At 70.0% G+C, this 57671-nt stretch carries 48 protein-coding genes and 1 pseudogene (1 of these 49 running past the window's edge); 24 read left to right on the forward strand and 25 right to left on the reverse strand.

Annotated features, from left to right (window positions below; translation table 11 throughout):
• The 4 genes from ABR737_RS35555 to ABR737_RS35570 form a co-directional block, all read left to right on the forward strand.
• Positions 1 to 691: the 3' portion of a right-handed parallel beta-helix repeat-containing protein gene (locus ABR737_RS35555; protein ID WP_350255189.1), read on the forward strand. The gene continues 653 nt to the left of window position 1, outside the view; the window shows 691 of its 1344 coding nt (coding positions 654–1344); its start codon lies beyond the left edge, outside the window; its stop codon occupies positions 689 to 691.
• On the forward strand, positions 691 to 1431 hold the full coding sequence (locus tag ABR737_RS35560; protein ID WP_350255191.1) for a hypothetical protein: 741 nt from the start codon (positions 691 to 693) through the stop codon (positions 1429 to 1431). Before ABR737_RS35555 ends, ABR737_RS35560 begins: the two co-directional genes overlap by 1 nt.
• A 226-nt stretch (positions 1432 to 1657) precedes the next feature.
• The gene (locus ABR737_RS35565) at positions 1658 to 2134 is read left to right on the forward strand and encodes a hypothetical protein (protein ID WP_350255192.1); all 477 of its coding nucleotides are present in this window, start codon (positions 1658 to 1660) and stop codon (positions 2132 to 2134) included.
• Positions 2135 to 2199: 65 nt separating this feature from the next.
• A complete protein-coding gene (locus ABR737_RS35570) occupies positions 2200 to 3735 on the forward strand; it encodes an ISKra4 family transposase (protein ID WP_350255193.1) in 1536 nt (511 codons plus the stop codon).
• Positions 3736 to 3781: 46 nt separating this feature from the next.
• On the opposite strand, the gene ABR737_RS35575 is transcribed toward ABR737_RS35570, so the two are convergent.
• Positions 3782 to 4735, reverse strand: coding sequence for an alpha/beta fold hydrolase (locus tag ABR737_RS35575; protein ID WP_350255195.1), 954 nt, complete (start codon positions 4733 to 4735; stop codon positions 3782 to 3784).
• Between the two features lie 219 nt (positions 4736 to 4954).
• Here ABR737_RS35575 and ABR737_RS35580 point away from each other — a divergent pair, with 219 nt between their 5' ends.
• The 8 genes and pseudogenes from ABR737_RS35580 to ABR737_RS35615 all read left to right on the forward strand — a co-directional run bounded on the left by ABR737_RS35580 (position 4955) and on the right by ABR737_RS35615 (position 11475).
• Entirely contained in the window at positions 4955 to 5314 is a 360-nt protein-coding gene (locus ABR737_RS35580; protein ID WP_327158398.1) for a winged helix-turn-helix transcriptional regulator, read from the forward strand.
• 613 nt (positions 5315 to 5927) lie between these two features.
• Complete coding sequence (locus ABR737_RS35585; RefSeq protein WP_350255197.1) at positions 5928 to 6299, forward strand: NUDIX hydrolase; 372 nt, start codon at positions 5928 to 5930, stop codon at positions 6297 to 6299.
• A gap of 317 nt (positions 6300 to 6616) precedes the next feature.
• A pseudogene (ureA, locus tag ABR737_RS35590) lies at positions 6617 to 6916 on the forward strand (urease subunit gamma); the annotation flags it as partial.
• A 74-nt stretch (positions 6917 to 6990) separates the two neighbouring features.
• Positions 6991 to 7371 carry an urease subunit beta gene (ureB, locus tag ABR737_RS35595; protein WP_350255199.1) on the forward strand — a complete coding sequence of 127 codons (381 nt, stop codon included), beginning with the start codon at positions 6991 to 6993 and terminating at the stop codon, positions 7369 to 7371.
• Positions 7372 to 7400: 29 nt separating this feature from the next.
• A complete protein-coding gene (locus ABR737_RS35600; protein WP_350255201.1) occupies positions 7401 to 9131 on the forward strand; it encodes an urease subunit alpha in 1731 nt (576 codons plus the stop codon).
• Positions 9132 to 9225: 94 nt separating this feature from the next.
• A complete protein-coding gene (locus ABR737_RS35605; RefSeq protein WP_350255202.1) occupies positions 9226 to 9900 on the forward strand; it encodes an urease accessory protein UreF in 675 nt (224 codons plus the stop codon).
• Between the two features lie 37 nt (positions 9901 to 9937).
• Entirely contained in the window at positions 9938 to 10633 is a 696-nt protein-coding gene (gene ureG, locus ABR737_RS35610; RefSeq protein WP_350255203.1) for an urease accessory protein UreG, read from the forward strand.
• Positions 10630 to 11475, forward strand: coding sequence for an urease accessory protein UreD (locus ABR737_RS35615; protein ID WP_350255204.1), 846 nt, complete (start codon positions 10630 to 10632; stop codon positions 11473 to 11475). The genes ureG and ABR737_RS35615 overlap by 4 nt, the downstream gene beginning before the upstream one ends.
• A gap of 259 nt (positions 11476 to 11734) precedes the next feature.
• Here the strand turns inward: ABR737_RS35615 and ABR737_RS35620 are convergent, their stop codons facing one another.
• The 5 genes from ABR737_RS35620 to ABR737_RS35640 all read right to left on the reverse strand — a co-directional run bounded on the left by ABR737_RS35620 (position 11735) and on the right by ABR737_RS35640 (position 23694).
• A complete protein-coding gene (locus ABR737_RS35620; RefSeq protein WP_350257168.1) occupies positions 11735 to 11923 on the reverse strand; it encodes a hypothetical protein in 189 nt (62 codons plus the stop codon).
• A gap of 220 nt (positions 11924 to 12143) precedes the next feature.
• Complete coding sequence (locus ABR737_RS35625) at positions 12144 to 13277, reverse strand: hypothetical protein (RefSeq protein WP_350255205.1); 1134 nt, start codon at positions 13275 to 13277, stop codon at positions 12144 to 12146.
• A gap of 19 nt (positions 13278 to 13296) precedes the next feature.
• On the reverse strand, positions 13297 to 17112 hold the full coding sequence (locus ABR737_RS35630; protein ID WP_350255207.1) for a hypothetical protein: 3816 nt from the start codon (positions 17110 to 17112) through the stop codon (positions 13297 to 13299).
• A 14-nt stretch (positions 17113 to 17126) separates the two neighbouring features.
• Positions 17127 to 19391: a hypothetical protein gene (locus tag ABR737_RS35635; protein ID WP_350255208.1), complete on the reverse strand. Its 2265-nt coding sequence runs from the start codon at positions 19389 to 19391 to the stop codon at positions 17127 to 17129.
• 4 nt (positions 19392 to 19395) lie between these two features.
• The gene (locus tag ABR737_RS35640) at positions 19396 to 23694 is read right to left on the reverse strand and encodes a DUF6603 domain-containing protein (RefSeq protein WP_350255209.1); all 4299 of its coding nucleotides are present in this window, start codon (positions 23692 to 23694) and stop codon (positions 19396 to 19398) included.
• A gap of 500 nt (positions 23695 to 24194) precedes the next feature.
• On the opposite strand from ABR737_RS35640, the gene ABR737_RS35645 reads away from it, so the two are divergent.
• The gene (locus ABR737_RS35645; protein WP_350255210.1) at positions 24195 to 24809 is read left to right on the forward strand and encodes a hypothetical protein; all 615 of its coding nucleotides are present in this window, start codon (positions 24195 to 24197) and stop codon (positions 24807 to 24809) included.
• 1659 nt (positions 24810 to 26468) lie between these two features.
• On the opposite strand, the gene ABR737_RS35650 is transcribed toward ABR737_RS35645, so the two are convergent.
• Positions 26469 to 26960 (reverse strand): YcxB family protein, encoded by a 492-nt coding sequence (locus tag ABR737_RS35650; protein ID WP_350255211.1) that lies wholly within the window; start codon positions 26958 to 26960, stop codon positions 26469 to 26471.
• Positions 26961 to 27282: 322 nt separating this feature from the next.
• Positions 27283 to 27474, reverse strand: a complete 192-nt coding sequence (locus ABR737_RS35655; protein ID WP_350255212.1) for a hypothetical protein — start codon at positions 27472 to 27474, stop codon at positions 27283 to 27285.
• Between ABR737_RS35655 and ABR737_RS35660 the strand changes: the two genes are divergently transcribed.
• Both ABR737_RS35660 and ABR737_RS35665 read left to right on the forward strand, forming a co-directional pair.
• Positions 27473 to 27883 (forward strand): hypothetical protein, encoded by a 411-nt coding sequence (locus ABR737_RS35660; protein WP_350255213.1) that lies wholly within the window; start codon positions 27473 to 27475, stop codon positions 27881 to 27883. The genes ABR737_RS35655 and ABR737_RS35660 overlap by 2 nt on opposite strands.
• 181 nt (positions 27884 to 28064) lie before the next feature.
• Complete coding sequence (locus tag ABR737_RS35665; RefSeq protein ID WP_350255215.1) at positions 28065 to 28433, forward strand: hypothetical protein; 369 nt, start codon at positions 28065 to 28067, stop codon at positions 28431 to 28433.
• Between the two features lie 107 nt (positions 28434 to 28540).
• Here the strand turns inward: ABR737_RS35665 and ABR737_RS35670 are convergent, their stop codons facing one another.
• From ABR737_RS35670 to ABR737_RS35690, 4 genes are all read right to left on the reverse strand, one after another.
• Positions 28541 to 28681, reverse strand: a complete 141-nt coding sequence (locus ABR737_RS35670; RefSeq protein ID WP_350255216.1) for a hypothetical protein — start codon at positions 28679 to 28681, stop codon at positions 28541 to 28543.
• A 45-nt stretch (positions 28682 to 28726) separates the two neighbouring features.
• Complete coding sequence (locus ABR737_RS35675; RefSeq protein WP_350255218.1) at positions 28727 to 29875, reverse strand: RICIN domain-containing protein; 1149 nt, start codon at positions 29873 to 29875, stop codon at positions 28727 to 28729.
• 197 nt (positions 29876 to 30072) lie between these two features.
• The gene (locus ABR737_RS35680) at positions 30073 to 32583 is read right to left on the reverse strand and encodes an ATP-binding protein (RefSeq protein ID WP_350255219.1); all 2511 of its coding nucleotides are present in this window, start codon (positions 32581 to 32583) and stop codon (positions 30073 to 30075) included.
• Positions 32584 to 33220: 637 nt separating this feature from the next.
• Positions 33221 to 34699: an MFS transporter gene (locus ABR737_RS35690; RefSeq protein WP_350255220.1), complete on the reverse strand. Its 1479-nt coding sequence runs from the start codon at positions 34697 to 34699 to the stop codon at positions 33221 to 33223.
• A gap of 187 nt (positions 34700 to 34886) precedes the next feature.
• Here ABR737_RS35690 and ABR737_RS35695 point away from each other — a divergent pair, with 187 nt between their 5' ends.
• Positions 34887 to 35507, forward strand: a complete 621-nt coding sequence (locus ABR737_RS35695) for a TetR/AcrR family transcriptional regulator (RefSeq protein ID WP_350255222.1) — start codon at positions 34887 to 34889, stop codon at positions 35505 to 35507.
• Positions 35508 to 35621: 114 nt separating this feature from the next.
• On the opposite strand, the gene ABR737_RS35700 is transcribed toward ABR737_RS35695, so the two are convergent.
• The 6 genes from ABR737_RS35700 to ABR737_RS35725 form a co-directional block, all read right to left on the reverse strand.
• Positions 35622 to 35822 (reverse strand): ferredoxin, encoded by a 201-nt coding sequence (locus ABR737_RS35700; RefSeq protein WP_350255224.1) that lies wholly within the window; start codon positions 35820 to 35822, stop codon positions 35622 to 35624.
• 41 nt (positions 35823 to 35863) lie between these two features.
• Entirely contained in the window at positions 35864 to 37078 is a 1215-nt protein-coding gene (locus ABR737_RS35705) for a cytochrome P450 (RefSeq protein ID WP_350255225.1), read from the reverse strand.
• Between the two features lie 700 nt (positions 37079 to 37778).
• The gene (locus ABR737_RS35710) at positions 37779 to 38675 is read right to left on the reverse strand and encodes a helix-turn-helix domain-containing protein (protein ID WP_350255226.1); all 897 of its coding nucleotides are present in this window, start codon (positions 38673 to 38675) and stop codon (positions 37779 to 37781) included.
• Positions 38676 to 38829: 154 nt separating this feature from the next.
• A complete protein-coding gene (locus ABR737_RS35715; RefSeq protein ID WP_350255228.1) occupies positions 38830 to 39783 on the reverse strand; it encodes a phage baseplate protein in 954 nt (317 codons plus the stop codon).
• A gap of 177 nt (positions 39784 to 39960) precedes the next feature.
• Positions 39961 to 40350 carry an SH3 domain-containing protein gene (locus ABR737_RS35720; RefSeq protein ID WP_350255229.1) on the reverse strand — a complete coding sequence of 130 codons (390 nt, stop codon included), beginning with the start codon at positions 40348 to 40350 and terminating at the stop codon, positions 39961 to 39963.
• 169 nt (positions 40351 to 40519) lie between these two features.
• The gene (locus ABR737_RS35725) at positions 40520 to 41689 is read right to left on the reverse strand and encodes a helix-turn-helix transcriptional regulator (RefSeq protein WP_350255231.1); all 1170 of its coding nucleotides are present in this window, start codon (positions 41687 to 41689) and stop codon (positions 40520 to 40522) included.
• A gap of 155 nt (positions 41690 to 41844) precedes the next feature.
• On the opposite strand from ABR737_RS35725, the gene ABR737_RS35730 reads away from it, so the two are divergent.
• The 8 genes from ABR737_RS35730 to ABR737_RS35765 all read left to right on the forward strand — a co-directional run bounded on the left by ABR737_RS35730 (position 41845) and on the right by ABR737_RS35765 (position 52956).
• Positions 41845 to 42243 (forward strand): VOC family protein, encoded by a 399-nt coding sequence (locus ABR737_RS35730; protein WP_350255233.1) that lies wholly within the window; start codon positions 41845 to 41847, stop codon positions 42241 to 42243.
• A gap of 193 nt (positions 42244 to 42436) precedes the next feature.
• Complete coding sequence (locus ABR737_RS35735) at positions 42437 to 43579, forward strand: FUSC family protein (protein ID WP_350257055.1); 1143 nt, start codon at positions 42437 to 42439, stop codon at positions 43577 to 43579.
• A 171-nt stretch (positions 43580 to 43750) separates the two neighbouring features.
• Positions 43751 to 45574: a thiamine pyrophosphate-requiring protein gene (locus ABR737_RS35740; RefSeq protein WP_350255235.1), complete on the forward strand. Its 1824-nt coding sequence runs from the start codon at positions 43751 to 43753 to the stop codon at positions 45572 to 45574.
• 169 nt (positions 45575 to 45743) lie between these two features.
• Positions 45744 to 47201: an FMN-binding glutamate synthase family protein gene (locus ABR737_RS35745; RefSeq protein WP_502964528.1), complete on the forward strand. Its 1458-nt coding sequence runs from the start codon at positions 45744 to 45746 to the stop codon at positions 47199 to 47201.
• A gap of 128 nt (positions 47202 to 47329) precedes the next feature.
• Positions 47330 to 50599 carry a formate dehydrogenase gene (gene fdh, locus ABR737_RS35750; RefSeq protein WP_350255237.1) on the forward strand — a complete coding sequence of 1090 codons (3270 nt, stop codon included), beginning with the start codon at positions 47330 to 47332 and terminating at the stop codon, positions 50597 to 50599.
• Positions 50596 to 51528, forward strand: coding sequence for a 4Fe-4S dicluster domain-containing protein (locus ABR737_RS35755; protein ID WP_350255238.1), 933 nt, complete (start codon positions 50596 to 50598; stop codon positions 51526 to 51528). Before fdh ends, ABR737_RS35755 begins: the two co-directional genes overlap by 4 nt.
• Complete coding sequence (gene nrfD / locus ABR737_RS35760) at positions 51525 to 52559, forward strand: NrfD/PsrC family molybdoenzyme membrane anchor subunit (protein WP_350255240.1); 1035 nt, start codon at positions 51525 to 51527, stop codon at positions 52557 to 52559. Before ABR737_RS35755 ends, nrfD begins: the two co-directional genes overlap by 4 nt.
• Before the next feature lie 82 nt (positions 52560 to 52641).
• Positions 52642 to 52956: a DUF6479 family protein gene (locus ABR737_RS35765; protein WP_350255241.1), complete on the forward strand. Its 315-nt coding sequence runs from the start codon at positions 52642 to 52644 to the stop codon at positions 52954 to 52956.
• A gap of 24 nt (positions 52957 to 52980) precedes the next feature.
• Here the strand turns inward: ABR737_RS35765 and ABR737_RS35770 are convergent, their stop codons facing one another.
• From ABR737_RS35770 to ABR737_RS35800, 7 genes are all read right to left on the reverse strand, one after another.
• Entirely contained in the window at positions 52981 to 53421 is a 441-nt protein-coding gene (locus tag ABR737_RS35770; protein ID WP_350255242.1) for a hypothetical protein, read from the reverse strand.
• Positions 53422 to 53605: 184 nt separating this feature from the next.
• Entirely contained in the window at positions 53606 to 55411 is a 1806-nt protein-coding gene (locus ABR737_RS35775) for a complex I subunit 5 family protein (RefSeq protein ID WP_350255243.1), read from the reverse strand.
• On the reverse strand, positions 55408 to 55755 hold the full coding sequence (locus ABR737_RS35780; protein WP_088800662.1) for a sodium:proton antiporter: 348 nt from the start codon (positions 55753 to 55755) through the stop codon (positions 55408 to 55410). The genes ABR737_RS35775 and ABR737_RS35780 overlap by 4 nt, the downstream gene beginning before the upstream one ends.
• Positions 55752 to 56510 carry an MnhB domain-containing protein gene (locus ABR737_RS35785; protein WP_350255245.1) on the reverse strand — a complete coding sequence of 253 codons (759 nt, stop codon included), beginning with the start codon at positions 56508 to 56510 and terminating at the stop codon, positions 55752 to 55754. The genes ABR737_RS35780 and ABR737_RS35785 overlap by 4 nt, the downstream gene beginning before the upstream one ends.
• Positions 56507 to 56776 (reverse strand): Na(+)/H(+) antiporter subunit B, encoded by a 270-nt coding sequence (locus tag ABR737_RS35790; protein ID WP_350255246.1) that lies wholly within the window; start codon positions 56774 to 56776, stop codon positions 56507 to 56509. The genes ABR737_RS35785 and ABR737_RS35790 overlap by 4 nt, the downstream gene beginning before the upstream one ends.
• Positions 56769 to 57260: a monovalent cation/H+ antiporter complex subunit F gene (locus ABR737_RS35795; protein ID WP_350255247.1), complete on the reverse strand. Its 492-nt coding sequence runs from the start codon at positions 57258 to 57260 to the stop codon at positions 56769 to 56771. Before ABR737_RS35795 ends, ABR737_RS35790 begins: the two co-directional genes overlap by 8 nt.
• Positions 57257 to 57433: a hypothetical protein gene (locus ABR737_RS35800; protein WP_350255248.1), complete on the reverse strand. Its 177-nt coding sequence runs from the start codon at positions 57431 to 57433 to the stop codon at positions 57257 to 57259. The genes ABR737_RS35795 and ABR737_RS35800 overlap by 4 nt, the downstream gene beginning before the upstream one ends.
• Positions 57434 to 57671: the final 238 nt, after the last annotated feature.

A 57671-nucleotide genomic window follows, 5' to 3' on the forward strand; every position in this document is an offset into this window, starting at 1 on the left:
CGGCTATGAGGGCACCAACGCCAGCGAGAAGATGTGGGTACTGCGCAACCGCCTCACCCACAACCGTGTCGGAATGACGGTCAACTCCGACTATCTGGAGGCATTCGTCCCCCAGCACAGTGCCGTTGTGGCGGGCAATCTCGTCGCCGACAACGCCGAGCCGAAGTCACCCCAGCAGGCCGACGGGGGCTTCGGCATCGGAATCGGCCTCGCGGGCGGCCAGCGCAACACCGTGCACAACAACCGGGTCGAGGGGAACCCGCGCGCCGGACTCGTCCTCATGTCCGCCGAAGACGTCCCGCCCACCGGCAACGCGATCACCTCGAACACCTTCAGCCGCAACGGAGTCGACGCAGTGTACGCGGCCAGCGACCGCGCCCCCGGCAAGGGCAACTGCCTCACGGACAACGCCCTGTCCACCACGGCCCCCAAGACCCTGGCCGCCCAGCCGCAGTGTTCCGCCGACGCCGACGGCCCGGTGATGACGTCCGCGGCACCACCCACGCAGCCTGCCGCACCTGCCGGAATCCCCTTCCGTACGGTGCCCGAGCCCCCGGACCAGCCGCAGATGCCCGGCGGCGCCACCGCCCCCGTACGCCCTGCCACCGGCCTGCCCGGCTCCGTCGACGCGGACCGCGTCCCGCTGCCGGGCCGCGATCTGCTCGCCGCCCACAGCCGGAGCGGCTCGTGATGCGCCGCCGTGCCCTGCTCGCCGCGGGCGCGGCCGGAATCGCCCTGGTCCTGACCGGATGCGGCGGAGACGACGGCCGGGGCAAGCGGGCGGCAGCGGGGCCTCGCCCGCTCACCACATCCGAGGCCGAGCTGATGTCCACCGTACGATTCCTCAACTACCAGCGCGTACGCGGCGAGATCCACGCCACCGTCCCCGCCGCCGGACGCACCCTGAGACTCACCGGCCGCGTCGACTGGACCACACACACCGGCTACGCCCAGGTACTTGTCCCCGGACAGCCGCAGAACATCCTCGTGCGGTGGGACCTCCGCACCGCCTACGTCCACCCCAACAGCAACGCCCAACTGCCCGCCACGCCACCACGCTCCGGCTGGCAGCACCGCCCCCTGGATCCCCGCGCCAACCCCATCGACGCCGTGCTGCTGCTGGCCCTCTCCCTGGGCACGGACCGCCCCGAGAACGCCCAACTGCTGCGCCAGGGAGGGGCGAGCCGGCTGCGCAGCGAACGACTGAACAACACCCCCGTCACCGTCATCGCCGGCCCCAAGCCCCCCGACTCCGGCGACACCGCCCCGCCCGCACCGGGCACCGCCACCGGATCCGCCGAACGCCGCACCCGCTACTGGATCGATGCCGACGGGCGCTTGCACCGCTTCGCCGCCCTGGTCGCCGGCGGCAAGTGGGCCACCCTCGACTTTCCGCATGGTGAGGCCGCGCCGATCCCCACCGTCCGCTGAGGCGGCCCTTCCGCACGTACAACAGCCCGTCTGTGTTCGTTGCTGTCGCCGCTCCACCTGTGCTGAAGAGCCTTCGGAGAAGGGTGTGGTTCGGTTTGAGGGACCTGGTGACCAGGCGTTTCGCTTTGCGGTAGTCCGGTAAGTCCCTGGGGGTGCGGGGTTGGGCCCGGCGCGTCAGCGTCGACGGCATCCGGGAGGCACGGGTGGAACAGGAGCTGTTCGCGTTGTGAAGGAGCGTGAGGAAGCGGCCCGGGTCCGGGTGGAGAGGTTGCAGGGCGAGCTGGCCGCGCTGAACGTGCAGGTCGCGGCTGCCGAGGACGAGCTGTCCCGGCTGGAGATCACCCGGGAGACCCTGGCCACTCTGGGTGGCGAACACATCTCTCCAGCGCTGCAGTTCGAGTCGTCCCTCTCCGGGGATGCGAATCCGGACGATCTGTCCGCGCCCGTCCCGCCAGTGGTCAACCTGGCGACCGGCGAGGTGCCTGCGGAGGGCGACTGGCCCGTGCTCGCCCTGCTGGCCAGAACGGACGTGCCGCTGCGGGCCAAGCAGATCTGCGAGCAGACCGGGGAGACCGTCGACCACCGGCACATCGAAACGCTGCGGATGCGGCTGAAGCGGATGGTGCGCCACGGGTGGCTGGACGAGCCCGAGCGCGGCCTGTTCGCGCTGGCCGACAGCGTTCGCGCACCTGTGCAGCCGTAGACAAAAGCCGGCTCTTCCCGCGTCGTGCCTGGTGACAAGCCTCGCAGCAACGAAGGAAGAGCCCGATGCCAGCCTATGACTCCCGCGAGATCACCGAGGGCTTTCCCGCCACCCGCACCGCATTCGAGGCGCTCCTCGCGGACCTCGTCGACCCGGCGCGCTCCGCGGCCTGCGCCGCCACCGAGGAGTTCATCGCCACCCGCGCCCGCGAGGTGCAGCGGCTGATGCTGCAGGAATGGCTCGAGAAGCGGGCGGCCGGAGAACAGCGGGCGCAAGAGGTCGCCGGGAGCGACGGCGTGGTGCGCCGATGCGCAGAGAAGAGCCATGCACGGCTTTTGTCCACGCGGTTCGGCACGGTGCAGGTGGAGCGGATCGCCTACCGCGCCAAGGGGGCATCGAACCTGTATCCGGCCGACGCGGAACTGGACCTGCCGACCGGCCGCCACTCCCACACGCTCAAGAAACTAGCCGCGGTCGAGGCGGCGCGCGGCTCGTTCGCCGACGCGCAGACCGCGGTCGAGCGCGCCACCGGAACCCACACCGGCAAACGGCAGACGATCCAACTGGTCCAGCGCACCGCGGCGGACATCGACGCCTTCTACACCTTCGCACGCAGCGCCTCCGCCTCCGGCTCCGGCTCCGGCTCCGGGGAGATGCTGCTGGTGTTGTCTGCGGACGGCAAGGGGGTCGTGATGCGTCCCGACGCGCTGCGCGAGGAGACCAGGCGGGCCGCCGCGAGGAAGGCCGCCTCAGGTGGCGGCCCGTACCAGACCCGCCTGGCCGGCGGGGAGAAGAGCGGGCGCAAGCGGATGGCGACCGTCGGCGCCGTCTACGCCTTGGCGGCCCAGCCGCGAGGTCCGCAGGAGGTGATCCGACCGAACGGCGCCGACCGTGAGAAGCGGCCCGACCGGCCACGCGCGACGGACAAGTGGCTGACCGCCTCCGTCGCCGCCGACGCCCGCACCGTCATCGCGGCGGTGTTCGACCACGCCGAGCGGCGCGACCCCGCCCGGACACGCGAGTGGGTGATGCTGGTCGACGGAGCACGCCGCCAGCTGGATCTGATCCACGAACAGTGCGATGCCCGCGAACTGGAAGTCCACGTCCTCATCGACTTCGTCCATGTACTCGAATATCTGTGGGGCGCGGCCTGGTGCTTCTTCGCCCCGGCCGACCCCGGGGCCGAACCCTGGGTCGGCGGGCACGCACTCGCCATCCTCCAGGGCACGGCCCAGCACGTCGCCGACGCCCTCGAACAGCAGGCGGATGCCGCGCAGTTGAGCGAGCACAAGCGGGCCGGTGTGGACAAGGCAGTCGGATACCTGCGGGCCAAGCTGCCCTATCTGGGCTACGACATCGCGCTCGCCGAGGGCTGGCCGATCGCCGCCGGAGTGATCGAAGGAGCATGCCGGCACCTGATCAAGGACCGCATGGACATCACCGGCGCCCGCTGGGGCCTGCCAGGCGCCGAGGCTGTCCTCAAACTCCGTGCAGTCATCAGCAACGGCGACTTCGAAGCGTACTGGGAGTACCACGTGCAGCGCGAACACCTGCGGGTTCACACAGTCCGCTACCGCGACACCCTCGAACTCGCGGCGTGATCACGGTCTCTCAAACCGAACCACACCCTTCTGACATCCGCCCCGGTCATTCCGCCGGCAGGGTTGAGGCCCACTCGGTCAGCAGCTTCACGTATAGCGCCGGGTCGAATTGGTGCATCATGTGGTGCGCTTCCGGATGCGACTCATAGTCGACCTTGACGCCTGCGGACGACATGATGTCGTGAGCCTTCTGTGCCTGCTCGTCGGACAACGACCCGACGAAATCGCCCGTCTGCGGGTTGACCGCCCGGTTGTGGTGGGTGATCAGGACGGGTGTCCTGACCTGCGCCAGCATCCGGTCGTGGGGGGTGTTCAATCCGGCGGTTCCCTCGAAGAACGCCCGCGCCCACTCAGGGTCGTATTCCTTGAGGTTCTGGGGCGGCTCCGCGCTTGCCGGGAAGAATTGCGCAAGCTTCGACGACGAAGCCTCGGCAGCGGCACCGAAGCCGGCCCAGTCGCCGATGCACCACTGATCGCCGAGGTGTTTGCTGAGCAGCTCGAAGAACGGGCCCGCCCCCTGGCGTATGTTGTGCCCGAACGCGGGGACGAGTTCGGAGGCGAAGAATGGTGCGTCCTCGCAGAACGCGCCGCGGATCTGGCCGGGGAGCGAATACGCCGACAGCCAGGCGGCCAAGACCCCACCCGACGAGTTCCCTGACACGATGACCGGACGCCGGATCACCAGCGAGATGAAGCGCACCAGGTCGTTTCCGAAGTTGTCGAGGCTGTACCGCTTCGGCGTCCAGGTGCTCCGTCCCTGCCCACGCAAGTCGACGGCGAACACGTGGAAGTCCTCGGCCAAAAGCTCGATCGCCGGCTCATAGCTCCACCAGGAGCCCGTCTGCTCGGGAATGAGCAGGAGTACCGGCTTGTCCGGTGACCCCGCCTCCGCGTAGTTCATCATGATCTCGCCGAGGTTCACCTGCTTCTCGGGGTAAGCATGAGAAACGAAGCTGTCGCGATCAGCCGGCTTCGGAGTGGTGCCCACCTTGTCAGTCATATGTGCCTCCTTGTATCGAGTAATGGCTTTTTCTCGTCTCAGTCGGGCCCAGCGCTCGGTGATGCCTCGGGCCGGCCGACCACTCGCGCGCTCAACCCGTCCGCGGCCGACGCGAAAGCCATGGTCCCTGCCTTGGCGGCCGGGACTGATTGATATCCCTTGTATACCTAGTAGTCGAAGTAGACTGCAACGAAATCAGGTATCACCGAGGAGACTTACGTGAATCCAGCAGAACTCGATGACGACGGCCGTCGTCTGCTCAACCAATTGTTCGGCAAGTGGTCTTTGCTCGTGTTGGACGCATTGTGCAAGCGTCCCCAGCGCTTCAGTGAGCTTCGGCAACACCTGCCGGCCGTCACACCGAAGTCCCTGACCGCATGCCTGCGCCGGCTGGAGCGCGACGGCATGGTCGAGCGCGTGGTCGTGTCCACGGAGCCCGTGGCGATCGAGTACGGCGTCACTCGCCTGGGCCGGACCCTGAGGTCCCCCCTGCAAGCCATGATGGAATGGTTCGTCGACCACCTCGACGAAGTCGAAGCCGCCCGCTCTGACTACGACGAGCAGCGTCAGCCCAGCTGACACTTCCGGCGCGCCGCCTCGTGCAGCAGCACCACCACCGTGTCTCCCCGGTCTGCTCGCAGATCTGTTTGGCCCGCAGCGGCACGTCCGTTCTGGCCAGCAGGGCGAGCACGGGCCAGTCGCCCTCCGCAGGCACCTCGCCGGTCGCCAGGTTGACCACTGGCGGGACGGGCGCGGACAGATCGTCCGGATTCGCATCCCCGGAGAGGGACGACTCGAACTGCAGCGCTGGAGAGATGTGTTCGCCACCCAGAGTGGCCAGGGTCTCCCGGGTGATCTCCAGCCGGGACAGCTCGTCCTCGGCAGCCGCGACCTGCACGTTCAGCGCGGCCAGCTCGCCCTGCGACCTCTCCACCCGGACCCGGGCCGCTTCCTCACGCTCCTTCACAACGCGAACAGCTCCTGTTCCACCCGTGCCTCCCGGATGCCGTCGACGCTGACGCGCCGGGCCCAACCCCGCACCCCCAGGGACTTACCGGACTACCGCAAAGCGAAACGCCTGGTCACCAGGTCCCTCAAACCGAACCACACCCTCCGGAGAATGCGGGTGGGGCCGGGACGCCCCTGAACGCAACCAGAACTGCAACCAGGAAGAACCCGGCCGCTTAGCGTGATGGATCCGCTCTCCGCCGTGACGGCCGCGAAGATTCAGCTCTTCCTCGCTGCCGACCTGCGGGCCGGCGCGGTCCAGCGGGACGACACGGAGATCAGTATGACGGTGCGCTGGTGGAAGCTCAGCGAAGCCGTGGACGCTGTTCGCGCCGGTCGCATCACCGAGGCCGGCAGCGTCGCCGGGCTGCTCCTGGCGGCGCATGCGCAGGGTGTTCGTCCTGACGGTCACCGAGACCTCCTGCTGACCGACGACAACCTCCAGGCGATCACGGCTCCGGCCAGTGCGAGTGCTGCATCCGCAGCTCATGCCACCCCTGCGGCCTGCGAATTCAAACGTTCGTGGGAGGAGTCGGCCAGGGTGCGACGGCGATAATCGGCCAACTCTATTGGCCGCAAATTTGCGGTGATAGGCGAAAGACAAGGACATCTTCTCTGATGGGTGCTGAGTACACGCGGCCCCATGGCGGGCCCCGCCCCCGGCGACGCCTGTCGGTGGCGGTCTTGACAATTCCCGACGATTGCAGCCTTGGCATCCCAGTCCCACTGGCCACAGCACCTCGCTTCACAGCAGGTGACGAAGTCCCGGTAGGGCGTATGGCTACTTTCCGTGCAGGTGGTTGCGGGGTCCGAATACCGTTCGGGGCCGCTGTGGAGCCATGGCGGCGCCGGACGAAGCACAAGGTGGAGTGGATGCATCTGAGCCCCCATGAGCAAGAGAAATTGCTCATTTACGTGGCCGCCGACATCGCGGCGAAACGTCGGTTGGATCCGGTCGAGCCCGTGAAGCTCAACTACCCCGAGGTGGTCGCGCTGATCAGCGTGCACATCATGGAAGGGGCGCGCCGGGGGAAGCCGGTGTTGGACCTGGCCCATGAAGCGGCCCGGTTGTTCTACCCCGGGGAACTGATGGAGGGCGTCTTCGAGATGGTCCGCGACCTCCAGGTGGAGGCGACCTTCCCGGACGGGAGCAAGCTGTGCTCCGTACGTGAGTTGGTCGATCCCAGCCTGGTGCCTGTGCCTGACCCTGAAGCCGACTCCGCCTCGATGGCCACAGGAGAGCAATCGTGATTCCTGGAGAAATCGAGTTCGACGGCCCCGACATTGTCATCAATGAGGGTAAGCCGGTGACGGTCCTGAACGTGAAGAACGTCGGGGACCGGCCCATCCAGGTCGGCTCCCACTACCACTTCGCCGAGGTCAATCACTGCCTGGAGTTCTTCTCGGAGGACAACGAGCCCCTGGAGCGCAGCGCGGCGCGCGGGCTGCGACTGCATATCGCGGCGGGGACGGCGAAGCGTTTCGAGTGCAATAAGGACTATGACATCGAACTTGTGCCGCTGGCGGGCAACAGGGTGGTGCCGGGACTGCGCGGCGAGACCGCGGGCCCGTTGAACTGCGACGCGGAAGCCGTGAACGACGGCACGGAATCGGGGGCGGAGCGATGACAGAGAATTCCCGGCACAGGCTGAAGCCGATGCCCCGCAGCGAGTATGCCGAGCTGTTCGGCCCGACGACTGGCGACCGCATCCGGCTCGCCGACACCAATCTGTGGATCCGCATCGAGGAGGACCGCTCCGGAGGGCCGGGACGGGCGGGGGAGGAAGCGGTCTTCGGCGGCGGCAAGGTACTGCGCGAGTCCATGGGGCAGTCCCTGCTCAGCCGCAAGGACGGGGCGCCCGACGCCGTCATCACCGGCGTGGTGATCGTCGACCACTGGGGCATCGTCAAGGCCGATGTGGGCATCCGCGAAGGCCGGATCGTCGCACTGGGTAAGGCCGGCAACCCCGACATCATGGACGGAATCCATCCGGACCTCATCATCGGGCCCGAGACGGAGATCATCGCGGGCAACGGCAAAATCCTCACCGCGGGTGCCGTGGACACACATGTGCACTTCGTCGACCCGCAAGTCATCCCCGAGGCATTGGGTTCCGGAGTCACCACCCTCATCGGCGGCGGCGCCGGACCCGGCGAGGGCAGCAAGGCCACCACCGTTACCCCAGGGGCCTGGTACCTGGCCCGGATGTTCGAGGCGTTGGACGCCTACCCGGTCAATATCGGCCTGACCGGCAAGGGGAGCACGGTCAACAAGGAGTCGATGCGCGACCAACTGCGCGCCGGCGCCTTCGGATTCAAGATCCACGAGGACTGGGGGGCGACCCCCGCCGCCATCCGCGCCGCCCTGGAGGTGTGCCAGGAGAGCGGAGCGCAACTTGCCCTGCACGCCGACACCTTGAACGAGGCCGGTTACGTGGGCAGCACCCTCGACGCCATCGCCGGCCGGGGCATCCACGTGTACCACGCCGAGGGTGCGGGCGGCGGGCACGCCCCGGACATCATCACCGTGGCCGGCCACGCCAATGTGCTGCCCTCCTCCACCAACCCGAGCATTCCGTACACGTTCAACACCGAAGAAGAGCATTTCGACATGCTCATGGTCGCCCACCACCTCAACCCGAACGTCGACGAGGACGTGGCCTTCGCCATGTCGCGGATTCGGCCGACCACCATGCTCGCCGAAGACATCCTGCACGACCTCGGCGCGATCTCGATGACGTCCTCGGACGCCCAGGCGATGGGGCGCGCGGGCGAGACCATCCTGCGCACCTGGCAGCTCGCACACGTCATGAAGGAACGCATCGGCGCCGCGCCCCGCGACACCAGCTCCTGCGACAACCACCGGGTCCGCCGCTACGTCGCCAAGTACACCATCAACCCGGCGATCACCCACGGCGTCGGCGACGTCATCGGATCGGTGGAAGCGGGCAAACTCGCCGACCTGGTGCTGTGGGAGCCGAAATTCTTCGGCGTCAGGCCGCACCTGGTCATCAAGGGCGGGCAGATCGCGTACGCGCAGCTGGGCGACGCCAACGCCTCCATCCCCACCCCGCAGCCCGTGCTGCCTCGACCCGCCTACGGCGCGGTCGGCCGGGCGCCGGCATCGCTCTCGCTGAACTTCGTCACGCATTTCGCGCTGGGGAAGGGCGGCCTGGTGGACAAGATCGGCGTGGCCAAGCCGTTCCACAAGATCAAGGGCACCAGGCACCTCACCAAGGCCGACATGAAGGAGAACGACGCGACGCCGGAGATCGTCGTCAACTCTGACTCGTTCCAGGTCACCATTGACGGCAAGGATGTGCAGCAGATGTGCCCGGAGGACGAACTGAAGGTTCTTCCGCTCGCCCAGCGGTACTTCCTCGTCTGATGGCTGCTGCGAACACCGTCCCGAGAATTGTGGCGAACCTGCTGATGAGTCACCACCGCCACTGCCACCACCGCAGTCACCGTAGGGAATCGCGATGAGCCGCGCGGCACTGCTGGTCCTCGCTGACGGCCGGTTCCCCGCCGGAGGGCATGCGCACTCCGGGGGCGCCGAACCGGCCGTCACCGCAGGCCGAATCCGGGACACCCCCACCCTGGAGGCGTTCTGCCGGGGCCGGCTGCACACCGCGGGGCTGGTCGGCGCGGGCCTGGCCGCCGCGGCGGCATCCGGCTGCGACCCACTCCTGCTGGACGAGGCCGCCGACGCCCGAACCCCCGCCCCCGCCCTGCGGCTTGTGGCCCGCAGACTGGGCCGGCAGATGATGCGGGCCGCCCGCGCGACCTGGCCCTCGGCCGAGCTGGACGCGCTGGCCGCGGCCCGCCCGCGCGGCGCCCACCAGCCCATCGTCATGGGGCTTGCGGCCCGCTCGGCCGGGCTGGCGCCGCTGGATGCCGCCTACGCGGTGGCATACGAGAACGTCAGCGGCCCGGCCACCGCCGTCGTACGCCTGCTGAGCCTGGACCCCTTCGAGGCCACCGCCGTCCTGGCGCGCCTGACCGACGACATCGACCAGGTCGCCGCGCAGGCCGCACAGGCCGCCCAACGAGTCCCACTGGAGGGCCTCGACGCGCTGCCCGCCGCATCCGCGCCGCTGCTGGACATCACCGCCGAGCAGCACGCCGCCTGGCCGGTGCGCCTCTTCGCCTCCTGACCCCCCACCCGCACCACCACGAAACACCGGAGCCCCCATGCACCTCGACCACGCGCAGACCTTCCCCGAGCGCCACACCTACAGCGCCGCCGCCCCCACACGCCCCAACGGGAGGCGCCGGGCGCTGCGCATCGGCCTGGGCGGGCCGGTGGGCACCGGCAAGACCGCCACCGTCGCGGCACTGTGCCGGGCGCTGCGCGAGGAGCTGTCCATCGCAGTGGTCACCAACGACATCTACACCCGTGAGGACGCCGAGTTCCTGCTGCGGGAGGCGGTACTGCCCCCCGAGCGGATCAGCGCGGTGGAGACCGGCGCCTGCCCGCACACCGCCATCCGGGACGACATCTCCGCCAACCTGGAGGCGGTGGAGGACCTGGAGGACGGGGTCGGACCACTGGACCTGGTGCTGGTGGAGTCCGGCGGCGACAACCTGACCGCCACCTTCTCCAAGGGCCTGGTCGACTTCCAGATCTTCGTGATCGATGTGGCGGGCGGGGACGACATTCCGCGCAAGGGCGGCCCCGGCGTCACCAACGCCGACCTCCTGATCGTCAACAAGACCGACCTGGCCCCCTACGTCGGCGTCGACCTTGAAGGCATGGCCCGCGACGCGAAGGCACAGCGCGGCGAACTCCCCGTCGCCTTCACCACGTTGAAGACGGAGGACGGCATCCAGCCCGTCTCCGACTGGGTGCGCGCACGCCTGGCCGACTGGACCACGGACGCCGCATGACCCTCGCACCCGCCAAGCCCCCACACCACGCAGCGGAACCTGCCGCACCCACTCCAGGGGTTACCTCCGCCGCGCGGATCGTTGCCGTCCCCGACCCGCGCGGCGGCACGGCACTGCCCGTGCTCTACGGACGACGGGCCCTCATCCCCCGCCGACTCAACGCCACCGGCCACTACACCCGAGTCGCGCTCACCGGCGCGGTGAGCGCACCTCTCGGCGGCGACCGGCTCAGCCTCAACATCGAAGTCCGCACCGGCGCACGCCTGCACCTCGACACGATCGGCGCCACCCTCGCCCTGCCGGGCCCCTACGGCGGCACCGCCACCCATGACGTGCTGCTCCGCGTGGACGACGACGCCGAACTGCACTATCAGCCCGATCCCGTGATCTCCGTCGTAGGCAGCGACCTGGTGACCACCACCCGCGCCGAACTGGCCCCCAGGGCCCGACTGATCCTGCGAGAAGAACAGGTACTCGGCCGCACCAACGAACCCCCAGGACAGCTGCGCACCCGCCTGACCGTCCGCCTGGCCGAACAACCCCTGCTCGACCAAGAGCTCCATCTCGGCCCCGGAGCCCCCGGCTGGTCGGGCCCAGCCGTCCTCGCGAACTACCGCATGACCGGCCAAATCCTCATCGTCACCCCCGAATTCACCCACCACAAACCACCACCTCAGACCCTCTCCACCGACTCCGACCAGGGGGAAGCCGCCCTCACACCCCTCGCCGGCCCAGCCGTCCTCATCTCCGTGGCAGCAGCCGACAACCGCACCCTCCAACGCCTCCTGGAACGCGGCCACCAAGCGACCGGAGTCCCCGCTCAACCTGATCCTCAGCTGTAACGCCGTTGATGTAGGTGTGTGGTGAGAGTGCGACAGCTCGCATGACCGGCGTTTCGATCGGGCCACGGCTCGGCTGGAGTGGCTTGGGGCGATGAGGATCCAGGATGGGAAGCGGGCCACAGCCTGGCCTACGCCCGGCGGGAGAGTGAGGATGATCGGCGGCTCAACCGCGAGCTCCGACGGCTCCGCCCCGAACGGATCGACGTCACGATCGACCGAGTCCACCTCGTGAACCAGCGCAGGTCCCGGGCCGGGGCATCTACACGTGGGACGTCGTCGAGGAATTCTCGTTCGCCGGAGCCACCTGATCGGCTCCCGACGTACGGGAGTTCCGCTCGGCCACGTCTGCGGCGTACGCCATCCAGTCGCCGCCGCTGGCCTGCTGCCACTGGACGGCCACCGAGCGGTGCAGTCCCAGACCTTGGCGCGAGGTCCTGGTGTGCAGCACGAACAGGCTTCCTTGCAGGGGTAATCGGACATCGAGCCACTTGCGGCCCGGATGGTGCTTGCGACACTCAACGTTCGGCAGCAGCGGCTCGATCACCGCCCACAACTCGAATGTCCCATCCGCCGTACACACGCGAAGACCCCTCGGCACGCAGAGTGATCCAACCACTCAACTGGTCATTCCGTTAGGAGTTATAAGTAGCCCGGACGGGCCGGATCCTTCAGATGCGGACGGGAGGTTCCTGCGGGCCCAGCGGATACCACCACCACCAAGCGTCGCCCGAGAAGATCTGGTCGGGCCAGTACACGTCGAGGTCTACGGTTACGCCCGCCTTGATCGGCTCGACCGCCGATGCCCTATAAGGAGCGGGGCCTGACAGCACTACTGTCGTCGTCTGGGAGTTCCCGAGCTTGACTCCTGCCCTGGCAATCTGTCCAGCGGGAAGCGTACCGATATACAGCTCGACGCGGATGATCCCCGGGCCCTGCGTGCGGAAGCTGGGTGTCTTTTCGGTGTTCCCCGGCATCCTCGTATGAAGGAACACCCTGTCCTGGATCAGCCCTTCCAGTGGACCGCCGCGGAAGGTGGTGCGCCCGGAGATGTCGAGGTGGCCGACTTCCAAGTCGGGCCGCTCGACCATCACGACAGTGGTCAGCGTGTGCGTCAGCGTCTGGCCGCCGGCGGTCACCGTCGCCTGGAGCATGAAACCGGTCGGGGCGGTCAGCGGTTGGGGAGTGGTCCACTCGCGGACGTTCGAGACGTCCTGGGAGTTGCGGTCCCAGAACATCGTGTAGGCGGCGTCCGCGCTGCCGTCCCATTTCAGGACCGCTTTCTCGCCGTTGCAGACCATGACCTTGGTCGGGCGGAAGTTGCGGAACACGAACTCCGCCGGGAACTTCGTCACGCAGGCTTCGGTCGTCTTCGAGGTGAAGGACCCGTTGGTCGGGGAGGTTTCCTCGATGATCTCGATGTCCGCCTCGCCGACCGTTTTGTTCACCTCGATCTGCGAGACGACCAGGGTGACGGCGCTCCCGGTGACCTGCACCGGCCGTTGCGGCACGAACTCGAAGACCTGCCAGGTGCCGTCGGCGAAACCGGGACGTGCGGTCCAGCCGCTCGCGCCGACGATGGCCGAGGTGAGCTGCGCACGGTTCTCGGTGAGCGACGAGTCGCCCGCGCCGATCGGGATCCGGACTTTGACGCTCTTGCAGTAGGCCGGTCCCGAGTCCCCGAGTCCGACGGTGATGTCCAGCCGGCCGCACACCGGATCCTTGGCCGTGGACACTGTCAGGGGGTTGGGATCCGGCTCGATCGTGTAGCTCAGCAGCGAGTCGGCCAGCACCGTCATGCTCATGGAGAAGTCCTTTCAGTCCTCAGTCCCGGGGCTTCAGTTGCAGATATCCGGCGCGCGCCTCGGCGACCGGCTCACCCGGATATGCGTACGTGTCCGCCATCGCGATCGGGAACTCCAGCCACTCCGGCGCGTCCCCGGCCCGGTCCCGGGGCTCGGCCCAGGTCCAGTCGCCGTGCCACGCCGCCGGGTGCGGCATGACGATCGAGTCCTCTTCGAGCCCTGGCTCCCGTGCGGACGCCTCGTCTTCCGACATCGGCGGCCGGGCCACCGCCAGCAGCGGGTGCAGCCGGAACGATGCGCGGATCTGCGCCAGCGAGGCGTGGACGAAGTCCGCGTCCAAAGCGAGGCGGGCGACCGGCAGGATGTCGGTGGTGGCGTGCACGGCGGCGTGCGGGTCCATCAGGACGCTGAGGTGGTGCGTGACGGCCGCCTCGCCGGGGAGCGTGGCCGGCAGCGCCAGACCGCTGCCGTTGCCGATCGGTTGCAGATAGGGGTGCCGGTACTCGCGGGTGCGCTGCTCAGTGAACAGGGCCGTGTAGCCGACCGCGCCGTCCGGGCCGGAGTCCGAGGCGAAGTAGCCGATCAGGCCGTCGGTCAGCCGCGCGGCCGAGCCCAGCCGGACCGGCCAGCGGTAGCCGTCGCGGCCCGGGTAGTCCTCGCCGGAGGCGGTGTCCACCGAGGCAGTCCCGGTCACCACGCCGTCCGACGGCGGGATCGGTGCGGTGCTCCAGCCCGGGTCGGTCAGCGGCAGCCCCTGCAGGTCGATCGTCAGGTCGGCGGCGACCAGGGCCACCGGGCGGCCGATGAGCCGGGAAGGGACCGCGTCGTCCTGCGCCGACGGGTCCACGATGCCGTCCAGCGTGCCGTCGATCGTGTCCAGCAGGGCCGCGAACGCCAGGTGCGGCGAAGTCTGGCCGCGCAGCCCCGCGATGAAGCCGGCCAGGCGCGGGTAGGCGGCGGTGAACGCGGGCGACGCCGGGTCCGGGAAAGGCGAGTGCGGCAGCGGGTTCCATGCGATCGCCTGGGTGGTGTTCAGGACCCGCATCTCGCCCAGCGGCGAGCCGTCCGGTGCGTAGACCATCAGCGTCTCGTCCAGCCGGTTGACCAGCAGCCACCCGGCGACCGGCGTGGCAGGCGTCCCGGCATCGCGTGCCGTCGGGGCGGCGGGCGAGGCGGCGCCGTCCAGGGCGTGCACGGCGGCCAGCCGCACCCGCGCCGGCTGCAGCAGGCGCGGCGGCAGCTGGATGAACCGCTGCGCGCCGATCGGTTCCGGGTACAGCGGCTTGCCCGGGTCGGGCAGGACGCTGAGGGCGCGGAGGGGTGGGAAGCTTTCGTGGTATGCGCTGTTGGTGAGGTCCACGACCCGCCCGAAGCGGTCGATGATCCGCAGGTCGTAGAAGAAGAACTGCCCGGCGCGGACCGGCTGGAATGTGTCGTCGGCGGGATCTGTGTCGCTGTGACCGCTCGGTGCGGGGCACCAGGCCGCGTCGCCGAGCAGCGGTTCCAGAGCGGACGGGACCGGGGCCCGGGACCGCAGCGGCCGGGCCGCGCCGCTCTGCGTCACCAGCCAGTCGTGGAATCCGTCAAGGGTCTGCGACAGCATGTCCAGGTCCGCTACGTCTTCGCGGAGTTGGCGCACGCCCATTCCCTCGGCGTCCGGATACGTCTCCAGGTACCGGTCCAACTGCCGCTCCACCACGTAGCGCACGGTCGGTGTCAGGAAGGACCGGCCCCGGAAGATCCGGCGCAGTGACGACGAGGCGTCCTCGGCGGTCGATCCGGATCCCTTCCACGTGTACGTGTTCCCATCGAACTCCCAGTGCTCGGTGCTCCCGGTCCGGAACGGTGTGGGTACATACCGCACGTCCCACTGGAGATACATCGGCAGCCAGGGCTGCTTCCAATACGCCGTGTACTGCGCCAGGCTCCCGGTGACGTTGAGGTCGGGATGGGCGATCGCGTTGTGCAGCGCGGTCGGACCGGGGGCGGCGGCCGGCGTCCAGGCTGCCTTGTCCAGCAGCGCGAACTCCGCGAGCAGCGATCCGACCGGCAGCGGGAACCCGTCCAGCCGTGGCGCCGGGGGGTTCGGCGGTACGTTCTCGAACGAGCCGCCGATCTTGAGCGACCGCAGCAGGTCCCCGGCCGGCCGCACCGGAAGGGGCGTGTAACGCGCCAGCGGCTCGGAGACGTTGGCGCCCTCGATGACGACGACCGGGTCGGCCGGCGTGTAGTAGTTCTCTGACGTCTCGCGCCGGAGCGCCATCCCCTCCGGAACGTCGACGTCCGGCCGGGCGACGAAATCCGCGATCGCCGCTTCCAGCTCCTCAGGCGTGTCGCCGCACGGCAGGCCCGCCGCGAGCGCCGCCACTCTCTCGTACTGCGCCTTGGTGAGCTTGGCGATGGACGGCTTGCCGTTCGGGCTCGCCGCCGGGTCGAGCTGCGCGTCGGCGGCCGCGTCGAAACCCGGCGCGTGCGCACCCTCGCGTGGCGCCCGGTTCCGGAGGAACCACAGCGTCCAGGTCCGCCATTGCAGGCTCCGAAGCTTCGGCAGCTCGGCGTCGTGGGCGGCCTGCTGATCGTTGAGCCGTACCAACCACTGCGGATCGGTTGCCCGCGCGGTGCGGCGTGCGGCGGCGCTGCCCTCGGTGTCGTCGCCGAAGCCCTCACCGCGCCGCTCCACCAGCCGCCACGCGTAGCCGGCCTCGTGCCCGGCGAACCAGCTGCTGCGCAGCGCCTCGTCCAGCTCGTCGTCCCCGCCGGGAGCGTCGAAGGTGTCGATGGTGCCGTGATAGAGGGCTGACAGCAGATCCCCGTTCTCGGCCGAGCGGGTCTGGTGCGCGGTCAGTGCGGCGGCGGCATCGCCGACGCTGTGCCCGACCGCGACCTTGAGGGGGGCGTTGACAGGATCGGGCTTGTCCGAGGGCGGCTGGTAGTTCCGCTGCTTCCAGGTGACGCCCAGCGCGGTGCCGACATACAGCGTGTTGCGGAGCGTGCCTGGAACGGTGCCGGGGAGAGCCCACCCGAGCGCTTCCAGTACGGCCGCGGGATCGGTGCGGTCCGGCGGCAGCAGGCCAGGGATGTCGAGCGCCTGCGCCAGGATGTCGGCGGGTTGCTCGGAGTACCAGCCGACAGCCAGGTAGGACAGCCGGTTGTCCGGCGGATAGGTGTCGATCACGCCGTCTTTGAGGTCTTCGAGGTCGTCGTGGAAGGAGAAGACGCCCTCGTGGTAAGGCTCGTAGGCGGCGAAGGCCGGCATCCCGGGCCCGACCGCGGTCAGGAACGGCTCGCGCCGCCCCGGATCGCTCCACGGCTCGTCCGTGACGTCGGTGACCAGGCTGAGGAACGTGGTCTCCGTCGACTCCGGGTCCCGGAACCGCGGCGCCTTCAGCTTGGCCCAGTCGTCCCGGTCCGGGTAATCGCTCTCGAGGTAGTCGCTGTGCACGAGCCAGCCCTTGGCGTGCACCGTGTTCCGGTTCGCCGGCGTCGGCCGCCCCTTGGGATCGAAGTACCGCACGATCAGCCACCGGTTCGGCACCAGCGGGAACGTGGTCACCTCGGTCTTCTCGTCGTAGTGCCCGGCCGCGAGCGCTTCGGGGAACTGCCACTGCAGGCGCACCCCGAACGGCACCTGCTCCTCGGCGCCCTGCCCGGCAGGCGATTCCGGCGGTGTGCCTTCCTCCAGCATCAGCTCGTAGTCCGTGCGCCAGCGGGAGAACGGCCCGCCGGCGGAGTTCACCATGTCGTTGGACACCAGGGCGTGGAGCCGGATCGGGACGATCAGGTCGGTCGTGTCGCCCGGTTCCGTGCCCGCGGCGGGTTCGATGGCGTCGGTCATCTCAGTGGTCTCCTTCACGAGCCCTGGCCGGGCACCAGTTGCTGCTCCAGCGGCGCGTTGACGAGTTGCACGGCGAGCTGTGCCGGATGCAGATCGGACAGCGAGTGCGCCTGCGCGAGCGGCTTGATCAAGCCGTCGTTTCCTTCGAGCCGGAGGACGTCGGCGACGCCGCCCTCCTGCGGCGGGCGGAGGTATTTGGAGAACACCGTGTCCGAGCCGGTGGGGAAGTACCGGCCGGGCAACGTGGCGCCCAGCGGGGGGTCCTGGCCGGCCCTGAGCTGTCGCAGCCCGATCACCTCGCGTTTGGCGGAGTCGGTGTCGACGCCGAAGTGGATGCCCTCGCTCGGTTCGCGGATGAGCACGTGGTCAGGGACGTCGTCGAACAGGCACAGCAGGATGTCCGAGGCCACCAGCTCGCGCCGGATCTCCGTCAGCTCCCGCGCCCCCTTCTTGCCGACGACGACCAAGTCCGGCCACGCCGGCACCAGGTCCGAGCGCATCAGCAGCCCGGCAGCCGGATAACCCGTCCGGTCCCCGGACCGTGTCGCGGCCCGCAGCGACAGGTCGCAGTGCTGGTCGAGGGAGGTGTGCACGGCCACATCCCGAGCCCCGGCCAGCAGCGCGTCGATCCACACCGGGTCGACGCGGAACAGGCGCAGCGACTCCTCGGGCAGCATCCGGAAGTCCGGCACCAGATACGAGAACGGCACCGATCGCAGGGTCCTGAGCTCGGTGAGCCGGTCGGCCAGCGTGCCGGCCCGGTGGCTCGCGACCGACAGCAGCGTCGCGGCCCGGGCGTCGTCACCGAGCGCGGCGCGGGCGTCGGCGCGGCTCAGCCGGTCGAGCCGGACGGGCTTGGGCACCGCCTCCTCCGGAAGCTGCGGCGCACCGAGAGCGTCGACCAGCATCCGGCCGCCGCGGTTCGCGGCCAGCCGGGCCAGGGCGCTGAGGCCGAACCGGGTCCCGTCGGCCGACGAGACGCCGACGGCGGAGCGCACCGGGTCGTTCGCCACGGCCATCATCCGCACCGCCGTGTTCGCCAGCTCCCGCCGGGCCCGCGTCATCTCCTTCCCGTAGGACGGGTCGGCCAGCCCCACGGTCCGGCCGAGCGTCCACGCGGCGGCATAGGAGACGTCGAAGACGCCGTACGTACGGTCATAGGCGAGGGCGAAGTCGGCGGTGGTGTGCGGGTTTGAGGTGTCCAACGCCGGGATCTCCTGCGCGGTCAACGGCGTGAGGGGCCCGCGGTACCAGGCATAGGTGTGCTCGCCGGTGATCGGCCGGTGTGGCACCGGCGCGTACCCGAGACGCAGCCGCTCCAGCGCGTACGCCTCCTCCGCGCTCGGCAAGCGGGGAGCCTTCGCCGGACGCGGCATCCGCAGTGCCAGGTTCTCCGGATCCCTGTTGCCCGGCGCCACCAGGTTCGCCAGGATCCCGGCCGCGTCGAACGCCGCCGTTGGGTCGTTGCGGAACGACCACGACCACAGTGACACCAGCCGTACATGGTCTACCCCCGACGGCAGCGTCCCGCCCAGGTGCTGGTCGAAACCCTCCAACGACACCAGATGTACCGCGTAGTCGCCTTCGCCGCGCGGGAACCGGTTGGCGGTGACCACGCTGAACGTTCCCTTGATCAGGATCTCGCCGTCCGCCAGCAGCTTCGGCTCGTCGACGTCGCGGACGTGCGCCAGGTAGTAGAGCTCTTGCTCCCGCGGCAGGACGGCCGTGAACACCGACGCCGGGACGTCGATGGTCCGGCAGTTGCCCGCCAGCGCGGGCTCGTCGAGACCGGTCAGCGCCGGACCGAGCACCGTCTCGTCGTCGCCCGCAAGCAGCTCGGCCACCGTCCGCTCCGTCGTCAGGGCCAGGCCCTCGGGGTCGTCGGGCAGCTCCCCGGCCCGGAACAGCATCAACGCCAGCCACGGCGCGCGCCGCTCCGCCCGTGACCACTTCGGCTCCCGCTCCCATGGCAGGTACTCGCGGGTCAGGGTGATGTGCGGCAGCACGAGCCGGAAGTCGCCGTCCGCACCGCGCGCCGGATAGACCGCCTGCACGGTTGCGCCATCGAGCATGAACTGCGGCGCGCGGATCTCGAACTGTTCGCCGGCACGGGGGAGCGGATCGCTGCCGTCGACCGGTGTCGTGCCCTCCTTGAGGGCGTGTTCGACCTCGATCGTGTACGTCCCGGCGGTCGCGGCCGGGCTCATGTGGTCGATGAACTTGACGTCCAGCAGCTCTTGTGAGGCGCGGGTGCCGGCGGTGAACGGTCGGGTGGCCACGGTGTCAGCTCGCCATCGTCGTCGGGAGCACCAGCGGTGCGTCGGTCAGGGTGTTCTGCGCGCGGGAGGCGTACTGATCGAGCGCGCCGTCGGGCTGCGCGTAACCCCAGCGCTCCAGCGCGTCGTGGACGGCCGTTCGCTTGTCCTTCACGCCGCTCGCGGTCAGGGTGTCGGCGATCAGACGCGGGCTGGTCGGGTCGGCTGCGGGGACCGGCCCGCTGGCGGCCGCGTCGCGCAGCGGCATCTGGCCTTCCGGCAGCGCCTCCACGCCGAGCGCCTCGGTGCTGATCGGCCCGACCTCGTCCCCGACCGAGGGATCGGGGATTTCGATGCGCAGGCCGACGAGGTGGCCGGGGATCAGTCCCTCCGCCAAGTCCGGCTCACCCGGCGCGCCCCACAGCGCGCTCGGCACGTCGCGCGTGATCTGGGTGATCGTCCAGCCGTACCGCTGACAGGCGAACTCGCTGCCGTTGCGTTTGATGGTGACCCGGTGCTCGGAGGTCAGGTCCCGCTTCGCCATCGGGCGGATGTCGACGGCTTTGCCGCCGTCACCGAACGGGACGTCGTTGACGTAGGTTTCCGACGCGGGCAGCGCCGAGATGGTCTCCACGATGAACCCGGCGGCGGTGATGGCGGTCGGCGCGTGCGCGAGGGTGCGGGCCGCGAGCTCGGCGGGGTCGATGTCCGGCAGCAGGCCGGCGAGCGGGGTGATGGCCAGCGGATCGGGCAGCTGCTGGCGGAACTCCCGCCAGTCCTGCGTCGGCAGCGGCGGCCGGGAGGCACCGAACCCGAAGCTGAAGCCGATGAACCAGACCTTGACGCTGACCCGGCCGCCCAGCGGCGGGGTCCACAGGTCGATGCCCACGCCGACCTCGATGGAGACCCGCACCTTCACGAACCAGACCTTGATCGTGAAGGCGACACCGATACGGACGCCGATGCTCACTTCCAGGTAGAAGGGGTTCCACTGGATCAGGGCGTCGACATACGCGGTGAACCAGGCGGACAGCAGGCCCTTCTCGTAGCGGGCCTCCAGGCGGCCGCCGGCCATGATCGCATTCGGGGTGAGCGCGGTGTACATCTGAGAACTGACACGGATGGTGTTGTCGGGTGACCAGATGAAGCCCATGCGCGCCGGGCGCGGATAGTGCGCGGGGACGTTGTAGGAGGGGTGGTACCCGCCGGCGGTGATGGCGAAATCGCCCGGGCTCGGACCGCCGGTCCAGAGGTAGACGGCGATGCCGCCGGTCAGACGCGCGGACTCGTGGAAGATGAACGAGCCGTCGGCGACGGCCACATCCATCGACAACAGGCCCTTGCGGTCCTCGTAGCCGAGCCGCAGGTCGATGTTGAGCCGGGCCTGGACCTTGCGGCCGGGCTCGGCGTTCTTGGGGAACGTCACCGTGGTGCGGCCCAGCAGCATCACGGCCAGCTCGTTGCCGAACTTGACCACGGCCAGGGCGCGGGACTGGATGAACTTGAACGAGGTGAACTGGACGCCGACCGCGCCCCAGTAGCTGCCGGCCACCGGCCGCACCCACGCATCCGGGCCCATCAACAGCTCGAGGATCTCCTGCGGCGACGGCGACCCGGAGCCGGTCAGGCGACGGACGAGCGGGAACTCGCCGACCTCGTCGATGGCCGGCAACCGCACGTCGCTGTTGACGCCGAAGCCGCCGGACAGCCCGGTGACGGTGAACGCCGGCGGTCCGAACAGGGCCACGTCGCCGACACCGCCGGCCTCTCCGAACAGGAAGACCGAGGACCAGCCGTCGCGACTGCGGGCGTAGGTGCCCAGCGCGGTCATGGCGAAGAACTTCGCCTCGACCGCGACCGACCCGCCGAGCAGCACGGAAAAGCCGGGGGCGGGGCGGTTCTCGAACGCGCCGGCGATGCTGAGCGGCGGCTTGTCCATGCGCAGGGCCGCGCCGGACAGCACCGGCTGGGCAGTTGGGGCGGCGAGGTCGGCGTCGACGGCGATGCCCAGTCCCAGCAAGGTGAACTCGACCGGGCCGACCTGGAGGGTCGCGTCGAAGGCGAGGAAGACACGCTGGTCGGTGTAGCCGAGGGCGATCCGGTTGAGGCGGAGCGGGCCGATGGCGAGGTCGAGGTCGCGGCCGGCGTCGACGGATCGAGTCCGTCGGGCGGGGAGGTTGGCGCCGCCCCGGCGGTTCCAGATCTCCAGGACAAGGGGCGGCTGCTCGTCCCCGCCGACGGTATAGGCGAGGGTGAGGCAGAGTCCTGCGAGGGGGGCTTGTTCGGGGAAGGCGGGCATGGCGGCGGTGACGGCGCCGTCCGGGGCAGCCGGGACCGGGGCTCTCAGGTCGGTCGGGAGCACCGCCGTGCCGACCCGCCCGTATGCTGCCGCGCCGAACTCCTCCACTTCCGCCAGCAGTTCGTTCGCCGCTACGGCGGCTGCTTCGTCCCAGCTCGCTGACGTGAGTGCGAATCCGACGCCTTCCATCGCCACGTCGCGGTCCGCCGGGATCAGGTCCCCGACCATCGGCAGCTGCGTGGCCGCGGCGCGGAGCCCCACTCGGGCCGCCGCGCCGAACGCCCGGTCCACAGCCGCAAAGGCCCACGACGTGTATCCGGCCACCGCCGCGAGTGCCGTTCGCTTGGCACCCGGCTCGTACCACAGCGTCAGGGAGTCCAGCCGGGGCAGCAGCGCGGCCGGGGTGTCGGCCGGGCCGCCGAGCCCCAGTGCCGACAGCAAGTCGAGGCCGTCGACCGGCTCATTGCCGGCGTCCCACTTCGCCGCCAGCCACTTACCGGCCTCGCCCCGCGCCGCCTGCACGACGAACCTCATCGGCCGGGTCGGCAGCGTCAGCTCCAGCGTCCCGGAGATGGCCGTGTCGCCGCCGCTTGCGGCGATCCGCAGCTCCAGTGCCGCACTCTTCTCACCAAGGACGACGGTGCTGTGCACCACCATGGTGACGTTCGCCTGGTCGTCGAACTCGACGAGCAATTCTTCGATGGTCAGGTCCGCGACGAACGCCGGTGGCGTGATCCCCAGTGCGGCGAACACGTCCGCGGGCCGGATGCCGGCGCCCTGAGCCCGGAACGACCAGCCGGCGCTCGTCCAGGTTCCGGTGACGTCCAGTGTTCCCGTATCGCCGATCCGCCACTGCGCGCTCACCTCGCCCGCGGCCTGGTCGCCGAAGGTCGAGACGGTCAGCGTCACGCCGGTCAGCTCGATCCGGTCGCCGCCGATGCGCCAGGCGTTCTGCAGCGTGGCGGAAAAGCTGTAGCCACGGGCCGGCGGCGGGTTCAGGTCGCCCTCGACATTCAGCGCACTGACCATCGGGTCGTCGGGGACACTCATCCCCGGCGGCAGCGAGCCGGTCAGCGAGGCCAGCGGGAAAGGCTCGGTGAGCGTCCCGCTCAGAGTCTTGTCCGGATAGGCGACGTGCACGTCCACGAGCACGTCGGCACCCAGTCGCACCCTCCCGCCGACACCGACCAGCAGCTTCGGCGACGCGCTGAGCGGGTTCTCGACCTGGAACTCCGCGGCCAGGGCCTCGATCTTCAGCGCGCCGGGGATTGCGTCCCACTCGGTGTCGAGCGAGACCGTCATGCTTGCTTCCAGCCAGTCGAAGTCCACGGCTTGCGAGCGTGCGTCCTGCGCGGCCTGCCGCGGCACGAACTTGATCGCCAGCCCGGTCAGGGCGAGTGCGACGGCGCTGGGTACGTCCGGCGGCAGCTGGAAGTCACCGGGGCGCAGGTTCGCGAAGTCCAGCAGGTCATCCAGGCTGTCCAGCGACACGTCCGGGAACGTGCCGGTGACGGACCACTGCTGGCCCGAGCCCAGCGGCGCGTAGCCCCACACGTAGGGCTTCGGCTCGGCCTCGGAGTTCGGGAAGTTCAGGTCCGCCCCGAACCCGAGCCGGCCCTGCACTCCGCCGTCGGCCTTCGGCTCGGCCCCGAACACCACATGCAGTGGGCCGAGCCCGATGCGCTCCAGGGCGGCCGGGATCCCCTTCACCTCGTCCGGCAGTCCCTCGCCCTCGGGCAGCCGAATGTCCACCCGTACTCCCACTACGTACTCCCACGCCTCGTCTGGCAGGAAGAACACTGTGGCTGCGGAGGTGACCTGCGAGGCCAGCCGGATCGAGCCGACCATGGACAGCCGGTCCACATCCGCGGCGACGTCGCTGACAAGGTCGATCACACCGTCCGGGAGGAAGCGCCGGAAGAGGTCGAGGATGTCAGGAATGCCCAGGTCGACCGGCCCGATCTGGAACGAGCCCTCGCCCTGGGCGATCTCCAGGGCTTTGCGAAGAGCGCTGACGGAAAGTGGCATAACCGCATCGAGCTCCTACCCATGGCGGATAGCGGGGATCATCATGGAGTGACAGTGCGTTATTGCAGGGTAACCCTCTGGCGTCGGAACCTATCGTTGCTCATGCGATGAGGGAAGGGTGCCTATCCCCGCAATGACCGTGGCGGACGCAGCTTGCTCATGGGCTCTGCGAGGAGGCGTACGAGCGTCCCGGTGGCCGGAAACCCTCCCGCCCTCTGTCCGCCGTGACGGACTCCCTGGCCGCATCGACTCACCGGCCCCGCGCCGCCCGACGAGACGAGGAGCGCCAACAGCCGTGCCTGGCTACAAGCCGAAGGTCAAGGGCTTCTGACCTCGACGCGCCGCACACTCCTGGCAGGGGCGCCCGGCAACTTCATCGAGTGGTGCGACTTCGGTGCGTATATGTCGGCCGGATCGCGCTGCTGCGATCTCGCTCTGCGCTTCGGTAGTGTCCTCGGCACGTTCTCCCCGTTTCGTACGCTGCTGAACCGGAGGCTTGTATGGCTAATATGACGTGTTTCAGGGGTGAGAAGGAGAATCGCTGGGGATCGGCCGCACTCCGGCTGAACGACGGTCTGACTGTGCGAAAGCCCTGGATCGGGGGCATGCTCCCCGATATCAATGCACAGCAGGTATGGGCGAGGCTCATGCAGGACATCAAGCAGCAGGCCAATGACGACGTCAACGCCTACGCGCAATACCTGAGGGCAACGGGACGGGATTTCGCGCTCGCGACGGCCCGGATCTTCGACGGGTCGTTCGAGGACGACTTCAACTACGAGATGGCAATTCCCTCCGCGCGGACCTTCCTGTGGGAGAAGAAGAGCGGAGTCTGGACGGTCGGCAGCGAGGTTCCCTGGGTGGAGAGCACCAAGGACATCACGAACCACTACATCGTGCTTAATGCCGCCACCCCGGCCGCGTCGACAGTGCTCGGCTTCGGGCACAAAACGGGAACGTTTGAAGTTACGTTCCTCACCGACGTGCGGACGAGCTGGCTGGAAAAGGTGAACAAGGCACCCGTGTCCGAGGTGAGGGTCAAACCCAAAAAGGACTTCACCGCAGAAGAACGCATCCTCATGCGGGACTTGGTGCGCCCGCCCGGGAAGTTCTAGCCTCGAGCTTTCGTGACGGTCTGCCGAGGGAGTCGGCAGACCGTTTCACGTTCTGCGGTGATGCGTTGCGGTTATGTTCGTGACGAGGATGCGGGAACGACGTTAGAGGCCCCAGTTGACAACGGCTGGGGCGGAACAGTGATCGCTGCTCCCGACCGGGGGCTGTGGGCGTGTGCCAGGACATTCCCGTCACTCAGGGGACACGCGGCTCCAGGATGCGAGGATGTCTACTCCTTCTCTGAGCACGTCACGGACGTCCTTCACCAGCTGAATGCCGTCGCCCTGAGCCAGGCCCTCGAAGCGCACCCCGCACACGGTGCGTACTCGGTGCACCGCACCGTCGGAATCGGTGGCGCCAACTCCCTCCGAAACCACAGGTGTTTGGACCCCTGCAGGGTTGCTACTGTGGTGCCATCACTGGCATCGAGTCTCGACCCTGAACGCTGTCGAGGTCTGGGTCACCGCGTGCCACATGACCCCCGGGAGTCGGCCTGTTTCCCGGCGTAGCGCCGCCGATGCTGACTTTGTGCTGACTTGCTGACCTCGAAATGCCCTCTGACCTGCAACGATGCCTTGCCGTGTCTCTTCGGCTTCCATTGGCACCAGGTTGGTGGCGGTGTTGGGTTGGCCAGCATCTTTGCAGCTCAGAGGTGGTACAGGTCGGATTGGTGCATGTGCATGTGCATGTGCATGTGCATGCATGTGCATGTGTCGCCACCTGTCACTACCTCTGGCAGGGTGCATGCTGACTCAACGCCGACTTTCCTGACGTGCCGTCAGGTGTGGAGAGCGCCACTGGCCGAGGGCCCCGCCCGTGCCGGTCAACGGCTCACCTCCGCCTGCGCAGAGAGTACGCCACGCTGTGCTGTCGTACACCGTCAGGAGCGGATCACCTCCGCCCGTGAGGAGGGCACCACCCCCGGGCGTATCGCTCGATGCCAGAACGCGGTTCACCGTCCACAACCTCCCCGGACAGGACACCTAGTAGCCGCTGGACGGCGAGCAGCGTAGTGCGGTGCTGGATGTGAGGTCACCAAAGGGCGGATTGATCCGCGGCTCTCTAAGCCTGACGCTCTGTCATCGCTCAGGCGGAGGTGAGCCGGCCCCCTGCAACTCCTGCCTTCGTACCAACTGCACCACGCTGCCTCCCAGTTCGAATGGGTCTGGTGCGACCCTACTCAGGCCAGCGTGCGCCTCAGAAGGAATCCGCCCTGCGGCAGATGGACCGCGACGCAATGGGCAGCCGCGGCACATGAGAATGCCGGTATCCGCGTCGGACTCAGGCCGTGCGCGATACATGGCGGACGTACACCAGCCCCTCTTGAAGCCACTCGCGGGGGTTCCGTCGGCTTTCAGGGCCGGATCGACCGACAGGAGACGCCGGCCCGGCGTCAGGCCGCACCGATGCAGTATGATCATGATGAAGCTTCGGCCCGCAGGCCGCAGCCCCGCGTCTGTGGTCCAAGGAAGGACGTCCACCAGCCGGTGGGAGATGCAGGTGCAAGGCCTGCCGGGCGCTCTGCCAGAGGGGCCCTTCCTCGTACGGGAAGGGCCCCTTTTTTCAATGGCGGCCCGCTCTCTGGGGGTACCAGTCGTCAGGCAGCCTCCGTGTCCCGTCAAACTGATGCGGGCCATGGATCACGGACCGAACCGTATGCCTTATCGCCAGGAGCGAGGGCTGTACCAGCGGATCTTGTGCGGAGGCAGCCGCCGGGCGAAGAATTCGGCGAGCTCGGCCTGCTGAGCATCGTCGAGAGCCCGTTTCGGGATGAAGCTGGACGCCCCGCTGATCTGCCGCACGAACCAGAATCCGGAGCGCTCCCAGGCCTCGCGGTACGCATCCCAGCCGATCTCTGCCTTACTGACTGCGGTTCGCAGAGCGAACGTCTCCTCGGTGACACGCACCGTCCACGGCTCAGCGAACAGCGCTGCGGATCTGCGAGGCGCGAGGCGGACGACCACCTCCAGGAACACTGGCAAACCCAGACCGACGCAGAAGGGCGTCATCGCCGGACGGTCCGACAGCAGGCTGATCAGACCAACCACAACCATCAGCGCGCAGATGATCAACATCCCGCGAATGGTCGGTGATTTCCGTATCACTCCGCGGTACTCGCGGGTGGTCAGGTGAAACGTGGCGGAGATGTCCATGGGGTGAGGAGCTTCCTTCGGGGCCAGTCGGAATTCGCGCCAGAGTACCGGAGGCACTGCCAGCCGCCGTTGGCTCGATGGGCCGTGCTGAGCTACTGCACGCGGCAAATCGGATGGTGCCCCCTCCTGCGGCACCCTGGTTCACACAAAAGCCAAAGATCATTACGGGACAGCCCTGAGCGGGCGCACGACGGCGGCTACGGCGCCGTGCCCCCGTCTCAGGCCATCAGGGATGGCGGGACGGCCCTTGCGGTCGGTGCAAGGGCGGCGGGAGTCAGGTGCCCCCGCCGCCGATGAAGGGGCCGTTCCCTTGCGCGCAGGGTTACTCCCCGCGCATCCAGTCGGGAGATTTCACGCCCCAGAACTCGTTGAGTTCCAGGCAGAAAGACCGAGATTCCCGGCCCAGTTCTCCCCAGATCAAATGAAGATCAAACCCTCTGTCCCAAGCCATCAACAGCGGTTCGAGGAAACCGGTTCCCACTGCGGTGCGGTCCTCGTGACCTTTGGTAGCCATGATGCGTTCCAGGACGCCGAGGACTCTCCTGCGCTCCTCCGCGGGCATCGTGGGAACGTTTCTACGGAACGCGCCGGCGAGCAGGGGCGGTCCGTTCCTGGAGAACTTCGACGGCCGACGGGGCGACCTCATCGGCATCATCGGCGGTTACAAGACCGGCGGCCCCTACGATCACACCAGCTACACCTCTCAATTCGACGAGGACGTCTTCCGGCTCTACCGGCAGGCCGTCACGGGCATGCCGTCGGATCCGGGCCCGGGCAAGACCGGGGCGTCCATGGGCTCCGCCGACACCTGGACTCATGCCAGGGCCATGACGACCGGCCGCTTCCATACCGCCTCTGTGCGCGACGATGTCAGTGACCTGATCGTGCGCTGGTCCGACGGCGAGCTCCCTCTACCCGGGTAACGGCGCGTACGGGTTCGGCAAGGACATCCAGCTCGTCAAGGACAAGGCATGGCAGCAGGCCGCGGTCATCACCGCCGGCGACTTCACCGGTGACGCGAACTACGACCTCCTGGTCCGCTGGACGGACGGCAGGCTGACCCTCTACAAGGACGTCAACGAAAGCACCAAGCTGACGCACAAGGTGGAGCTCAAGGGCCCCAACGACACCTGGACCCATGCGAGCACGATGAACGCCGGACGCTTCGGCGGCGGTAACACGCGCAGCGACGACCTCATGGTCACCTGGACCGACGGTGAAGTGACGCTCTACACCAACGTCGACGCCAAGGGCCTGCACGCCGAGAAGCAGCTCGTCAAACCACCCGACACCACCTGGCCGCACGCCCGCGACATCGCAGCCGGCGACTTCCGCACTGGAACGGGGGACCAGGACCTATTCGTCCGCTGGCGGAAACCACTGCCGCGACCGAGCCATTCGGAACACGAGGACGCCCAGGGGGCGAGGAAGGCACCTTGGCGTCGAACTGCCTTTCCCCCGGAGGGAAATTGAGTTCGGGCGAGATCACCCTGACGGGTGGCGTGGGGGGCCGTCGGGGGATCGGGTCGTGAGGCCGATCAGCAGGTGCTCTCGTCTCGCCTGCCTCGGCGACGCCGGCTTCATGCGCGGCGGCGTACGAGCGGTGTGGTGGTCACTCCGGCGGCGGCCCGTGCGTGGGCCGCCGCCGGCCCGTGCCCCCGGTGCAGCTCGGGGCCGGGCAGCCGCAGCGTTGCCTGGTCCACGGCGAGCCATGCGGCCACCGGACGGCGGGTGGCCGTATGGCTGCCGAGGGGGCGGTGACGGTGTTACGGGCGTCCGGGATCGTGGTCCTTGCAGACCTGAAGGTCGCTGTCAGAGCTGCAACCGATCAGGTCGCTGTTCTTGCCGTCGGTCCCCTCCTTGGCCGGGACCGTGGCGGTGCCGACGCCCGTCCACGAGTTCCCCACGTCGTTGGTCATCGTCCAGGTGCCGGTCACCTTCTTCGTCAGCTGGGCGCGCAGGAACCAGCCGTACTGATTGGGCTTGATGTGTATGGTGGCGGATCCGCCCTGCGTGTTGTCCGTCCGCCAGCTGTTCGACCAGTTCCCCTGGATCGCGACGTCGACGTTCAACTTCACCGGCCCGTCGCTCGCACCGAGGGTCACGCCTGTTGTGGTGGTGACGGATCCGCCCGCGGTGTAGGTGTGGCCCGTGGTCTGACTCCAATTCGTCATCTTGTCCATGGTTTCGCTGGTTCCGTTCACTATCCGCCCGCCGTCGGCTGTCACGTTCTGGAAGTCACCGAGGGTCGCCGTCGTGCTGTCGTCCACCTTGTACTCGGCCCTCGGGACGACGCCTGACTTGGCGTCGAACTGCTTCAGGGCGTACTTGACGGCCATCGTGCGCAGCTCGCGCACGGGTGCGGCGATGCGCCAGTTCTGCGCCGCGTTGTTGCTCTTGCAGGCGCGGACTGCGACCGTGGCCGAAGAGGTCACGGCCCCGGGGACCATGCACTTGTCATCGCCGACGTGGCGGATCAGAAACCTCTCTGCGTCCTCCGGCGCGTCGCTCACCGGCTGTACATACCACTTCTGCGCGGCGGCATCAGCGCAGTCCGACTCGGTGAGGTCACCGGCGTAGGCAGCGGTGGCCACATCGACGCACTTGCTGGACACGCCGTTGATCAGGCGGAAGGTTCCGTCGTCATGGGGATCGATCGTGAATTGCTGAGGCGGCGACGAGGTGACGAGGTCATAGACCGTCCCGTCGGCGTGCTCGTAGGCCCGGTTGAGCCACAAGCTGCTGTCACGCTGTGAAATGTGGGCAGAGAGCTGACTGATGAGGCCGTCGGTGTCCGCGTGCGCGGCCGGCGTGTTGTGCGGCGCCAACACGAGTGCCAGCGCCGCAACGGGGACGGTCAGCATCGCGGCGGTCCTCCGCGATGACGGTCTCCGGGGGATCATCTCAACGGTCATGGTGGCCGTTCCTCTTTCCGTAAGTGCTCCGGGGCCTGGTCAGCTGACCCCGAGCGGTGCCTGTGGCACGGTCTCCAGGCCGAAGACCCCGCCCTGACCGGGCGGCAGTTCACCCGTGGGCCTGGTCGGCCGTGGGGCTGTCAACATAGGCGCGGGCGGCCGGCTGTACATCCGTCACTTGACGGACATGCCCTCAGTTACGTGAGCCGGACCGCGGTGTCCCGCGGCCTGTCCGGCGCAGGCGGATCGTCCGTGCTCCTGCGGCGGATGACTTCGGCGGCGAGTTCGACCCGCGAGGTCATCCCCAGCTTCCGGAGAATGTGCGACACATGGGAGCCGACGGTGCGCCGCGAGAGGTACATACGGGCCGCGATCTCGGGGTTGGAGTGTCCGGAGGCGACGTGGGCGGCGACGATGTGTTCGGTGTCGGTCAGCGCCTCCCATCCGTGGCGGGTACTGCTGCGCGGTCTGCGTGCGCTGCGGTGGATGGCGTGGGCGCGCAGGCGGGACAGGGCGCGGGCCGCGTCCCACTGGGCGTCCAGACGTGTGTAGATCTCCCATGCCTGGTCGAGCAGGGCGCGGGCCCGTTCCGGTCGCCGCTGCTGGGCCAGTAGTTCGGCCGCGTCGGTGCAGGCGTGTGCCTCGCTCAGCGGCCTGGGTGCCTGCCGGTAGCAGCGGGCTGCCTCCAGCAGCAGATCCGGGTCCCCGGCCAGCAGCCCCTGGCACCGGAGGGCATCTCCGAGGTGGTACGGGGTGCCACTGTGGTCGGCCCGTCTGCGTGCGGCTTCGGCGTAGCGCAGTGCGTTCGTGGTGTCGTTGCGGGTCAGGGCGAGTCGTACGAGATCGGGCGTCAGGAAGCCGAGGATCAACTGGCCCGGCAGCTGGCCGCCCACGCCACGGTCGAACGCGGCGGTGAGCCGGGCGTAGGCGCGCTCGGGATGGCCCCGGGTCTCGTCCGCGAGGGCTTGGGCGCGCAGTGGCAGGCATTCGTAGAACCAGGTGACGGTACCGCTGTCGGTCGCCGGGGCCGCGGCGGCCAGATGAGCCTCGGCGGCGGACTGCCGGCCGCGGTGCAGCGAGATCAGCGCTGCCACCGCCCGCAGTGGCCGGCGCATCTCGAGGTGCTTGCCGGGGGCGAGCCCGGCCTCTGTCGCGGCGAGAGCGTCGTCCCAGCGGCCGGCGTGGAATGCGAGCAGGGCACAGGAGAGGTGGTACCAGGGCAGGTAGCTGCCTCCGGTGTGCTCGGTCGTCTCTTGGACGGCGGCGAGGGTGCGCTGCGCGTCCTGGTGCTGGTCGAGGTCCATATAGCTGTTGGCCAGGGCGAGTTGCCGTCTGATCCGCTGTGCCGGATGCAGCGGGTGCGGCGTGAGACGGGCGGCGTGCCGGGCGAGTTCCAGGGCTTCGGTACCAGGAGCTTCGAGGAAGCGTTTCGCCGCCAGGGTGTGCAGGGCGTTGGCCAGGGCAGCCGCGTCGTCCCTCGCTTCGGCCGCACGCCGGGTGGCCGCCGCGACAGCGCCGGCCTCCGGCAGCCTGCCCAGTGTGAACCGACACAGTGCGCTGAACGCCCGGAACCGGATGACCTCGAGCGCCGGTACCCCCGGCCTGCCGCAGGCGGCGTGGATCTCGGCGAGCGCCAGGTCGGGGCGGCCGCGGGCGAAGGACGCATGGACGATGACCCACCGCAGCGGAGTTTCCCGCCCCGGGGTGCGGGGGCCGGCCAGTGCGCAGCGGGCGGTCTCCTCCGCCTCGGCCAGACGGCCGGTGGAGAGCTCCGCGACGGCGCGGTGGAGCTGGAGTTGGTCGCGGCGTGGATCAGTGGGGTCGGCGAGCGCCAGTGCCCGGCCGATCAGCAGGAGCGCCATGGCGGGTTCCCGGGAGGTGAGGTGGACCGCGGATCCCAGGAGCCAGTCGGTCAGGAAATCACCGGACGCAGGCGACGCGGGCAGCAGATGCTCGGCGACCCGTTCGGGAACCGCTCCGGCGCCGGCAAGGGCCTGCGCCGTCCTCAGGTGCAGCATGGCGCGGGCCGGTGTCGGCACGGCGTCGTAGAGGGCATGTCGTATGAGGTCGTGGCGGAAGACCAGCCGGTCGCCGGCAGCCCGCAGAATTCCCGCCGTCTCGGCCTCCGCGACGATGCTGAGCAGTTCATGTGCCGGCCGGTCGAGGACCGCTGCGAGCTCGGTGAGGGTACAGCCGGCTCCCAGCACCGAGGCGGCGCGAAGCGCGTGCAGCACCTCGTGGCGCAGATACCGCAACCGGTGGTTGATCAGTGTGGTCAGCGACGGTTGCGGGCAGTCGGCAGGGACCTCCGCGAGCCCGTCGCGGAGGTCGATCGCGTCCTCGCGCTGCAGGGCAGCGGCCAGCTCCGTGACGTACAAGGGGTTTCCGGCCGCTCCCTCGGCCATGCGTCGCAGCCGCGGACCGGGCGCACCGCCGCACAGGCCGGCCAGCAGGGCCGACACGGCAGGCGGACTCAGGGGGGCCAGCTCCAGTACCGGGTGGTTGCCGAGAGCCAGACTCCGGGAGAGACGGTCGACTTCCCCTTGGGGCACCGGCCGATAGGCTCCGACGAGTAGCAGTGGCAGCTGGTGGACCGACCGCAGCAGCCGTTGCACCACCAGCAGGCTCGCCGAGTCCGCCCACTGGAGATCGTCGAGGAACACTGCCACCGGCTGCTGCGTACACAGGTCGTCGATCAGGCTGAGCACCGTCTCGACGGCGGCGAAGTCCGACCCGGCCGCTTCGCCCCTCCGGCTGGTATCCCGTAGCGGTCCTCGCCCCGCAGGATCTCGCCGGCCCGCGCCGGACAGACATCTGCCGATTCCGCATCCACCGCCAGGCAGGCCGAGAACACCGCGAACGGGCGCTCCGTTCCCGCTCCTGTGCTGCCGCGTGCAGCACCCGCATGCCCAGCGACCCGGCAGTTTCCGCGGCCAGTTCCAGCAGGGCTGTCTTGCCCAGGCCGGCCTCGCCGACGACGAACGCCACCTGACCCGTGCCCGCCTTCGCGGCCCCCGCCCATCCCGCCATCTTCGCCAGTTCGGCCTCACGGCCCACCGGCCGCCCTGAGAAATGCACCACGCCGCCTCCTCTGAACCTCGCGTACCACCTGCGGAGACGCACCGAGGCGGGTCCCATTACGCCACTCGGGCAAACTTGCGAAGAAGTTCAGCTGTGGGTCACCGGGTGCGGGATGGGACAGCGCTCCCGCTCGCCGCCCTGGTGATCAGTCCGGAGGCTGCCCCGGCATGACGGCCGGGGTCCCCGGTTCCGGTAGCCGGGGACCCCTGCTGCTGAGATCTGCTCGTCGTGGACACCCCAGTTCGGATGCCGCCCGGCCTTGCCTCAGGTGCCGCCGTTGAGTGCGCCCGCCGTTGGCCTCGGGGCGGGTTCGGTGTCTGGCGTCGGCTGGGCTTCGTGCCGGGCTTGAGCGGTCCGGGGGCCGGGGATCAGTGCGGCGATGACGGCGGAGACGAGGGCGAGTGCGCAGCCGATGATGAGGGCGGTGCGGAAGCCGTTTTCCGAGGTGAAGGTGTGGCCGCCGACCGTGGTGGTCATCTGGGCGAGGACGACGCCGACGACGGCGGCTCCGATGGAGGTGCCCAGGGAGCGCATGAGGGCGTTGAAGCCGTTCGCGGCTGCGGTTTCGCTGAGGGGGACGGTGCTCATGATGAGGGCGGGCATGGCTCCGTAGGCGAGGGCGACACCACTGTCCATGATCACCAGGGCGGCCATGAGACCCCACGCGGTGCCGGCGAGCAGGAGGGAGGCGAGGTAGCCCGCGGCCAGGACAAGAGCGCCGCTGATCAGGGTGGTCTTGGGGCCTCGGGCGTTGGTGAGCTTCCCGCCGACGGGGGAGAGGACCATCATCATCAGACCGCCGGGCAGCATCCACAGGCCGGCGGCGAGCATGGACTGGCCCAGGCCGTAGCCGGTGGCTTCGGGGAACTGCAGGAGCTGGGGGATGACGAGCATGCTCGCGTACATGCCGAAGCCGATGCAGAGGGAGGCGAGGTTGGTGAGCAGGACGCGGGGGCGGGCGGTGGTGCGCAGGTCCACCAGCGGCTCACGGGTGCGCCACTCGAACCATCCCCAGACGGTGAGGGTCACGGCGGCGGTCGCGAAGAGCGTGAGGGTGGTGGCCGAACCCCAGCCCCAGTCGGCGCCCTTGGACACGGCGAGCAGCAGGGTCACGAGGCCGGCGGCCAGCCCCAGGGCGCCGACGGCGTCGAAGCGCTGCCCCTTGGCGGTGGCGGGGACGTCGGGGACGAGGGTGAGGATCATGACGGTGACGGCGGCTGCCAGGGCGGCGGCGCCCCAGAAGAGCAGGCGCCAGTCGGCGTACTGGGCGACGGCCGCGGCCACCGGGAGGCCGATGCCGCCGCCGATGCCCATGGAGGCGCTGACCAGGGCGATGGAGGAGCTGAGCTTGGCGGCGGGGACGACGTCGCGCAGCAGGGCGATCCCGAGGGGGATCATGCCCATGCCGATGCCCTGAAGCCCGCGGCCGATGATCATCGGGACGATGCTGCCGGCAAGGGCGCAGACCACGGACCCGGCGGTGAGCGGTACGGCGCAGGCCAGCAGCATGCGCCGCTTGCCGATCATGTCGCCCAGCCGTCCGGTGATGGGGACGCACACGCCCGCGACCAGCAGGGTGGCGGTGATGACCCAGGCCGCGTTGGAGGGGGACGTGTCGAGGATCTTCGGCAGGTCGGCCAGCAGCGGGGTGACCAGGGTCTGCATCACCGAGGCGGTGATGCCGGCGAGGGCGAGCGTCGCGATCAACCCGCCGGAGCGGTCGGGCGTGCGCGCATGAGACATAGCGGGTTCCTCGGGCTTGGAGAAGGTGAGGTGCAGCCCGCGGACGCGGTGCACACGGGTCGGATTCCGGGGGCGCGGCCGTGGTGGGCCTGCCGCACCGGAACACAATCAAGAGTCAACTATCGTTTTTGAAGCAAGGGTCGTCAACTCGAATCGATGGTCAACTATCACTTGTTAGGATGCGGGTGTGGATGTGCCGACCGATACCCCCAAGCCATTGCGCGCCGACGCGGCGCGCAACTCCGAGAAAATCGTCCGAGCCGCGCGCCAGGTCTACGCCGAGCGGGGCCCCGATGCCCAGCTGGACGAGATCGCCCGGAGGGCCGGCGTCGGCATCGCGACGCTGTTCCGCCGCTTTCCCGACAAGGGGGTCCTGCTGCGCGCGGTGCTGGACCAGCGGTTCGCGGAGGAGGTCATACCCGCGGTGGACAGGGCCCAGCAGGACACGGATCCGCTCCGCGGTCTGGCCGTGGTGATGGAGGCCGCCTTGTCCTCCGCGGCCGGCGACTACAACGTGCTGGCGGCTGCCAGGAACGCGGGGGTGCTGATGGGAGAGGTCGGCGACCGGTTCTTCGAGGCCCTGGCCCCGCTGGTCGAGAGAGGGCAGCGGGCCGGCGTGATCCGGGGCGACCTCGTGCCGGAGGACATGCGCCGGATCATGGGCATGCTGGTCAGTGTGCTGTGGACGATGGATCCGGGCGAGAGCGGATGGCGGCGCTACGTGACGCTGATGCTGGACGGCCTCTCCCCGGCTGCCGCCAGCCCCCTGGCCCACCCCGCCCCCGCGTTGCGTCGCCCGGAACACTGAACCGAAGCCGCCCGGAACGCTGAACCGAAGCCGCCCGGAACGCTGAACCGAAGAGGATGACCCGGCGGAGGGCCCCCGCCGGGTCATGCTCTTCCATGGGGCGTTGCGCACGTTCTACGGGGTGCTGCGCACGGAGATGGCGGCGCCGGGGCACATGGCGGCGGCCTGCCTGGCCTGGCCGTGCGCCGAGGGGGCCGGGGTGTGGTCAAGGACGATGACGCTTCCGTCCTCGTCGCTCTGGTCGAAGACCGCGGGCGCGGTCAAGGCGCACTGCCCGGACGCGACGCACTTGGACAGGTCGGCTTCCACGTTCATGCCGTCTCCACCTCGCACTCGGGGACTTGGGGCTGGGGTCATCACCACAGGACCGGGACCTCGCCGACGCCGCCGGGCAGCCGTTCGGAGTGCTCGCGCAGGCTGTACGGGTCGACGGCGAGGCGCAGGCCGGGGAAGCGGCGGAAGAGGGCGGTGAAGGCGATACGCATCTCGGTGCGGGCCAGGGCGTTGCCGATGCAGTAGCGGCCGCCGTGGCCGAACCCGAGGTGCGGGTTGGGGGTGCGCTCCGGGTCGAAGGAGTCCGGCTCGGCGAACGCGGCACCGTCGCGGTTGGCGGCGTTGATCGCTACGAGGACGGCATCGCCGCGGGCGATGGTGACTCCGGCGATCGGGACGTCCTCGCGGGCGTAGCGCAGGAGGCCGATTCCGCCGGGGGCGGACATGCGCAGGATCTCCTCGACGGTCGAGTCCACCAGCTCCTCGGGCCGGGCGGCGAAGCGGTCCCGGCGGCCGGGCTCGCTCAGCAGGAACAGCGTGCCGAAGTCGATGCGGGTGGAGGTCGTCTCGTGGCCGGCGAAGAGCAGGCCCGCCGCCAGCCGGGTCATGTCGTCCTCGCTGAAGGTGGGGTCCTCGGCCTGGACCGTGAGGATGTCGGTGACGACATCCTGGCCGGGCTGCTCGCGTTTGCTCTGTGCCAGGCGGCCTATGTACGCCTGGAATTCGGCCATCGCCTCCAGCGCGTCGGCCCCGCCATCGAGCACCCCGATCCGTTCCGACCAGCCTCGCAGCAGGTCGCGGTCGGAGTGCGGCACGCCGAGGAGTTCGCAGATCACCTGCACCGGCAGCGGGAACGACAGGAAATCGTGCAGGTTCACCGGCGCGTGCGGACTGCGGGCCCGGGCCTGTTCCATGTCGTCGAGGCAGCGCTCGGTCAGCTCTTCGATCTGGCCGGCCAGGCGTCGCATCCGGGGGGCGGAGAACGCGGGCGCGAGCACCTTGCGCATCCGCGCATGTTCGCGTTCCTCGTCCTCGAAGCTGCCGGTGGGCCCGGCCTGGATCGCGGCGGAGGAAATCCTGGACGCCTCCTCGGGCGCGGGATGCGCCTTGCCGAACCGACGGTCGCTCAAGATCGTGCGGGCCTCCTCGTAGGCCGTCACCAGCCAGGCCGGGTCACCAGCCGGGGTCGTCACACGAGCCAGCGGCCCCTGCTCCCGCAGCCGGGCGAACAAGGGGGCCAGATCCAGGGCGTTGGGGCGGGTGAAGGGTAGCTGCGGTGCAGGGGAACGTGCAGTCATGGTCTCTCCTCACAGGCGTACGCCAAGGGACGACGTTGCTTCACAAAGGCCGGCCGCAGCCGGCCGACCGGTACCGGGCCGCGCGGGCGAACCGCTCGACTTCGAGGCCGCGTCCGACCGGGCGCACCCGGCAGCGACCTCGTCGGGCCGTTCACCCACCCCAGTAAGTGATACTCAGCTATCTGTTTGCGCAAGGAGCGTAGCACAACTGATACCTGACTATCGGAAGGGTGGGATGTGCTCCGCGTGCTCCGGCCGGAATGCGCCCGCTCCGCCGACAAGTGGGCGCCCGTGACCGGGGCGTCGGGCCCAGCTCCCGATGAGGGTCGAGGGGCGTAGGGCAATCTGGGCTACGCCCTGCGGGCGGGCGGGCTGCGCGGCCGGGCGGCGCGGCCGGTCGCGCGATGCGTCGCAGGGGCCTGGCCGGCGCCGAGGGGAATGAGGGTCATGGCCTGGCACGTATCTCCGGCAACTCCCGTTGCCCTGGCGGGGAGTGAAGCGACACGATCTGCTGGATCGACGCAAGAAGGTGCCTAAACCCGAACGATCACAACGCTTGTGTGTGCAGCGGTGAAACGGTTCACCCACCATTCATGGATCCAGGACAACCATTCCGTCGCTTCGTTGGTCCGAGCCCACTGGTGATTTCCGGCCACGGGTCACGCGTGGGCGGCCCGCCCGCCCCCACCCTTCGCCCGCCTCAACGCATCACCCGGTCAAGGAACTTGGGGCCGGGGAAGTCATCGCTCTCATGGGAGCGGGCGGGGCTGGTCAGTTCGATGGCGCCGGTGCATGCCACGCGGTTCGTCACCTTTGCGCACGCCACGGCCTGCCGCAGGTCCGAGGTGGCCAGCATGGGGCTGACGGCAAGGCCCTCGCGGCCGTGGGTGTGGGAGGTGAGCCGCGCGTCACGGCCGACCCAGATCGACACCTTCTGCGCGCCGCCGGAGCGTGGCTGCACCTCTGACCAGACGGTTCCGCACGACGGGCTGAACCGGAGGCGCACGGTGTAGGTGGTGTCCACGATGGTGCTCTCCGCGCGCGCGTCGCGATTGCAGCCGGGGCGCCACGGATACCGCCCCTGGCATCTGTGGCCGTGGCAGGTGTGGGAGGTGTGGGAGGCGTGGGAGGCGTCCCCGTCCGTCCGTGCGGCCCGTGCGGGGATCTCCACGATCGCCGCCGCCGCTCCCATGGTCGCCACCAGCGCCGTCAGCGCCACCAGCGCCCCGGCGGTCCGCAGCACCCCGGCGCTGCGCAGGAACTTCCGGTACCAACCGGTCCGTTCCGCCGCGAGGGGAGCCGTGGGCGCCGCGGACGGAGTGGCCAGGGGCGCCGTCCGGGCCCGGTACGCGGCGTCGTACACGGCGAGCAGTTGTTCCCGGTCCGCGCCTGCCACCTGGCCGATTGCCTCGACCGCACTGCGCGGCGGCAGCTTCTCGCCGTTGAGATAGCGGTGCCAGGCGGACTTGCTGTACGGGGTTTTCCTGGCCAGCCCGTCCAGGCTCAGCCCGGTCTGTTCCTTGAGGGCGCGCAACTCTTTCGCCAAGCGTTGCGCGTCAGTATCGAGCGTGTCGGGCAGCGGTCGCCAGCGGGACACCTTGTGCGCCTCCCCTCACCACCTGCCTCCGAGCCGGGAGGGTCGCGTCAAGCGGTTCCGGCCGGGGATCCGGGGGTCTGTTTCCTCCCGGATGGCGGAATGTGTACCCACTCGTGGTGGCCGATGACACCCCGCGCGCACCGAACGGGATATGTCAGCTGAGCGCTTTGTCATACAGACGGAACCGGCGGCCGCCCGCCGGGCCTTCGACGAACCCCAGGCACAGCCGTGGTGTGCCACCGTCCCGCAGTACGGCCAGGCCCTCCGGCTCGCGGGGCGACAGTCCCGGAGCCGTCCGCTCCAGCTGCTCCCACACCACACGTCCGGTCCGCAGGTCGATGCGGTAGAGCCGGGTGTTGCCGCCGGAGGACGCCGGATTCCCCGTTCCGTACGCGCTGCCCAGGAGCTGGTAGGCGTAGTTGCCGTAGACGGCCATGCCCTGGAAGGGCAGTCCGAGACCGGCGCCCGGCTGGGCGAAGTCGGTCAGCGGGAGGATCCAGCCGGCCCGGAACCGGTCCAGGTCGTACAGGGCGAACCTCGGTATGCCGTTCCTCTTGTACCGCAGCAGGAGTTGCCGGTGCGTCACATCGAGGGCAGGGGCGTTGCTGGTGGAGCCGGTGACGGGGTGGTACGTGCCGAGTTCGCCGCTGTCCCGTTCCAGCACCTGCCCGTCCGTGAAACGGAAGCGGCACACCCCCCGCCCGTAGCCGGACGCCGGGTTGGCATCCCACTCCGTCCACAGCGTGACGCCGTCCGCGGAGTCCTCCAGCCCGATCGAGCCTCCGTGCCCGAAGCCCTTCAGGTACATGTGTCCGGCCGCGGAGCCGTCAAGGGTGAGCCGGTTCAGGCACAGATCACCGCTCCTGGCGCGTTCGGTGTGGGAAGGAGCCGTCTCCTCGCCCGCCAGCCGGACCCCGCCCGCCACGACCTGCAGGGCGTAGAGATGACCCTTCCGTTCGTCGACGGTGAAGGACTGCAGCACCGTGGCGTGCCGCAGCCGCCCGGCGAGGAACGGCCGGCCCGCCGCGGACAGGGCGGGCAGCTTCCGGCTCGGTGCCGGCGCGGCCAGCGCCCACCGCGCCGGCACCACGGCGGCGGCCGCCGCCATCAACCCCAGGCCGCACACGGCCCTGCGTCCAGGCCCCGGCCCTGGCCGCGGCCCGGGTCCCTGCATGTCTGACTCTGTGACCATCACGCGCTCCAAGAACTCGGACCGGCTGCCCGCCCGCCCCCTCGAACGGGCGGGCAGCCGGCGATCATTGCGGTGTCACCGCGGACGGCGGCGTCAGCTGACGCGGCACCACGGGACGGCGCGGAAGGCGTGGACGTAGTGGGCGGAGACAAAGCCCCGGTGGTGCGTCAGCCGGTACCAGCGATGGTGGCCCTGCACCGAGCCGCCGTGGGTCTTGCACGCGAGGGCCCGCACCCGGCCGGCGCGTACGGTGCCGACCACGCGGTAGGCGGTGCCCGGGCCCGAACGGACGTTCAGGCGCACGTCGTTCGGGGTCACCACGCGGCCGTACGCATGAGTGGTCCTCATCGTCGCCGTGTCCAGCTGCGTGGAGTGCCGGCCGGGGGCGGGGTGCGGACAGGAGTCGGCGAACGCCACCGCGGGGACCATGGCGAGGGCGGCAACCGCGGCGACCACACCGCTGCGCATCATGCGTCGGATCATCGGATTCTCCTCGAGAGATCTGCAGGTTCACCGGAGCGTGACCCTGCGTCGCTCAGCGTTTCCGACGAGCCGGCCGATGATGTGTCCCAGCCCGTCCCAGGGAGAAAGTGGAACGCGGCGGCCCGCCTTGCGCCCCTGGGAAACCGGCAGCGGTGGGTGCTCGGGCCCGTCAGCCGGCCTCGGGAGGGGGCGGCGGCTCCTCGCCGGCGGCGGCGTACGTGCCGAGGCGGTGGGCCAGCGCCTGGACGCGGGCGCGCAGTTCCGCGGGGTGTTCGATGACGAACGGGCGGTCCAGAGCGGCCAGTACGGGGGGAATCCAGTCCAGTCGCTCGGCGCGGATCCGGACGCGGATCCATCCGGTGGGTGTGGGTTCGTCGGCCGGTGTTGGGTGGGCCGGGTGGTGGTCGGAGCGGGGCCGGACGGTGTCGGCCGCCGGGTCGGTGTCGTCGGGTGCCGGGCCCGTGCCGGCCGTCGGGCCGCCGTCGGCCGTCGGCTCGGTGTCGTCGGGTGCCGCCGTCGCCGGGATCGTGGACAGGGTGGCGATGTCGGCCGGGAGATGGCGGCGGAGGTGCTGGACGCTGTCGTGGACGCGCAGCGACACCTCGTGTCTCCAGGGGGTCCGCGCGAGGCTGTCCAGGACCGTGGCCACCGGGTCGAAGGCCGCCGGGACGGCGAACGAGCCGGAGAGCGAGCCGGGCTGCACGGTGGCGGCGCTGATCCGGTCCAGCCGGAAGGTCCGCACTTCCCCCTCCCCGGCGGCCGGGTCCGCGCCGGTCAGGTACCAGCGTCCGGAATGCGCCACCAGGCCGTAGGGCAGGACGGTGCGGTCGCTGCGGTGGCCCTTCCGGTCGGTGTAGGTGATCGCCACCGGCCGCTGATGGAGTGCGGCCTCGGCAAGTCCCAGCAGCACGCCCGCTTCCGGTGCGGCGGCGGGGCGGGGCCGCGCGGTGAAACCGGCCGTCGCCGGCAGCGCCGCCAGCCGTTGCCCCAAGGCCTTCGGCAGTACCCGTCGCAGCTTTGCCGCGGCGCTCTCGCTCGCCGCGGCGGAGGTGCCGACCAGCCCGGCCCGCTGTGCGGCCAGGAGGCTGAGCAGAACGGCCAGGGCCTCGTCCTCGGTGAGCATCAGCGGGGGCATCCGGTAGCCGGGGGCGAGCCGGTAACCGCCGTAGCGGCCACGCACGGAGTCGACGGGCACGCCGAGCTCCAGCAGGTGGCCGGCGTAGCGGCGGACGGTGCGTTCGTCGACGCCGAGGCGGGCGGCCAGGTCGGGAACGGTGCGGGTGCCGCCCCCTTGCAGGATTTCCAGCAGGGCGAGCACCCGGGTGGTCGATGTGGTCACTTCGGCAAGTCTGCTGCATATACCGGGCGGGTTCTGTCCGGTATGGGTTCTAGCGTGCGAGGCGTTCCTTCATCCCGCGTCATCTGACAGACGCGTCACCTCTGACAGGCGCGTCACCTCTGGCGGACGCGTCACTTCTGACAGGAAGTCCCCCGATGAATCTGGTTTCGCTCCGTGTGATCACCCATGACGTCGCTCGCCTCGTCGCGTTCTACGAACAGGTCACCGGCGTTCCGGCGACCTGGTCGACCCCCGAGTTCGCCGAGCTCGTGACGGAGTCGGGCACGCTTGCGCTCGCAAGTGAGCGCACGGTGGCGCTGTTCGGCGCCGGCAGCGCCCGGCCGGCCGCCAATCGCACGGTGATCACCGAGTTCCGCGTCGCCGACGTCGACGCGGAGTACGAGCGTCTGACGCCCCTCTGCGATGAGTTCGTCCAGAAGCCGACGACGATGCCGTGGGGCAACCGCTCGCTCCTCTTCCGGGATCCCGACGGGAATCTGATCAATTTCTTCACGCCCGTCACTCCCGAGGCGGTACGGCGGCAGGAGCGCTGAGGCAAGGCCCCTGAGGGGGAGCCCCGGGGGAGTGATCCACCACGCGGCCGGGCGTGGATAGCGCGGCAAGGGGCGGGTACCGGGCAGATCGAAGATCCGGACCGGGCGGACCTTGAGGAAGCGGAGGACTGGCGTGGCCGATGGTGTCGTCGAGCGGCGGAAGGAGCCGGCCGGACACGGCCGCCTCTCCAGGATGGGGCAGTGGTGGCGACGGGCCCTGGGCTCGGAGGGGTACGAGCGCCACACGGTGCTGCTCATCGGCAAGAGCACCGTGGCCGCCACCCTCGCCTGGATCATCTCCTTCTACCTGCTGAACGCACAGTCGCCGGCCTTCGCGCCGTTCTCGGCGGTGCTGATCATGCAGGTGACCGTCTACCAGTCACTGCTGCAGTCCTCGCGCTATGTGGCTGCCGTGGCGGTGGGCGTCGCGGTGCAGGCAGCCCTGGGCTTTCTCGGCGGCCCCGAGTTGCTGACCTTCGCGCTGGTGGCGTTGGTGGCGCTCACCATCGGCCGGTGGCCCGCGCTCGGTTCGCAAGGCTCCCAGGTGGCCACCGCGGCGTTCTTCGCCTTCTCCACCTATATCTCCGCCACCTCGGACCTGGAGAAGGTCACCCAGCTCGGGCAGATCATCCTGCTGGTCCTCATCGGCTGCGGAATCGGCGTCCTGGTCAACGTCGCCGTGGTGCCACCCCTGCGCTACCGCAGCGCCGAACACGGTATCCACACCCTGGCCCATGCCCTCGCCGACCTGGTCGGCGATATGCACCCCGCGCTGCGCGCACACGAGGTCGACCCGGAGCGCACCGGACAGTGGCGCAGCCGGGCCCAGCGGACGGAAGGGCTGGTCACCCAGGCGAGGGCAGGCCTGCACACCGCGCAGGAGAGCCTGCACTACAACCCGCGCCGACTGCTCCGCCGCCACCGCGGGCGTACCGGCTTCGAGGGCTACGACGCGGTTCTGGCGGCGCTGGAGCGCGTGCTGTACCAAATGGGGTCCCTGACGCGGAGCCTGGACCGGTGGAGCGAGGACGAGAGCAGCCCTCGCTACGGGACCTTCCTGGAGTGCTACGCCGACTTCCTGGCATCCGTCTGCGAGATCACCGAGGTCCTGGCCGGTCTCGACGAGGACAAGCTGAACGACCAGGCTCCGCAGCTGTGCCGGCTGGCGGACCGGGCCCAGCAGTGCCGCCGGCGGGTGACCGAACAGGCCGAGCACGACGGCCTGCCGCTGGCCGACCCGGCCCGCCCCTACGGCGTACTGGTCATCGAGGCCACCCGTCTCATGGAGGAGTTCCAGTACACCTGTGACGTGCTCCAGCACCACGTTGACCACTGAGGACGGTGGGGCCCCGGGCTCCCACCGCTCGGGGAGACACCTCCCTACGGCCTCCTCCGCTCCGCTTCGCCCGCCGCCCCGGGTAGCACGGCCGTCACGGGGCACACGCCTCTGCGTCGACGTGACCGCGGGAGCGGTCGATCCCCGTAAGGCACAGGGAAAGGAAGACGCGTGTCGGTCAAGGTTTCTGATTACGTCCTGCAACGGCTGCGTGAGTGGGATGTCGAACATGTCTTCTCCTACGCCGGTGACGGCATCAACGGGCTGCTGGCCGCCTGGGAGCGCGCGGACAACAAGCCGGTATTCGTCCAGGCGCGGCACGAGGAGATGGCCGCGTTCGAAGCCGTCGGATACGCGAAGTTCTCCGGCAAGGTCGGGGTGTGCGCGGCGACGTCCGGGCCCGGTGCGATCCATCTGCTCAACGGCCTCTACGACGCGAAGCTCGACCACGTGCCGGTGGTGGCGATCGTCGGACAGACGCACCGCAGCGCGATGGGCGGCTCCTACCAGCAGGAAGTCGACCTGATGAGCCTCTACAAGGACGTCGCCTCCGACTTCTGCGAGACGGTCACCGTCCCCGAGCAGTTGCCCAACGTCCTCGACCGCGCCCTGCGCACCGCCTACGCACGGCGGACCGTGACCGCGGTGATCCTTCCCGCCGATGTGCAGGAGCTGGACTACAGCCCGCCCACGCACGCCTTCAAGATGGTCCCTTCCAGCCTCGGTGTCGCCTCTTACGCCCCCGTTCCGGCGGACGAGGACCTCACCAGGGCCGCCGAGGTGCTGAACTCCGGGGAGAAGGTCGCCGTACTGATCGGCCAGGGCGCACGGGGGGCCCGGGCCGAGGTCGAGGAACTGGCCGATGTCCTCGGCGCCGGCGTGGCCAAGGCCCTCCTGGGCAAGGACGCACTGTCCGACGAACTGCCGTATGTGACCGGTGCGATCGGCTTGCTGGGCACCCGCCCCTCCTATGAGCTGATGCGGGACTGCGACACCCTGCTGGTCGTGGGCTCCAGCTTCCCCTACTCCCAGTTCCTGCCGGAGTTCGGCCAGGCCCGTGCCGTCCAGATCGATATCGACCCGCACATGGTGGGCCTGCGCTACCCCTTCGAGGTCAACCTCGTCGGGGATGCACGCGCGACCCTCACGGCACTGCTGCCGCAGCTCACACGCAAAAAGCACGGAGCATGGCGGAAGAAGATCGAGAAGGACACCGCCCGCTGGTGGGAGGTGATGGAGGGACGTGCCGCGGTGGACGCGGAACCGATCAATCCCGAATATGTCGTGCACGCCCTGGACGCCCTCCTGCCGGACGACGTCATCCTGGCCGCCGACTCCGGCTCGGCCGCCAACTGGTACGCGCGGCACCTGCGCATGCGCGGCACGATGCGCGGCTCCCTCTCCGGCACCCTCGCGACCATGGGTCCTGGCGTGCCCTACGTCATCGGCGCCAAGTTCGCCCATCCGGAGCGGCCCGCTCTGGCCCTCGTCGGCGACGGCGCCATGCAGATGAACGGCATGGCCGAACTCATCACCGCCGCCAAGTACTGGAAGGACTGGCGCAACCCGCAGCTCATCATCGCGGTGCTCAACAACCTGGACCTCAACCAGGTGACGTGGGAGATGCGGGCCATGTCGGGTGCCCCGCAGTTCCTGCCCTCACAGGCGCTGCCGGACGTGCCCTACGCCGATTTCGCCCGCTCCATCGGACTCGGGGGAGTCCGGGTGGAGAAGCCCGGCGAGGTCGAGGGGGCATGGCGCACCGCCCTGGACGCCGACCGGCCGTTCGTCCTCGACTTCCGTACCGATCCGGCCGTACCGCCGATCCCCCCGCACGCCGACCTCGACCAGATCGAGGCCACGGCCGCCGCCATCGTCAAGGGCGACAGCGACCGCGGCGGCATGATCCGCCAGGGGATCAAGGCCAAGATCCAGGAAATGCTCCCCGGCCACCACCACAGGGAGGCCCGGCCCGCGGCCCGGGACGACGAGTAGCAGCCATCCACGGGAACCCGGAAAGGCAGGCGGTTATCCCGGTATGTACCGGCTGATATTCCTCACACTCCTCCTGTTCGCCGCGACGGCGTCGGTGATCCTGGCAGCGGTGACGTCCCTCTGGTGGTGGCTGCCGGCGAGTGTGCTGCTGTTGTTGGCGGCGACCGGCATGTGGGACCTGCTGCAGCGCCGGCACTCGGTGCTGCGCAACTATCCGGTGCTGGGGCATCTGCGCTACCTGTTGGAATCCATCCGCCCCGAGTTGCAGCAGTACTTCGTCGAGCGGAATACCGACGGCCGCCCCTACGACCGCGACGTACGCAGCATCGTCTACCAGCGGGCCAAGGGCACCGAGGCCGAGGAGGCCTTCGGCACCGAACGCGATGTCTACGAGCCCGGTGCGGAATTCCTGGTGCCCTCCATGGTCCCGGAACCGGTGCCCGGGCAGGCCCCGGTGGTCCGGGTCGGCGGGCCCGGCTGCACGCAGCCCTATGACATGGCACTGCTCAATGTCTCCGCGATGAGCTTCGGTTCGCTCTCGTCCCGCGCGATCCTCGCCCTCAACCGCGGGGCGGCCGAGGGCGGGTTCGCTCACGACACGGGTGAAGGCGGACTCTCGGATCACCATCTGCGCCACGGCGGGGACCTGATCTGGGAGATCGGCACGGGGTACTTCGGATGCCGGACGGCCGACGGCGCCTTCGACGAGCGGGAGTTCGCCGCCAAAGCAGCTCACGAGCACGTGAAATGCGTTTCGCTGAAGCTTTCCCAAGGGGCCAAGCCGGGCATCGGGGGAGTGCTCCCGGGAGGAAAGGTCAATGCCGAGATCGCCCGGGTACGCGAGGTGCCCGAAGGGCGGACCGTCATATCCCCGCCCTACCACCAGGTCTTCAGCACCCCACGAGAGCTGGTCCGGTTCCTCGCCCGGATGCGGGAGCTGGCCGGCGGCAAACCGGCGGGGTTCAAGCTGTGCGTCGGCTCGCGGCGGCAGTTTCTCGCGGTCTGCAAGGCGATGCTCGAAGAGGACAGCACACCGGACTTCATCGTCGTCGACGGCGCCGAGGGCGGCACCGGGGCCGCTCCGCTGGAGTTCGCGGACAACCTGGGAAGCCCGCTCACGGAAGGTCTGATCACCGTCCACAACGCCCTGGTCGGCACGGGGCTGCGGGACCGCATCAAGATCGGGGCCAGCGGCAAGGTCGCCACCGGCAGCGACCTGGTCAAACGGCTGCTGCAAGGCGCCGACTACACCAACGCCGCCCGCGCGATGATGTTCGCCGTCGGGTGTATCCAGGCCCAGCGGTGTCACACCAACACCTGCCCGGTCGGTGTGACGACACAGGACCCGCGGCGGGCCCGGGCACTGAACGTGGCGGACAAATCCGTAAGGGTCCGGCGCTACCAGGAGGCCACCGTGCGCAGCGCCCTGCAGATCATGGCCTCCATGGGCGTGCGGGACGCCGCCGGACTGGCTCCCCACCAACTGCGCCGCCGGCTCGGTCCCCACACCGTCCGTTCCTACGCGGAGCTCTACGACTGGCTCGCCCCCGGCCGGCTCCTGGCGGACCCTCCGCCGGACTGGCGAGCGGACTGGGAGGCGGCCGACCCCGACCGCTTCACGGTCTGACGACGCCGGGGCGGTGCCCTCCCGCGTCCTTTTGGGTGAGCAAAAGGCCCGCCAACGGGCAGCCGAACGCCGTGAGGGTGAGGTTGGAGTCAGACAGCAACGAGCCGAAGCGGCGGGTCGGAGGTCGTATGAGTGCGCGCAGGCGGCTACGCGACTGGCCCGCGTACCGGCAGCTCACCGGTGGTGACCCGCTGGCCAGGGGGCATGCGGCGATGTCCGCCCGCACCGCGCGGCTGCGTCCGCGCACCGACAGCGCGGACCGGGTGGTGCGGTCCGTCTGCCCCTACTGCGCCGTCGGCTGCGGCCAGCAGGTGTATGTCAAGGACGACCGGGTCGTGCAGATCGAGGGGGACCCGGATTCCCCCGTCAGCCGGGGGCGGCTGTGTCCGAAAGGGTCCGCGACCCTGCAGCTGACCACCGGGGCCGCCCGGCGCCACCAGGTGCTCTACCGGGCCCCGTATGCGGCCGACTGGGAACCGCTCGACCTCGAAACGGCCATGGACATGATCGCGGACCGGGTCATCCGGGTCCGCCGGGACACCTGGCAGTGGAAACAGGACGGCCGCCGGGTCGCCCGCACGCTCGGCATCGCCAGCCTCGGCGGGGCCACCCTCGACAACGAAGAGAATTACCTGATCAAGAAGCTGCTGACCGGTCTGGGCGTGGTCCAGATCGAAAACCAGGCGCGGGTCTGCCACAGCTCCACGGTTGCCGGTCTGGGCACCTCGTTCGGACGGGGCGGGGCCACCACGTTCATGCAGGATCTGCAGCACGCGGACTGCATCGTGATCGAGGGGTCCAATTTCGCCGAGGCGCACCCCGTCGGCTTCCAGTGGGTCATGGAGGCCAAGGCCCGCGGCGCTCAGATCATCCATGTCGACCCGCGGTTCACCCGTACCAGCGCCCTGTGCGACCTGCATGTACCGATCCGGGCGGGCAGCGACATCGCCTTTCTCGGCGGGATCATCCATCACGTGCTGACGGAGGAGAAGGATTTCCGGGAGTACGTGCTCGCCTACACGAACGCGGCCACCGTCGTCAGCGAGGACTTCCGCGACACCGAGGACCTCGACGGGCTGTTCTCCGGCTTCGATGCGGAACAGCGGCGCTACGAGCCGGAGAGCTGGCAGTACGAGGGCGCCGGTGTCCAGGCGCCGGCGGGCGATGCCGAGCAGATGCACGACCAGCGGCTACGGGATGCCGGGGCCAAGCCCCACCAGACCCCGGGCCATGCCGAGACCCACGGAGCGGGCGGCCCGCAGGCCGCGCCCCGGGCACCGCAGGACCCGACCCTGCGCCACCCCCGGTGCGTCTACCAGATCCTCAAGCGGCATTACGCCCGCTACACGCCCGAGATGGTCGAGAAGATCTGCGGCGTACCGCGCGAGACCTTCCTGCGGGTCTGCCGTGCGCTGACCGAGAACTCCGGTCGCGAGCGCACCAGCGCCTTCGTCTACGCGGTGGGCTGGACCCAGCACTCGGTCGGCTCCCAGTACATCCGGGCGGCGAGCGTGCTGCAGCTGCTCCTGGGGAACATCGGCCGCCCCGGCGGTGGCATCCAGGCGCTGCGCGGGCACGCCTCCATCCAGGGCTCCAGCGACATCCCCACGCTCTTCAACCTTCTTCCCGGCTATCTGCCCATGCCCCATGCGCACACCCACGAGGACCTGGACACCTTTGTGGCCGCCAGCCGTACCGACAAGGGCTTCTGGGGCAATATGCGGGCGTACGTCGTCAGCCTGCTGAAGGCCTATTACGGTGACGCGGCCACCGTCGGCAACGACTTCTGCTTCGGTCATCTGCCGCGGCTCACCGGGTCCCACAGCACCTATGACACGGTGCTCGCCCAGCTGGACGGCGTCTGCAAGGGCTATTTCCTGATGGGGGAGAACCCGGCCGTCGGCTCCGCCAACACCCGTCTGCAACGGCTGGGCATGGCGCAGCTCGACTGGCTGGTGGTCCGCGACTTCTCCCTCATCGAGTCGGCGACCTGGTGGCAGGACGGGCCGGAGATCGAGACGGGCGAGCTGCGTACCGAGGACATCGGGACGGAGGTGTTCTTCCTGCCCGCGGCGGCCCACACGGAGAAGTCCGGCTCGTTCACGAACACCAACCGCTGGCTGCAGTGGCACCACGCCGCCGTGGAGCCGGAGGGCGATGCCCGCAGCGATCTGTGGTTCATGTACCACCTGGGCCGGCGGATCAAGGAGAAGCTGGCGGCCTCCACCGATCCGATGGACGCGATGGTGCAGGACCTGACCTGGGACTACCCGGTGGACGGCCCGCTCCAGGAGCCGGTCGCCGCCGCGGTCCTGGCCGAGATCAACGGCCACGGCCCGGACGGCGCACCGCTCAGCGCGTACACCGAACTCCGGGACGACGGCTCCACCCGGTGCGGCTGCTGGATCTACTGCGGGGTGTATGCGGGTGGCGTCAACCAGGCTGCCCGCCGCACCCCGCACACCGCACAGGACTGGGTCGCGGCCGAATGGGCGTGGGCATGGCCGGCGAACCGCCGGATTCTCTACAACCGTGCCGCGGCGGCGCCCGACGGATCCCCGTGGAGCGAGCGCAAGGCGTATGTGTGGTGGGACGGGAAGGCCGGGCGGTGGACCGGCCACGACGTACCGGACTTCATTCCCGACCTGCCGCCGGACCATGTGCCGCCGCCCGGGGCGACCGGGCCGGCGGCGCTCCGCGGCGACGACCCGTTCATCATGCAGGCGGACGGCAAGGGCTGGCTCTACGCGCCGGCCGGGCTGCTCGACGGACCGCTGCCCACCCACTACGAGCCTCAGGACTCCCCGTTCACCAACGCCCTCTACCCCGACTGGTCGCGCTCGCCCACCCGCCGGCTCTATCCGCGCGAGGGCAACCGCTATCACCCGAGCGGCGGTGAACCGGGCGCCGAGGTGTATCCGTACGTGCTGACCACCCACCGCCTCACCGAGCACTTCACCGCGGGCGGGATGAGCCGCTGGTCGCCCCACCTCGCCGAGCTGCAGCCCGAGCTGTTCTGTGAGGTGTCCCCGCAACTGGCCGCGGAGCGCGGGCTGGAGCACTCCGGATGGGCCACGATCATCACCGCCCGCAACGCCATCGAGGCGCGGGTGGCGGTCACCGAGCGGATCAGGACGCTGACCGTGCACGGCCGTACGGTGCATCAGATCGGGCTGCCGTTCCACTGGGGCCCCAACGGGGTGGTCACTGGCGACGCGGCGAACGAACTGGTGGCCATCGCCCTCGACCCGGACTCCCACATCCAGGAGGACAAGGCCCTCACCGCCGACATCCGCCCCGGCCGCCGGCCCCGCGGCCCGGACCTCCCCCGGCTGGTGGCCGAGTACCGGCAGCGCGCGGGCATCACCGAGCACACCGGAGAGGACCACCGGCCATGACGGACAGCCTGTTCAGCGGCCCGGAACCCGACCCGGCGGGCGACGCCGGTCATGAGGACGCACCGCCACGCGTGGGGTTCTTCACCGATACCTCCGTCTGTATCGGGTGCAAGGCGTGCGAGGTGGCGTGCAAGGAGTGGAATGCGCTCCCCGAGGACGGGCTGTCCCTCACCGGCATGTCGTACGACAACACGGGGGAACTGGGCGCCTCGACCTGGCGCCATGTGGCCTTCATCGAGCAGTCCGCGCCCGTGTCCGATCCCCTGGCCACGCCTACGGTGCCCGCCCCCGAGGGCCGTACGGAACTGACCCTCGCCACGGACTCCCCGCCGGCGGGCGGCGACTTCCGCTGGCTGATGTCCTCGGACGTCTGCAAGCACTGCACCCACGCCGCCTGCCTCGACGTCTGCCCGACGGGCTCGCTCTTCCGTACCGAGTTCGGCACGGTCGTGGTCCAGGAGGACATCTGCAACGGCTGCGGCTACTGCGTACCCGCCTGCCCCTATGGCGTCATCGAACAACGCCCGTCCGACGGCCGCGCCTTCAAGTGCACCCTGTGCTACGACCGGCTGGGCGCGGGCCAGGAGCCCGCCTGCGCCAAGGCCTGTCCCACCGAATCCATCCAGTTCGGGCCCCTGGACGAGCTGCGCGAGCGGGCGGCGCTGCGGGTGGACCAGCTGCACGCCGCGGGCGTGGACGGTGCGCGGCTCTACGGCCACGATCCCGGGGACGGCGTCGGCGGCGACGGCGCCTTCTTCCTGCTGCTGGACGACCCCGAGGTGTACGGGCTGCCGCCCGACCCCGTCGTCACCACCCGTGATCTGCCCGCGATGTGGAAGCACGCGGGTGCGGCAGCACTGACCTTGGCGGGCGGGTGGGCGCTGTCCTTCGCCCTGCCCGCGATGGTGCGGAAGAGGGGACGGACATGAGAGGGCACGACACCGCAGCCGACGGGCCGGACGGCGGCCGCCCGGGGCGCGAGGCGACGCCCGCGGCGCTCCGGGGCGGCGGGGCCGGGCGGCCCAAGCGCTCCGGGCGGCCGCGCAAGGGCGAGGAACTGATGGTCCCGCAGGCCGAGTTCCGTTCCTACTACGGCCGCCCCATCATCAAGGCGCCGTCCTGGGCGGCGCGCGACATCGCCGGATACTTCTTCCTCGGCGGCCTGGCGGGCGCGGGATCGGTCCTCGCGGCCGGCGCACATCTCACTGGTCGCCGGGCCAGCGCCACCGCGATGAAGGTCTCGTCCCTCGCGGCGGTCTCCCTCTCCGCCGCGGCGCTGATCCATGACCTCGGCCGCCCCGGCCGGTTCCACCACATGCTGCGGGTCATGAAGCCGACCTCGCCGATGAGCGTCGGTTCCTGGCTGCTCAGCGGCTACGGGCCGGCCGCCGGCGCGGCCGCGCTGTGCGCGGTCTCCGGGCGGTTGCCGCGGGCCGGCGCGGCAGCCACGGCCGTGGCCGCGGTGCTGGGCCCTGCCGTGGCCACGTACACCGGTGTGCTCGCCGCGGACACCGCGGTGCCCGCCTGGCACGGCGGGTACCGCGAACTGCCCTACCTCTTCGCCGCCTCCGCGACGGCCGCGGCCTCCGGCATGGCCCTGGTCCTCGCGCCGGCCCACGAGAATGCCCCCGCACGCTGCGCCGCCGCGCTGGCCGCCACCGCCGACACCGCCCTCACCAGGGCGGCCGAACGGCGCCTGGGCATGGTCGCGGAGACCTACCGCACGGGGCGCGCCGGCACGCTGCTGCGCTGCGCCGAAGCCCTCGTCAGCGGCGGGGCCGCGGTGGCCGTGCTCGGCGGGCGGTTCCGCCCGGCGGCCGTGGCAGCCGGCGCCGCCTTGCTCGCCGGATCGGCCTGCACCCGCTTCGGTGTCTTCGCGGCGGGCATCGCCTCCGCCGAGGACCCCGCGTACACGGTCGTGCCGCAACGGGCCGCACTGCGCGGTAAGTCCGGGGTTTAGGGGGTGTCCTCCTGCGTAGTGCCCCGTGCTTGCCTGCCGGGGCGCCGGGTACGCGCTCCCTATGAGGGAACTGTCTTTGGCTATGTCGGATGTGAACGCACAGCTGGCCGCCCGGCCCGGATCGAGTTCCGCCCTGCTGACCCTCGTGGGGGTTCTCGTCGTCGTCCTGCTGGTCGGGGCCTTCGCCTGGGGGCGCCGGGTCAGGTCCCGGGAGCCGGGCCCGCCCCGCCCCGAGGAACAGCCACGACTGCCGCACGGCAGGGCGGTCGGTGATGTGGTGGAGCACCGGGAACCCGACGACCTCCCACGGACCTCCCGGCGGCGGAAGCCGCACGAGCTGAAGGGAAACGGGATCGAGTCCCGCCCCGCCTCCGGCCGTCACGACCGGACCCGGTGAACCCCGTGGCCGGAGGCCCCGGTGTCAGTTCATCCCCTGGGTGTTCTGCCTGCCGGGACCGCCGTCCGGCCCCTCGTGGCGGCCTCGCGAGGCCCGTTCCTCCAGGAAGCGTTCGCTCTCCCAGGTGAGGGCGTGTTCGATCTGGATGAAGTTCAGCCCTGTCACATCGGCGAGTTCTTCCTCGTCGAGGTCGGGCTGTGCGCGCAGGGCACGGTCGATCTTTCCTGCCCAGAGTTCCTCTTTGACGAACGGCCGTTGGCGGTAGCGCTGCCGGAGCTGGTCGAGATGGCCCGGGCTGCAGGCTGCCAGGAGCCGTTCACCGTCCTGCTCCGAGTCGTAAGGGTGGATCCAGGAGGAGTCGCGTGCCCGGCCGGAGACCTGCGAGGTCCGGTGGATGGCCGTGCCGCACAGCTCGCACACCCTCGGATGCGGTGTGGTCGTCGGTTCGCCGCTGTTGTCGCGCATTGCTGTCCTGGCCATTCTCTCTGTGAGGCTGTCAGGGCACTCGCTCACGGCGCCTCGGACGCCAGGCCCGGTCGGCCGGGCACCCTCTCCACTTCACGCCGAAACGGCCGCGGGCGCGACACGGGAGGGCCGACCAGGGCATGGCTGCCCGGCCCGCGGCACCGCTCCGGGAACGCAGACATCCTCAGGCGACCAGCGCTCCCAAGAGGGCCACGCCCGCCAGGAACCAGGCGACATAGTCCCCCACATGCCCGGAGTGCAGCCGCCGCAGTGGGGTGAACCACCGTGCCGGTTCGCCGGCCGGCTGCCGTACGGCCCGGACCGCGAGCGCCGCGGCCAGGGCCGTGGACAGCAGGCCCCACAGCACACCGGCTGCCGTCCAGTGCGGTGGGGGAGCGGTCGCGGGCTGCGCAGGACGGCCGTACAGCACGGCCGAGAGAGAGGCGTGGTGGTCGGTGAAGAGGTCCGCGGCGTGCCCCACGCCCGTGCGCAGGCCGGGCACCAGCCCCACCGCCAGGGCCCCGGCGAGCAGGAGCGCCGGGACCGCGAGCATGGATTCCGGGATGCGGGTCAGGTGCCCGCCGCGGGTCTCCGGTTCCTCCGCCTTGCCCGTGGTCTCTTCCGGGGCGTCGGGCGGACGGGTACCGAGACCGAGGAACACCCGGGCTCCGGCCCGTAGCACGGCGCCGCCGGTCACCGCCGAGGCCAGTACGAACAGCGCGGTCACCCAGCCCCCCGCGGCCTCCTCGGTGACCGCCTTGCCCAGCGCGGTGCCGAACGGGGGCAGCCCGGCAAGGGCCAGTCCGCCCAGTGTGAACATGGCCCCCACCCACGGCAGCTCCCGCCCTCTGCCGTGCAGTTGGTGCTCGTCGACGCTGCCGTAGCGGTCCAGCAGGATTCCCACGCAGGCGAACAGTGCCGCCTTCACCCCGGCGTGTGCCAGCACATACAGGGCGACCCCGCCGGTCCCCTCCGGGCCCAGCTGTGCCAGGCCCGTCAGGAACAGTCCGGTGTGCGCCACCGTGGAGTAGGCGAGCAGGCGCTTGAGGTGGCGCTGCTGCCAGCACATCACCGAACCCAGCAGGGCCGTCAGCGCACCCAGGGCCAGCAGCGCCCGGTGCACGTCCGGAGCCGGGACGCCGCCGGGGCCGGCGAAGACGGTCCAGTAGATCCGGGCCGTCCCGTACACGCCCAGTTCGACCATCGCCCCCGACAGGAGCATGCACACCGGAGTCGGCGCCACCGCGTGCGCGTCGGCGAGCCAGAAGTGGAACGGCACCGCGGCGGCCTTGACGAGCAGTCCGGTGGTGACGAGGACGAAGGCGGCGATCACCAGCGCGTCCGGGCCGCCGCCGGCGTGTGCGTCGAGCGCCCGGCCGATCTGCGCGAGGCCCAGTTCACCGGTCCGGGCGTAGAGCAGGGCGATGCCCGACAACATGGCGTAGGCGCCGAGGGAGTTGACGATCCCGAACACCAGGCCGCCCTGAACGGCGCGGGCCTCCTCGACCCGGTAGCCGGTCAGCGCGTAGGCGACCACGCTCATCAACTCGAAGAAGACGAAGGCGTTGAAGAGGTCGCCGGTCAGGACGAAGCCGCACATGCCCGCCTGGAAGAGCAGTACGAGTCCGGGGAAGGAGCCGGCATGGCGGTGCGGGGGTTCGTCGAAGTACCGCCAGGCGTAGGCGAGCGAGGCCACCACCAGCAGCGAGACCAGCACGGCGAGCCCGAGGCCGATCCGGTCGCCGACCAGCACGATGCCGACGCTCACTCCGTGGTGCGGCTGCCAGCCGCCCACCCACTCGACGGGGAGAGCACGGGACCACGTGGTGGCGGCCGCGGCGAACAGGGCCAGGGCCGCGGCCGCCGCGGCGAACAGCAGGGCCAGCACCTCGGCGGCGTACCGCGGCAGCCGTCGCCCCGCTCCCACCAGCACCGCGGCGCCGAACATCAAAACGGCCACGATCAGCGGCAGGCTCCGCGCGGCGGTCACCCCCGCAGCTCCGAGAGCTCGTCGGGATCCACTGTCCGGTGCCGCTTGGCGATCTGGATCACCAGGGACAGCAACAGTGCGGTGACGGTCGCCCCGATGACGATGTCGGTGAGGGTGAGGGCCTGGACGACGGGGTCGACGACCGGACGCGAGCCAGGGGCGATATCGGAGAAGACCGGGGCGGTGCCGCCCTTGCGGTAGCCGATGGCGAGCAGCAGTACATAGGTCGAGGCCTGGCAGACCGCGAGGCAGCCCACCGCATGGATGAGGTTGCGGCTGGTGGCCAGCCCGTAGCAGCCGATCAGGAACAGCCACCCCGCCAGCACATACGGCAGCACGTTCATGCGGTGCCCTCCGCCCCGGCGTCCTGTGGTTCCTCCTCGATCTCCACTGCCTGGTCCAGGAAACGGGCCAGCAGGACCACGACGCCGGCCGCCACCTCCACCCCGATCGCGGCATTGAGCAGCGGGACGGTGCCGCCGGAGGCGAGGGTGTTGAAGGTGCCGTAGGGCAGGTAGTTCGTCAGGAAGGCCGCGCCGGTCAGCAGCGCGGCGGCACCCAGCAGGAGGTAGCCGGCCTCGCCCGCGGCGTCCGCCACCTCGTACCGGCCGACCGGGCGGATCCGCTCCAGCGCCTGGTAGTCCACCGCGATGTAGAGCAGGTGCAGGGAGGTCGCCACCACCACGCCGCCCTGGAAGCCACCGCCGGGGCTGAGCTGGCCGTGGGCGACGACGTACAGCCCGATGAGCAGGGTGACCGGCAGGGCGAGCAGGGCGTAACGGCGTACCTGCGGGGCCACCCGGACCGGCTGGGGCGGCAGCCGGTCCTCGTCCCGGGTCTGCCGCAGCAGCACCACGGTGCCCAGGACGGAGCCGAAGAGGATGGACTCCTCACCGAGGGTGTCCAGGGCCCGCTGGTCGAAGTTGACCGAGGAGACGGTGTTGGCGGTGTGCCGGGCGAGGGCGGCGTCCACCGCCCGGTCGCCGTAGGGGTGCCACCGCCCGCCGAACGCGGGCAGATCGCGACAGGCCAGCAGGTAGAGCACGGCCGTCCCCAGACCCCCGGCGATCAGCACCCACAGGCGCATCCGTGTGCTCACCCGGACTCCTCCCGGCGCTCGCTGCGGGCCTTGCGGCGCACCTTGCGTACGGTCAGCAGCACCATCAGCGGCGTCAGCGCGGAGCCGACCGCGAGCTGGGAGAGCGCGACATCGGGCGCCTGCAGCAGCAGGAACAGTGTGGCGAGCGCCAGGCCGAACAGCGACATCACAAAGGACTGCCGTACGGGATCGCGTACGAGAACGGTCCCGGTCCCGGCCGCGGCCACCAGCAGCAGACCGAGCAGCAGCGGCAGATCGTCAGCCATCGTGTGCTCCCTCCGTAGGTGCACCGGGCCCGGGCCCGGCCGTGGCGGCGGCGTGCACCGCGCGGGTGGTGCTCCAGCTGCCGAGTACCAACAGGGCCCCGATCACCAGGAGTTTCCCCAGGGCCCGGCCGGGGCCGGTGACGAGGCACAAGGGCAGCAGCACCGCCGGCACCGCCAGGTAGTTCAGGGCCGTCGCCGCCCGCAGCGCACGCGGCCGCGGCGGCCGGTCCGCCAACTGGTCGGCGAGCAGCCGCACATAGAGCAGGGTCCCGGCCGGCCCGAGCACCGCGAGCACCAGGGCCGTATCGATGTAGGCCGTGCGGCGAAAGCCCTGCGCCAGCAGGAGGAAGACCAGGCACAGGAGGGTGCTGGTCAGATTCTGTGCGGGTACCCGGCGGCGGACCGGGCCGGTGGCAGCCGCCCACGCGGCCGGTGCCACCAGGCAGAGCAGCAGCGCGGTGCCCGCGGCGGTCCAGGTGTTCACCGGGCACCCGCGGCTCGCCGCGCGCGGCACGCGACAGCCGCCGCGATCAGTCCGGCACCGGCCCCGACCAGCCACTCCAGGGTGTCCACGGGTCCGATCAGAACGATCCACAACAGGGTCAACGCCGCCCACCACAGGAGCAGTTCGGCACCCGTCACCAGCCGTCGTGCCACCGTGTACGCACCTCCCGCCGACCGGTTACCCGGCCCACAGGCTCACATGCGCCGGCCCGCACGCCTCGTCACCGCGCCGCGGAGTACCTCCGTCGGAGGTGCGGCAGAGCGCGCTGCACGGCGCCCGACGCCATCGATGAAGGGGAAGCTTCCGCTGTCCTCGGCGAAGGAGAAAAGGGAGGGAGGCAGAGAGGCAGAGAGGAATACCCACTCCTTGCCATTTTTAACTTATAGCGCA

The organism is Streptomyces sp. Edi2 (genome assembly GCF_040253635.1).
Classification (GTDB): Bacteria; Actinomycetota; Actinomycetes; order Streptomycetales; family Streptomycetaceae; genus Streptomyces.

What these genes read in the sequence shown, in the direction of transcription:
- ABR737_RS35560 (WP_350255191.1), top strand. Translation starts at nt 691, where the DNA reads ATGCGCCGCCGTGCCCTGCTCGCCGCGGGCGCGGCCGGAATCGCCCTG.
- ABR737_RS35570 (WP_350255193.1), top strand. Translation starts at nt 2,200, where the DNA reads ATGCCAGCCTATGACTCCCGCGAGATCACCGAGGGCTTTCCCGCCACC.
- ABR737_RS35575 (WP_350255195.1), bottom strand. Translation starts at nt 4,735, where the DNA reads ATGACTGACAAGGTGGGCACCACTCCGAAGCCGGCTGATCGCGACAGC.
- ABR737_RS35585 (WP_350255197.1), top strand. Translation starts at nt 5,928, where the DNA reads ATGGATCCGCTCTCCGCCGTGACGGCCGCGAAGATTCAGCTCTTCCTC.
- ABR737_RS35600 (WP_350255201.1), top strand. Translation starts at nt 7,401, where the DNA reads ATGCCCCGCAGCGAGTATGCCGAGCTGTTCGGCCCGACGACTGGCGAC.
- ABR737_RS35605 (WP_350255202.1), top strand. Translation starts at nt 9,226, where the DNA reads ATGAGCCGCGCGGCACTGCTGGTCCTCGCTGACGGCCGGTTCCCCGCC.
- ureG (WP_350255203.1), top strand. Translation starts at nt 9,938, where the DNA reads ATGCACCTCGACCACGCGCAGACCTTCCCCGAGCGCCACACCTACAGC.
- ABR737_RS35615 (WP_350255204.1), top strand. Translation starts at nt 10,630, where the DNA reads ATGACCCTCGCACCCGCCAAGCCCCCACACCACGCAGCGGAACCTGCC.
- ABR737_RS35625 (WP_350255205.1), bottom strand. Translation starts at nt 13,277, where the DNA reads ATGAGCATGACGGTGCTGGCCGACTCGCTGCTGAGCTACACGATCGAG.
- ABR737_RS35630 (WP_350255207.1), bottom strand. Translation starts at nt 17,112, where the DNA reads ATGACCGACGCCATCGAACCCGCCGCGGGCACGGAACCGGGCGACACG.
- ABR737_RS35640 (WP_350255209.1), bottom strand. Translation starts at nt 23,694, where the DNA reads ATGCCACTTTCCGTCAGCGCTCTTCGCAAAGCCCTGGAGATCGCCCAG.
- ABR737_RS35645 (WP_350255210.1), top strand. Translation starts at nt 24,195, where the DNA reads ATGGCTAATATGACGTGTTTCAGGGGTGAGAAGGAGAATCGCTGGGGA.
- ABR737_RS35650 (WP_350255211.1), bottom strand. Translation starts at nt 26,960, where the DNA reads ATGGACATCTCCGCCACGTTTCACCTGACCACCCGCGAGTACCGCGGA.
- ABR737_RS35660 (WP_350255213.1), top strand. Translation starts at nt 27,473, where the DNA reads ATGATGCGTTCCAGGACGCCGAGGACTCTCCTGCGCTCCTCCGCGGGC.
- ABR737_RS35655 (WP_350255212.1), bottom strand. Translation starts at nt 27,474, where the DNA reads ATGGCTACCAAAGGTCACGAGGACCGCACCGCAGTGGGAACCGGTTTC.
- ABR737_RS35675 (WP_350255218.1), bottom strand. Translation starts at nt 29,875, where the DNA reads ATGACCGTTGAGATGATCCCCCGGAGACCGTCATCGCGGAGGACCGCC.
- ABR737_RS35690 (WP_350255220.1), bottom strand. Translation starts at nt 34,699, where the DNA reads ATGTCTCATGCGCGCACGCCCGACCGCTCCGGCGGGTTGATCGCGACG.
- ABR737_RS35700 (WP_350255224.1), bottom strand. Translation starts at nt 35,822, where the DNA reads ATGAACGTGGAAGCCGACCTGTCCAAGTGCGTCGCGTCCGGGCAGTGC.
- ABR737_RS35705 (WP_350255225.1), bottom strand. Translation starts at nt 37,078, where the DNA reads ATGACTGCACGTTCCCCTGCACCGCAGCTACCCTTCACCCGCCCCAAC.
- ABR737_RS35715 (WP_350255228.1), bottom strand. Translation starts at nt 39,783, where the DNA reads ATGGCGGCGGCCGCCGCCGTGGTGCCGGCGCGGTGGGCGCTGGCCGCG.
- ABR737_RS35720 (WP_350255229.1), bottom strand. Translation starts at nt 40,350, where the DNA reads ATGATCCGACGCATGATGCGCAGCGGTGTGGTCGCCGCGGTTGCCGCC.
- ABR737_RS35730 (WP_350255233.1), top strand. Translation starts at nt 41,845, where the DNA reads ATGAATCTGGTTTCGCTCCGTGTGATCACCCATGACGTCGCTCGCCTC.
- ABR737_RS35735 (WP_350257055.1), top strand. Translation starts at nt 42,437, where the DNA reads ATGGGGCAGTGGTGGCGACGGGCCCTGGGCTCGGAGGGGTACGAGCGC.
- ABR737_RS35745 (WP_502964528.1), top strand. Translation starts at nt 45,744, where the DNA reads ATGTGGGACCTGCTGCAGCGCCGGCACTCGGTGCTGCGCAACTATCCG.
- fdh (WP_350255237.1), top strand. Translation starts at nt 47,330, where the DNA reads ATGAGTGCGCGCAGGCGGCTACGCGACTGGCCCGCGTACCGGCAGCTC.
- ABR737_RS35755 (WP_350255238.1), top strand. Translation starts at nt 50,596, where the DNA reads ATGACGGACAGCCTGTTCAGCGGCCCGGAACCCGACCCGGCGGGCGAC.
- nrfD (WP_350255240.1), top strand. Translation starts at nt 51,525, where the DNA reads ATGAGAGGGCACGACACCGCAGCCGACGGGCCGGACGGCGGCCGCCCG.
- ABR737_RS35765 (WP_350255241.1), top strand. Translation starts at nt 52,642, where the DNA reads ATGTCGGATGTGAACGCACAGCTGGCCGCCCGGCCCGGATCGAGTTCC.
- ABR737_RS35770 (WP_350255242.1), bottom strand. Translation starts at nt 53,421, where the DNA reads ATGCGCGACAACAGCGGCGAACCGACGACCACACCGCATCCGAGGGTG.
- ABR737_RS35780 (WP_088800662.1), bottom strand. Translation starts at nt 55,755, where the DNA reads ATGAACGTGCTGCCGTATGTGCTGGCGGGGTGGCTGTTCCTGATCGGC.
- ABR737_RS35790 (WP_350255246.1), bottom strand. Translation starts at nt 56,776, where the DNA reads ATGGCTGACGATCTGCCGCTGCTGCTCGGTCTGCTGCTGGTGGCCGCG.